Origin of the sequence: Streptomyces sp. NPDC015532 (assembly GCF_043078065.1) — a bacterium.
Taxonomy (GTDB): domain Bacteria; phylum Actinomycetota; class Actinomycetes; order Streptomycetales; family Streptomycetaceae; genus Streptomyces.
This window is the reverse complement of record NZ_JBIBSY010000007.1, coordinates 230173-287196: the sequence shown is the minus strand read 5'-3', so window position 1 is coordinate 287196 and position 57024 is coordinate 230173. Positions and strand designations below refer to the sequence as shown.

The window sequence follows — 57024 nt, the reverse complement described above, 5'->3', positions numbered from 1 at the left end:
CGTCGTGTCGTCGTCGTGGGCACCCTGGTGTTCGTCATCTCGTCGGTGCTGTGCGGCTGTGTGCCCGAGGGAGACTTCGCGCAGACCTGGCTGATCGTCTTCAGGGCGACCCAGGGCCTGGGAGCCGCTCTCCTCTTCCCCGCGGCACTCGCCGTGGTCGTGGCCGTGTTCCCGGTGCAGCGGCGCGGCCGGGCCCTGGCCCTGTTCTTCGGACTGTCGGGAGCGCTGACGGCCATCGGCCCGCTGCTGGGCGGCTGGCTCACCGCGTGGACCTGGCGGGCGATCTTCTGGGTCAACGTGCCCGTCGCCATCGTGGCCCTCGTCCTGACCGTGCTGGCGCGCATTCCCGACCGGCGGCGCGACGAGTCGCTGGACGGCGTCGGGGCCCTGCTCATCGCGGTGGGCATGGGCCTGAGCGTGCTCGGATTCCAGCAGGCCGCGGCGTGGGGCTGGGACAGCGTGGCGACCTGGGGCTGCATCGCGGGCGGCCTCGTCGTCCTGATCGTCTTCTGGCGCTACGAGCGGGACCGGCGCGACCCGCTGGTCAACCTGGCGGTCTTCCGGGACAAGGCGTTCACCGTGGACTCCCTGGTGCTCTTCTTCGCCATGCTGGCCTTCGTCCCGGTGTTCTTCTTCGCCTCGGTGTACGCGCAGGTCTCCCTCAGCGCCTCGCCCAACCAGGCCGCGCTCTACCTCCTGTACTTCTTCGCGGGCTTCGCGATCGCCTCCCAGTGGGGCGGCCGCATGCTGGACCGGCAGGGCCCGCGGCCGGCCATGAAGATCGGCACCGCCCTGGGCGCGGTCGGGTTCTACCTCTGGGCCGGCAAGCTGACCGACCTGTCCATGCACGACCAGTGGCCCTACGTCGCCCTCGCGGGGGCCGGGATCGGCTTCATCCTGGCGCCCGCGTCCACCGACGCCGTCAACCGGTCCATCGGAGCCTCCTACGGCGAGGTCACCGGCATCACCCAGACGGTCCGCAACTACGCGGCGAGTGTCGGGCTCGCCATCTTCGGGACGGTCCTGACACACACGATGACGGACAAGGTCGTCTCGACGCTCCGGTCCCACGGCCTGTCGTCGGCCGAGGCCCACAGCGTCGCCGACGACATCACCCAGGCGGTCACCGGCAACTCCGACGCGCGGCAGCCCACGGGCACCGGCGTCACCGCGTCGACCATGCGGGACGTGATGAGCAGCGTGCGGACGGACTTCGCCGAGGCCAACCAGCGGGTCTTCTACGGCATGGCGATCGCGCTCGCCGTCGGGTTCCTCTGCGCCCTGCGCCACCCCGGCGGCCGAGGGGGGACGACGGAGCGGGAGGAACCCCCGCCGGCCGGCTGACAGCGCCGTCGGACCTCCCACGGACGGACCGCCGGGCGCGGGCCGTGTCACCGGTGGGTCGCGCGGGCCGTCAGCGCTGTGTCACCAGCGACGTGGAGAAGCCGTCGTCGCCACCCGCGTCACCGCTGCCGCCGTCGGAGGCGAACACGATGATCAGGACGAACACGCCGACGGCGAGAACGAGTCCGACGGCTCCACAGATGACCCCGGCCAGCGCCTGCCCGGGGTTCGTGGCCTCGCCGCGGCGGGCCTTGGCCCCGCCGATCAGCCCGAAGATCACGGCGAGGACGCCCAGCACGATCGCCAGCGGCCACACGACGAACAGGACCGCCGCGATGATGCCCAGCACGAGCCCGGCGGTTCCCAGCCCGTTGCTCGGCGCGGGCCCCGCCACGGGCCAGCCGTAACCCGGCACGCCCGGAGGGACGGCACCCGCGGGAGCGCCGGGGTACTGCGGATACCCGTAGCCGTAGCCGTACGGGAGGCCGGGACCTCCGGGGGCGATCGGCGGCGGAGGGACGGGCTCGCCGGGAAAGGGCTGCGGGTAGGGGGTGCGGGCCGCCGGCGGAGCGAAGGGGCTGCCCCCCGTGGGGCCGCCGAGGAGTCCGGGTCCGGGCGGGACGGGCGGGCCGGGCAGCGAGGTGATCGCCGGGAGCCCGTACGCCGGAGGAGGCGCGGCACTCCCCCGCGTGGTCCCCCCGGACGAGACGATCTCCTCGGGCGGGGACCAGGGGTTGAACTCGGAGGCCCGGTCGGCCTCGCGCTTGCCGAGCGAGATCCGGGCGTCGGGGGCGGGGACCGCGAGGGGCGCGACGCCCTGCGCGGGAACGGAACCCGCGGGCGCCTCACCGAACGCGCCGCCCGCCGGGGGCACACGATCCGGACCGCCGACGGACGCGCGATCCGCCTCGGGCACCGCATCGCCCACGGGACCGCGAACCCCGTCGCGTGTCGCGTCGTGCACGGGACCGCGAACCCCGTCGGGTATCGCATCATGCACGGAACCGCGATCCCCGTCGCGTGTCGCGTCGTACACGGGACCGCGATCCCCGTCGCGTGTCGCATCATGCACGGGACCGCGAACCCCGTCGGGTATCGCATCGCCCGCGGGACCGCGAACCCCTTCGCGTGTCGCATCGCCCGCGGGACCGCGATCCGTCTCGGGGGTCGCATCCTCCGGGGGACCGGAATCCGGCCCGGGGGCCGCGCCGGACGATCCGCTCGGCCCGGGTGACCCGCCGCGCTCGGGCACCGGGTTCGCCCCGCCCGGCGGAGCCCAAACACCCGCGTCGCGGGCGGCTGTCGGCCTCTGGGCGTCGTCGGACATGCGCGAGGTCCCCTCTCTTGTACGTTCCGTCATGCTACGGCCCATGCCGCGCCCCGGAACTCGGTCGTACGACGGCCCCTCGCCCCCCGCGGGGTGCGCCGGACCCCGCCGGGGGCGGCCGCCTACGATGATTCCGAAACGTCGATCAGCCGATCACCCGCGTCCGGCCGCACACGGCCCGGGGACGCCGTTCCGGGGAGGAACCCGTTGACCGAGCACATCACCGCCCGCGACGCCCGCGACCTGCACACCTTCATCGCCGGGCTGCCCAAGGCCGAACTGCACGTCCACCACGTCGGCTCCGCCTCCCCGCGCATCGTCTCCGAGCTCGCCGCCCGCCACCCCGACTCCCGGGTGCCGACCGACCCCGAGGCGCTCGCGGACTACTTCACGTTCACGGACTTCGCCCACTTCATCGAGGTGTACCTGTCCGTCGTCGACCTCGTCCGCACGCCCGAGGACGTACGGCTGCTGACCTACGAGGTCGCCCGCGACATGGCCCGTCAGCAGGTGCGCTACGCCGAGCTGACGATCACTCCGTGGTCCTCCACCCGGCGCGGAATCGACGAGCGCGCGTTCATGGACGCGATCGAGGACGCCCGCAAGGCCGCCGAGGCCGAGCTCGGTGTCGTCCTGCGCTGGTGCTTCGACATCCCGGGCGAGGCCGGACTGGAGGCCGCCGAGGAGACCGTGCGGCTCGCGACCGACGACCGGCTGCGGCCGGAGGGGCTCGTCTCCTTCGGACTCGGCGGCCCCGAGATCGGCGTACCGAGGCCCCAGTTCAAGCCGTACTTCGACCGTGCCCGCGCGGCGGGGCTGCGGTCGGTGCCGCACGCCGGTGAGACGACGGGCCCGGAGACGGTCTGGGACGCGCTGAACGTCCTCGGCGCCGAGCGCATCGGCCACGGCACGAGTTCCGCGCGGGACCCGCGGCTGCTCGCCCATCTCGCCGAGCACGGCATCGCGCTGGAGGTCTGCCCGACCTCGAACATCGCCACCCGCGCCGTCCGCACCCTGGACGAGCACCCCGTCAAGGAGTTCGTGGCGGCCGGTGTGACGGTCACCGTCAACTCCGACGACCCGCCGATGTTCGGTACCGACCTCAACACCGAGTACGCGGTCACCGCCCGCCTCCTCGGCCTCGACCAGCAGGGCGTCGCGGAGCTCGCCAAGAACGCGGTGCACGCCTCGTTCCTCGGCGCGGCGGAGAAGGCCGAACTCGCCGCGGAGATCGACACGTACGCCGCCACCTGGCTCGCGCTCTGAACCGAGCACAATGGCCCCATGCGCACCGTGACCGCAGTCGCCCACCGCGGCGACCCCTATCGCGTCCGTGAGAACACGATCGACTCGCTGCGTTCCGCGCTCCACCGGGGCGCGGACGCCGTCGAGATCGACGTACGCCTGACGCGTGACCGTGTACCCGTCCTGCTGCACGACGCGACGCTCAAGCGTCTGTGGGGACACGACCGGCCGCTGGGCTCGCTCTCCGGCGACGAGGTGCGCGGACTCACGGCCGGCGGTGTGCCGACGTTGGCGGAGGCCCTCGGGGCGACCGGCGACAGCAGGGTCATGGTCGATCTGCCGGGACAGGTGGACGCGGGGGTCGCGCGCGAGGTCGTGGACGTGGTGCGGGCGTGCGGGGCCGGGGAGCGGGTGTACTACTGCGCCGGGGCCCCCGCCATGCTCGCGGTGCGGGCCGCCGACGCGTCCGCGGAGATCGCGCTGACCTGGACGAGCCTGGCCCCGCCGCGTCCGGGCCTGCTCGACGTCGTACGCCCGCGCTGGCTCAACTACCGCTTCCCCCTGGTGAACCGCGACCTGGCGGCCCACGTCCACCGCGGCGGCCACCTGCTCTCCGTGTGGACCCCGGACACCCGCCGGTCCATGCGCCGCCTGCTCGACGCGGGGGTCGACTCGATCACGACCAACCGCGTCGACGCCCTGACCGCACTGCGCCGGGACTGAGCCGGAGCCGGGCCGGCGGATCGCCCCGGGTGCTCTCAGGCGGCGGGTACCGGCACGGGAGCCGGGTCCGCGGTCAGCGCCTCCAGGCGCTTGATCTTCTTCCGGACGACATACAGCGGGATCACCCCGAAGATCCCGAAGGACAGGTCGACGACCGTCCACCAGAAGGGGATTCCGCGGATCGGTCCGCAGATCAGGGCCAGCGGGACGATGCCGGCACAGGCGATCATCCCGAACTCGACGACCCAGATGTTGCGGACCGGATCGCGGTAGGGACCGTAGAACGCGACCGCGATCACCAGATGCGCGAACGCCAGCCAGTCGGTTCCGTAGAGCAGGAAGGGGTATTGGGCGTCGGCGGTGTCGAGGCCGCGGCGCACGCGTTCGATCCAGTCCATCAGGACGGGCAGGTGCTCCGGCACGGACAGGGCCCTCAACAGGTCCTCGGTCCAGTGCAGTTCGTGCACCAGCGGGAAGGCCGTGGCGCCACTGAGCACCAGGCTGACGACGAAGAAGACAAGCCACGCACGGATGCCCCGGGACAGGGCGGCTCTGTCGCTCATACCGGGAGCGTACGCCCCGGCTTGAACGTGTTCAAAACCGCCCCCTCCCGGGGCTCCGGAGACTCAGGCGCCGCTCTCCCGCAGCATGTCCTCGCGCTCGACGAGCTTCACGCGCTCGCGGCCCTGCGGCTCACCCAGGGCCTTCTCCGCGGCGTCCAGCCGGTACCAGCCCTCCCACGTGGTGAAACGGACGTCCCGCTCGCCGAGGAAGGCGTCGACGGCCTCCGGCTCGGGCGAGGAGGGCGTGAGCAGACGGCCGTTGGCGTGGTCGTCGAGCAGGCTCGCGACCGTCTCGTTGGCGTCGCCCTTGGTGTGACCGATCAGACCGATGGGACCGCGCCGGATCCAGCCGGTGACGTACGTGGACGACAGGTGCTCGCCCGTGTCCTCCAGCACCCGGCCGGCCGCGTCCGGCACCGTGCCCGAGTCGACGTCCCAGGGCAGCTTGGGCAGGCTGTCGGAGAGGTAACCCACCGCGCGGTAGACCGCGGTGACGTCCCAGTCCTTGAACTCGCCGGTGCCCTTGACGTTCCCGGTGCCGTCGAGGGCGGTGCGCTCGGTGCGCAGGCCGACGACCTCGCCGTTCTCGCCGAGGATCTCGGAGGGCGACTCGAAGAAATGCAGGAACAGCTTGTGCGGGCGGTCGCCGGTGTCGCGGATCGCCCAGTTCTCCAGGGTCTTGGCGACCATGTCGGACTGCTTGTTGCCGCGCCGGGTGGCGATCGAGCCCTCGTCGTAGTCGATGTCCTCGGGGTCGACGATGACCTCGATGTTCGGCGAGTGGTCCAGCTCGCGCAGCTCCATCGGGCTGAACTTCGCCTGCGCCGGACCGCGGCGGCCGAAGACGTGGACCTCAAGGGCCTTGTTGGCCTTGAGTCCCTCGTACACGTTCGGCGGGATCTCGGTGGGCAGCAACTCGTCCGCGGTCTTGGCCAGGACGCGGGCCACGTCGAGGGCGACGTTGCCGACACCGAGGACGGCGACCTTCTCCGCCTCCAGCGGCCAGGTGCGCGGGACGTCCGGGTGACCGTCGTACCAGGAGACGAAGTCCGCCGCGCCGTAGGAGCCGTCGAGCTCGACGCCGGGGATGTCGAGGGCCCGGTCGGCCGTCGCACCGGTGGAGAAGATCACCGCGTCGTAGAACGCGCGCAGATCGTCCAGGTTGATGTCGCGCGGGTAGTCGACGTTGCCGAAGAGGCGGATCTGCGGCTTGTCGAGCACCTGGTGCAGGGCCGTGATGATGCCCTTGATCCGGGGGTGATCGGGGGCGACGCCGTAACGGATGAGACCGAACGGGGCCGGCATCCGCTCGAACAGGTCGATGGAGACACCGGGCTCGGCGGCCACTGCGGATTTCAGCAGCGCGTCGGCGGCGTAGATTCCGGCCGGGCCGGCTCCGACAATGGCTACCCGCAGAGGGCGAGGCATGATCAGGTTCCCTTCGAACAGGGGCGGGGGACTCGACGGGAAGCCTAAACTGAGGCAAACCTAAGTCAGTAGGCGGGTCCGGGCTATGACCTCATAAGGCAGACTTATGGGTCCTGAAGGGCCGCTTTATGGGTGGCCCTCGGACGGCGGGGCACGCCCGTCGCACCCCGGGAAGCCCAGCCCCGCTGGCGCCGCGAGAAGCGGGGCCTTCCGCACCGTGAGAACCCCGGCCCCCGCCGCACCCCCTACCGCTGAGCCCCCCTGGACGGTGTGGGAACGGCTCCGGTCCGGGCCGCGGACGGTCCGGCGGTCGCGGGCGCGGAGGTCTGGGTCGCCGACGGAGTGCGGCTGAGGGAGGGTACGCCGCTCGTCCGGGCCGTGGGAACGGGTGCGGTATTGGGCGCCGGCGTCCGGCGGGACGGAGTGCTCGCACGAGGACGCGGACTGACGCTCCCGGGCCGCGACGACGGAGTGGGCTCGGCCGACGGACTGCTCGCGGGCGGCGGGGCCAGCGGGACCACCGGTGACACGGGCGCCTCGGGTGCGGCCGACCGGAGCGGCAGCGCGAGGAGAACGCCGACGGCACACACCGTTCCGACCCCGGCCGCGGCGCGCAGCAGCCGGCGACGGGCCGCGCCCCGGCGGATCGCCTCGTAACGGCCGGGCGGTGGGGAGAGGTACTCGGACGGAGGCCGCATGATGACGGCCAGCGGGTCGTCGGGGCCGAAGTCCGGACCGTCGTCAGAGTGTGTGATCAAGACTTCTCCTCAGGTGGGCGCGGAGCGTTTCGCGGGCCGCGTGGAGATCGGCCTTGATCGTTCCTTCCTTGCGCCCGGTCAGCGCGGCCACCTCCCGGATCGGCATGTCAGCGTAGTAGTGCAGCAGGATCGGGACGCGCAGCCGTTCGGGCAGCGACTGCACGAGCAGACGTACGGACGGATCGGCCTGTTCGTTGGGCGGGCCGACGACAACCTCGGCGGTGGCCCGGTGCACGGCCCTGCGTTCCCGCTCCAGCTTGCGCCAGTGGTCCCGGACGAGATTGGCCGCGGTGACGTAGAGGAACCCCCGCGGCTCGGCCACGGAGGTCCAGCGGGACCAGAGCCGGGTGAACGCCTCCGAGGCGATCTCGTGGGCCGTCCCGTCGTCGTCGACGAGACGGCGGCACCAGCCGGCGAGGCGCGGATAGAGGGCGGCGAACAGCTCGGACGCCGCCTTCTCACGGGACCCTTTCAACATTCTCCATGGTCGTGACGATGCCGGGAGGGGCGGATCCTGGGCCGCGGGGTACGGTCCTTCGGCCCAGGATCCCCGCCTCCCGGTCCACGGGGGACACGGGGGCGGCGACGGGGAGCCCGGCGCCCCGTCGATCGGCCGGCCGGGGGTCAGGGGCTCGCGGAGGTCAGCGTCGCGAACACGATCACGTTGTCGCGGTAGCCGCTTCCGGAGCGGGGACCTCCGCAGGTGATGAGCCGCAGCTCCGGACGGTCCACGTCGCCGTAGACCGCTTCGGCCGGGAAGTCGGCCTTGGCGACCGTACGGACCTCGCCGACGGTGAACCCGGCCGACCTGCCGTTCTCCAGGCGCACCACGATCCGGTCACCGTGGCGCAGGCGCGCGAGGTGACGGAAGACGCCGTCGCCGTACGAGCCGACCGTGACATGGCCGAGGATCACCGACGGGCCCTTCTGGCCGGGCGTCGGCGAGTGCCGGTACCAGCCGGCGCGGTCGTGTGCCGCGACCGGGGGCACCCGCACGCTGCCGTCCGGGGCCAGTCCGAGCCGGATCAGCGGGGTGTCGACCCCGATGGCCGGTATCCGCAGCCCGACCGGCACCGAACGCCCGAGCGCACGCGCCGGCTTCGCAGCCGGCCGTGAGGCCGTGGCGCCGCCGGTCCGTGCGGTCGCCGACGCGCCGCCGGACCGTGCGTCCGCGGGCGGGGCGGCCGGGTGGCCGCCGCAGCCCACGAGCAGCGCGGCCGCGGCCACGGTGACGAACGCGCGCCTGGAGACAGGCGTCATGCCCCGGTCGCCCGCCGACGGCGTACGACGAGGACGGCCGCACCCGCGGCGAACACGGCGGCGCCCCCGCCGACGAGCCCGCCCGGAACCGAGGACGGCGTCCCGGGCGTCGCCACACCGGTGTCGGGTGCTCCGCTCGGCCGGACGGAGACCTGCCGCGAGCCCGGCACCCGCGTCGGCACGGCGCTGGGAACGGCGGAGGGCGCCCGGCTCGGGGTGGGGCTCGCCGGGGCCGGCGCGGCGGTGGGACTCGCCGGGGCCGGGGCCGTGGTGGCGCCCGGACGGGTCGAGGGGCGCGGGGAGCTCCCGTCGGCGAACGCGGGCACCGTGCCCACCAGTACGGCGGTGCACGCGAGTGCCGTGGCACTGAAGACGGTTCGGCGCATGAATCGCTCTCTTTCCTCGGTCCGCCCGCCGGTCAGGACGGCGGGCCGGTTACGGATCGAGCGGAGAGACGAACCGGGGGCGGACCGGGTTGTAAAGAGCGGGCAAAGCCGCTGAGCGGAAGCCGCGCCGCGCGAGAACCCGGCCGCGACAGCGGCCGGCCGGCTCCGTTTTGGTGCCAACCCCCCTCGTCCGTCCGCGGTGTTGACGTGACCGTATGAGCGCACGCGGCCTGGTTCGCCCTGGAAAGCGGGCAGTTGTCCGGCCGGGCCGAACCCTGTAATGCCCGAGTAACGGCGGCTGCCTAGCGTCCGAGCTCCCCCGTACCGTTCCTGGAGGAGCACCCCAGATGCACCTGCCCCAACCGCCCCGGCGCAGACGCGCCGTCTGGGCGGCGGCCGCCTTCACCGCGACCGCCCTGCTGACCGCGTCGACACCCGCGCTCGCCGCCGGCACCACCTCGTCGGCCGAGGTCGACTCCACGCTCACCGCCGCCGTGGCCAAGGGCGGTGACGCGACGTTCTTCGTCGTCCTGAAGGACCAGGCGGACCTGTCCCGCGCCAAGAAGCAGAAGACACACGCCGCGAGGGCCAGGGCCGCCTTCAAGGAGCTGCGCGCGAACGCCGCGGACAGCCAGGCCTCCCTCACGTCCTTCCTGGACAAGAAGAAGGTCGGCCACAAGGACTACTGGATCGCGAACGCGGTCCAGGTCACCGGTGACCAGGACCTCGTGAACGAGCTGGCGAGGCGTTCGGACGTCGCGTCGATCGTCAAGGAGCAGCACTACAAGCTCGACGACGTCGAGACGGCCGACAGCGAGATCACCACGTCGCGCACGGACTCCTCGGCGAGCGGCGACGACACCCCCGAGTGGGGCGTCGCCGACATCGGCGCCGACGACGTGTGGAAGCAGTACGACGACCGCGGCGAGGGCATCGTCATCGCCAACGTCGACTCGGGCGTGCAGTACAACCACCCCGACCTGGTCGCCCAGTACCGGGGCAACAACGGCGACGGCTCCTTCACGCACGACTACAACTGGTACGACCCGACGGGCCAGTGCGGCACCAGTGGCGTCCCCTGCGACAACAACGGCCACGGCACCCACACGATGGGCACGATGGTCGGCAAGAACGGCATCGGTGTCGCGCCGAACGCCAAGTGGATAGCCGCCAAGGGCTGCGAGTCCTCCTCCTGTTCGGACGCGTCGCTGCTCGCGGCCGGACAGTGGATCCTCGCGCCCACCGACCACAACGGTCAGAACCCGCGCCCGGACCTCGCGCCGAACATCGTCAACAACTCCTGGGGCGGCGGCGACACGACGTTCTACCAGGACATCGTCGAGGCCTGGAACGCCGCCGGCATCTTCGAGGCGTTCGCGGCCGGCAACGACGGTGACGGCACGACCTGCTCCACCGCGCACGCCCCCGGCTCGCAGGCCCCGTCCTACGGCGTCGGCGCCTACGACTCCGCCGGCACGATCGCCTCGTTCTCCGGCTTCGGCCCCTCGCTGGTCGACGGCTCGACGAAGCCGAACATCTCGGCGCCGGGCGTCAACGTCCGTTCCACGTGGCCCGGTTCGTCGTACAACTCCATATCCGGTACGTCGATGGCGACACCGCACGTCGCGGGCGCCGTCGCGCTGCTGTGGTCGGCGGCCCCCTCGCTGATCGGCAAGATCGACGAGACCCGTGCGCTGCTCGACCAGGGCGCACGTGACGTCGACGACACCCACTGCGGCGGCACCGCCGGCATGAACAACGTGTGGGGTCAGGGCAAACTCGACATCCTCGCCTCCGTGGACCTGGCCCCGCACACCGCGGCCACCGTCACCGGCAAGGCCACCGACAAGGCGACCGGCGCGGCCCTCGCCAACATCACCGTCTCGGCCACCGGTACCGGCGGCGACGTCCGCACCGTCACCACCGCCGCCGACGGCACGTACAAGATCGCCCTGCCGGCCGGCACGTACGCCTTCGCGTACAGCGGTTACGGCTACGCGACCGGCTCGGCCACCGGTGTCACGGTCACCGAGAACCAGGCCCTCACCCAGGACTTCGCGCTGACCGCGGTGGCCTCCCACAAGGTCGCCGGCACCGTGCTCGACGTCTCCGGAAAGGCGCTCGCCGGTGCCACGGTCGAGCTGACCGGCTCCCCGGTCGCCGCCGTCACCACCGACGCCAAGGGCACCTACAGCTTCGCGAAGGTCGCCGAGGGCACCTACGGCCTGACGGTGAAGCCCGCGGCGCCGGTCCTGTGCAACGGCGTCTACACCGGTACCGCCACCGTCGCCTCCGCCGACCTGGCCAAGGACGTCCGGGTCCCGGCCCGCACCGACAGCTCCGGCAACAGCTGCGCCCCGGCCGCGTACTCCTGGATCGCCGGCTCCAAGAAGGTCTCGCTGACCGGTGACGAGGACTCCGCGAGCGTCGCGCTGCCCTTCCCGGTGAGCCTGTACGGGGTCTCGTACTCCTCCGCCTCCGTCACCACCGACGGCCTGGTCAACTTCCTGTCCTCGCGCGTCGGCGACTACAGCAACACCGCGCTGCCGACGACCGGCGCGAACAGCGTCAAGGGCATCATCGCCCCGCTGTGGGACGACCTGACCCTCGACAAGAAGTCGTCGGTGCAGACCGCCACGACCGGCACCACGGGCAGCCGCCGGTTCGCCGTCGTCTGGAACAACGCCGCCTACGCCAACGGCACTTCGGGCCGCTCCTCCTTCGAGGTCGTCTTCGACGAGGCGACCGGCTCCGTGACCGTCCAGTACCAGTCGGTCGCCGACAAGGGCGCGGGCGCCACCGTCGGCATCGCGAACCAGTCCGGCACCGACGCACTCCAGTACTCCTACAACCAGTCCGTGATCGCCGACGGCACCGCCGTCCGCTTCGCGCAGGGAGCCAAGTGATGAGAGCCCCCCAGTCCCGGCGGGCCCTGCGGCTCGCCTCCGCCCTGGTCGCGGCGGGCCTGTGCCTGAGCGCGAGCCCGCAGGCCCTGGCCGCCGACGACAGCGGCTCGGCCATGAAGCTGACCAGCGCCGAGGCCGAGACGCTGGCCGCCCACGTCGGCCTCGACCCGTACGCCGACGCCACCGGCACCGTCAGCCCGAAGTCCGACGACGCCCCGAAGCCCGCCGACGACGGCACCGGCACGGACACCGGCTCCGGCTCCGGCACTGACACCGGCAGCGGCTCCCAGCTCGACGGCGCCTCCACGGACGTCGACCCGACCACCAAGGTCACGCTCACCGGTGCCTCCACGCTGGAAGGCGTGCGCGGCATGGGCGCCACCGTGCCCGTCGGCAAGAACGGCGACTACTTCACCGTCAACAGCATGGGCTACGTGCAGCGGCACACGGCTGACGGCAGCGAGGTGTGGGCGCGCACCAGCAGCTCTTTCTACACCGACTGGCAGGTCAAGCCGACCCAGGTCTGGCGGGCCGAGCCGTACCCGGCGCAGATCCTGATGGGCTACAACGCGGTCTCGCCGTTCTCCGCCAACTCGGACAACGGATACTCCACCGGAGACCTGACCGGCGACGGCGTCCCGGACGTGGTCTTCTCGGCGCAGGTCGGCACGACGCCGTACCCGCGTCCGTTCACCTCGCCGGGCTCGTCGCTGACCACGGGCACGTTCGTGACGGTCCTCGACGGCAAGACCGGCAGGACCGTCTGGTCGAAGCTGTACAACCGCGCCTCCATGGTGAAGATCGTCGACGGCGCCCTGCTGGTCGCCGACGCGCCGCGGATGAGCGGCGACTCCAAGGTCCCGGCCGCCGCCACGATGACCCTGACCGGCATCCGCTTCTCCTCCGCGGACGGCGTGCTGACCCCGGCGCGGACCTGGACGTACGACACCGGGGAGGCCCGCAAGGGCAACTGGGGCGACATCCAGGACCTGGGCAAGGGCAAGGTCGCCCTCACCTGGAACCTGGCCAAGGCCGCCGGTGTCGACGCGCGCGGCCACACCCTCGTGCTCGACACGGCGGACGGCTCGGTGGACTGGCAGACCGACAGCGTGCTCTACGGCCGTCAACTGCGCGTGGACGCGGGCCGCAAGCGGATCGTCGCGCTGGAGCAGCGGGACGCGACGGACGCCGTGCGCTACGAGGTCGCCTCCTACGACCTGAGAACCGGTCACCGCGCCACGCTGGAGACCCGGGACAACGTCCTGCCCACCGCGCTGACGGTCGGTGACCTGACCGCGAGGGACGGCGACGAGTACGCGGTCGCGGAGTCCTCGCTCGACGAGGGCTACTGGGTCAACGCCAGCACCGTGCGCGTGCTCGACGGCACCGACCCCGACACGCTGCTGTGGTCGAGCACGGTCAAGCGCGACGCCGACAACTCCAAGGACGCGGCGAGCGTCTGGCGGCTGCAGGTGGCCGACGGCAAGCTGGTCACCTCCGCCCAGGACGACCGCGAGATCAACGGGGCGAACAACCCCGGAGGCGGACGGTACGCGTCCTTGACGGTCTACTCCGCCAAGGGCGACATCAAGTGGCAGCAGAAGGGCGTCGCCGCCGCCCCGATGTACCAGGACGTCTTCAGCGACGACCGGGGCACACACGTGCGGGTCGTCGACCAGGCGGAGAACATCCGCACGTTCAAGCTCGGCAGCGGCAAGGCCGAGGACGTGACGCCGCTGATGGGCGACATCGCGTACGCCAAGGCCACCGACCTGGACAAGGACGGCAAGAAGGACGTCGTCATGGCCGGTTCGTCCGACGGCGTGTGGGCCTACTCCGGTCCGTCGCTGGTGGGCGGCAAGCCCGAGAAGCTGTGGCAGGCCACCGTGCCGGGCGCGGTGCACGACATCGAGACCGGTGACGTCGACGGCGACGGCAGGCCGGAGATCGTCGTCGCGGCCGACACCGCCGTGGTCGTCCTCGACGGCAGGACGGGCAAGACCCTCGCCACCATCGAGGGCGGCGCGGGCCAGTACGTGCGCTCGGCCGAACTGGCCGACCTGAACGGCGACGGCGAGCTGGACATCCTCGTCCCGACCGACGCCCTGCGCGCCTACCACGGCGACGGCCACGCGCTGTGGACGTACAGCGCGCCCAAGAGCGCCGGCGACGTGCGCTTCACCGACCCGTCCGTGAACGACGGCAAGGTGTACGCGGCCTACGCGAGCCTCAACGCGTACCAGCGGACCGACGCGGTGACCGACGCCGTCGCGCTCGACGCCAGGAACGGCAAGGTCCGCTGGGACGCGGCACCCAAGGCCCCGGCGGAGGCGGTCGGGGGCGTCCGCACCGCCACCCCGAACGACGGCATCCTCGCGTCCGAGGACATCCCGTACGCGGACGGACACGCGGTCGTCTACCAGTGGAACGTCACCGCCCCGCTCGAGATCAACGGTGCCGCATCGCTCAACCCGCGGAACTACTTCGAGATCCGCGACGGCCGCACCGGTGAGGTGCTGCACTCCGGCTACGCCGGCGGCCTGTGGACGCACTTCAGCTACTTCACCGACAAGGGTGTGCTGTACGAGGGAGGCACGGCCTCGTTCCGGCGGTACGAGGCCGACGGCGTGGACTCCAAGGCCGGGGTGCTGCCGCAGTCCTACGGCGGCGGCTTCCTGACGGGTCCCGGCGGCCGCAAGCTGCTGGTCGCCGGTGTCGAGGGCGGGCTCTACCTGTGGGACCCGAGCATCTTCGAGTCCGCCGACACCTGGGCGAACGGCGTCGGCAGCGCGAGCCTCATGGGCGCGCGCGACTACCTCGCCGCCGACCTGAACGGCGACGGGGTCGACGAGGCGCTCTCGCTGACGGGCGACTACACCGGCGTCGACCGGACGGCCGAGGAGTTCGGCGGCCGCTACTACCTGCCGAACAACGCCATCCACCAGGTCACCACGTACAAGCTCTCCTGAGCGCGTACGGAAGCTGCTCGACCTGACCTGACCTGAGCCTGCCGGATCGGGTCGGGCCGGATCGGCCGAGGACCCCCCGGGCACACGCCCGGGGGGTCCTCGGCGTGCTCGGCTACAGTGGCGCCCTGATGAGTCCGCAGCAGCCGCCCCACCGCACGACCTCGTCGGCCCCTCTGCTCCGGCTGTACCTTTTCAACGGTTTTCGGGTCACCCGGGACGGCGGCCCGGCACTGGCCGAACGGTGGCCCCGGCCCAGCGCCCAGGCCCTGGTGAAACTCCTCGCCGTGTCACCCGCGCACCGCCTGCACCGCGAACAGGCGATGGGCGTCTGCTGGCCCGACGCCGATCCGCAGGCCGCCGCGGGCAGTCTGCGGGTCGCCCTGCACGCCGCGCGCCACGCCCTGGAACCCGAACTCGCCCCGCGCGCCTCCTCCTCGTACCTCGTCTCCGACGGCGGGCTCCTGTATCTCGACCCCGCGACCGTGTGGATCGACGCCGACGAGGCCGAGACGTCGGCCCGCGCGGCCCTCGCCGACGGCGGGATCGACGCACTGACCTGCGCCCTCGACCGGTTCACCGGTGAGATGCTCCCGGAGGACCGCTACGCGCGCTGGGCCGACGACCGGCGCGCCCGGCTCACGCTGCTGCGCGAACAACTGCTGCTCCGGCTCGCCGGCGAGCACCTGGAACGGGGTGCCCCGGCCGACGCGGCCGCCTTCGCCGAGCAGGTCCTCGCCGCCAGCCCCGCCGAGGAGATGGCCCACCGCTTCCTCATCGACGCCTGGCTGCGCCAGGGGCTGCGCCGACGAGCCGTGCACCAGTACCACGTGTGCCGCGACACGCTCGACACCGAACTCGGCGTGCGGCCGGGCCCGGAGACGGAGCGGCTGCACCGGCTCGCACTGGCCGCGGCCCCCGCCCCCGTCCCGGCCACACCGCTGCTCCCGGCCCCGCTGCGGGCCGGCCGCGGCGCGCCCGAGCTGCGGGGCCGCGACGCCGTGCTCGAACGGCTCCTCTCGGCGGACGGCCCCCCGGTCACGCTCCTCACCGGCGAGGCGGGCGTCGGCAAGACCCGTCTGGTCGGCGAGGTGGCGCGGCGGGCCACCTCGGCCGGCACCGCTGTGCTGTGGGGCGGCGGCCGGGACGCGGAGGGGCACACACCGTACGGGGCCTTCGCGGAGGCGCTGGAGGGATGGCTCGCCGAGCACAGTGCGGCCGAGCGCGCCCGGGTCGGCGCCGAATATCCCGAACTGGCCTCGTTCCTGCCGTCGCTGGGGCAGGTGGGAACGACCGGCGAACGCAGTCCCGAGGAGGAGCGGGACCGGCTGTTCCGGGCGAGCGCGGCCCTGCTCGGCGACCTCGCCGCGGTGCGCCCGGTGCTGATGGTCCTCGACGATCTGCACGCCGCCGACACCGGCTCGTACCAACTGCTCGGCCATCTGGCCCGGCGGTCCGTGGAACGGAGGACCGCGCTGCGGTTCCTGGTGACGTACCGCGAGGAAGAACTCCCCGACGGCGACCCGCGCCGCTCGATCGTGGCATCACTGCTGCGTCAGCGCCTGTCCGTGCGCGAGGAACTGGGCCGGCTCGACAAGGAGGCCTGCCTGGCCGTCGTACGCGACGCGGCCACCGACATGTCACGGGACGACCGGGCCCTGAAGGTGTGGGAACTCTCCCTCGGAAACCCGCTGTTCGCCCTCGAACTCGCTCACGGCCCGGCCGACGAGAACGGCGGGGGCCTCGCCCCCGAGGGTGTACGGGGGCTGGTCGCCGACCGGCTCGTACGGCTGGACGCGGACGCGCGCCGGGTCGTCGAGGCGCTGTCCGTGGCGGGCGGCGACACCGCGTTGTCCGAACTGCTCGATGTCGCCGAGCACGGGCTGCACCCGCCGGTGGCCGGCGCCGCGGCGGCCGACGCCCTGGAACAGGCCATCGCCGCCTCGCTCGTCGAGGAACGGCCCGTCGTCGTGGCCGGACGGTCCGAGGAAGGGGTGGCCTTCCGGCATCCTCTGGTCCGGCTGACCTGCTACGAACAGCTCGCGGCGGTCCGCCGCCGGCAACTGCACGCCGCGTTCGCCCAGGCGGTCCGGCGGCGCCGTCCCGATGCCGTCGACACCCTGGCCTCCCACTTCGCCCGCGCCGACGATCCGCGCGCGGCCGAATACCTGCGCCGCGCCGCGGAGCGGGCCGCGGCCCTGTACGCGAACGACACCGCCGACCGCTACTACCGCGACCTGGTGGCCCGGCTGGACGTCGACGCGGCCCGCGCCCGGCTCGCCCACGCCCATGTCCTGCGGAGAATGGGCCACTTCGAGCAGGCGGCCGAAGCCCTGCGGCTCTCCCTGGCGGAGTTCGAGCGGCGCGAGGACCACGACGACGCGGTCCTCACCTCGGCCCTGCTCGCCGAGACCCTGGTCAGGACGAGCGCCACGGCTTCCGCCCGCCGCACCCTTCGGGAGCACCCGGTGGGCGCGGACACCGGTCCCGAACCGGCCGCCGGTCACTTCCTCGCCCTGTCCGTGGTCCGCTGTGTCCAGGGCCGGTACACGGCCGGGGCCGAGGCCGCCCGGCAGGCCCTGACCGCGGCACGGAACGTGCCGGGAGCGTCCGGCCAGCGGCTGGTGGCCCGCGCCTTCGCGATGCAGGCCGCCAACCTCGGGCTCGCCGGCCGCTTCGACCAGGCACGCGAAGCGGGCGACCAGGCGCTGGCGCCGGCCGAGGCCTACGGCGATCCGACGCTCCTCGGCTCGGTCCTGTCGATGCTGCGTGAGAACGCGCGGCGGGCGGGAAGACTGCGCGAGGCCGTCGAGATCGGGACCCGCGCGCTCGGCCTCGCCGAACGGTCCGGCGATCCGACCGCCGCGGCTTTCGAGCGCGGGAACCTCGCCGAACTGCGGCTGCTGCTGGAGGAACCCGGGCCGGCCCTCGCCCTCGCGGAACAAGCGGTGGCGGGCGCGGAGGCGTACGACGCCTGGTGCCTTCCGTACGCCCTCGCGACCCTGGCCCGCGTACGGGCCTTCACGGGCGCGGCGCGGGAGGCGCTGCCCCTGCTGGACCGCGCGCAGGCGGTCGCCGCCGAGCTCGGGGACCGGCAGGCGGAGCACGAGGTGCGCACGGCCCGCGCCGAACTCGCCCTGCGCACCGGCCACCCGGACGAGGCGCTGCGCGCCCTGGACGGTCATGCCGAGGACGCGCCGGTCCTGGTGGCCTGGGCGGAGCTCCTGTCGGGGCGGACCGAGGCCGCCCTGCGGCTCGCGCGCGCCGAGGCGGCCCGGGCGGAGCGGACCGGGGAACGCCTCACCGAGGTGGAGGCACGGATCGTCCTCGGGACCTCGCTGTCGCGGCTCGCCCCGGCCCGGGAGGGCGCGAAGGAGCTGACGCGGGCCGAGTCGCTGGCCCGCACGCTGCCCTATCCGGCCGGAACCCGCCGGCTCGCACGAGCCCGGGACCTGCTCCGCGAGCCGTGACAGCGGGCGGGCACCGACCGCCCCTGGCCGGCACCGGTTCCTCGGTGCCCGCCGCTCCCCCGGTTCACAGGCCGGCTATCGCGTTCCAGCGCTTGGCGAACTCCGTGCGTTCGGTGGAGGTGATGTCACGGGCGATCGCGAGACGCCTGCGCATCGTCGCGTCCGGGAAGATCAGGGGGTCCTCGGCGAGGGCGGCGGTGTCCTTGTCCTTGGAGGAGGCGAGGACGTCCCGGGCGGCGGGGACCGGGCAGACGTAGTTGACCCAGGCGGCCAGCTCGGCGGCGACCTCGGGCTCGTAGTAGTAGTCGATGAGCTTCTCGGCGTTGGCCTTGTGCCGGGCCAGGTTGGGGATCATCAGCGACTCGGCCCACAGCTCGGCGCCCTCCTCGGGGACGACGAAGCGGATGTCGGGGTCGTCGGCCTGGAGCTGGATCACGTCGCCCGAGTAGGCCTGGCAGGCCAGCACGTCCCCGCCGGCGAGGTCCTTGATGTAGTCGTTGCCGGTGAAGCGGCGGATCTGGCCGCGGCGCACCTGCCTCTCGACCTGATCGCACACCTGGTGGAAGTCGTCGGCCCGCCACTTCCTGATGTCGACGCCGTTGGCCTGCATGAGCAGCGCGAACGCCTCGTCCAGGCCGGAGAGCAGAGTGACCCGGCCCTTGAGGTCGTCGGCCCACAGATCGGACACGTGCCGGATCTCGCGGCCGACCTTGCGACGGTTGTACGCGATACCGGTGATCCCCGACTGCCACGGCACCGAGGACTTGCGGCCGGGGTCGAAGGCGGGCGAACTCAGCAGCGGGTCCAGGTACTTGACGACGTTCGGCTGCCGGGACCGGTCCATCTCCTGGACCCAGCCGAGCCGCACGAAGCGGGCGCACATCCAGTCGCTGATGACGATGAGGTCGCGGCCGGTCCGCTGGTGGTTCATCAGGGACGGGCTGATCTTGCCGAAGAACTCGTCGTTGTCGTTGATCTCCTCGATGTAGTCGACGGAGATCCCGGCGCGCTTCTCGAAGGCCTCCAGCGTCGGCCGCCGGGTGCTGTCCTCGTCGTCGGTGTCGATGTACAGCGGCCAGTTCGCCCAGGTCAGCCGCTTGTCCGTGGCGGAGAGGTCCGCTCCGGCCCGGTCACCCGGTCCCACGTACGCCGCCGGTACCCCGCATCCCGCGAGGGCCCCGAGCGCGGCACCGCCGCCCAGGGCGCGCAGCAGGGACCGGCGGGAGGGCGGCGAGGTCTTCCGATTCACTGGCACGCGCGAAGCATGCCGACCCGGGCTCGGCCGGGACAATGGACGCTGCGTCGATCAGTCGCCCGCCGACCCGACACCCTGTCGATCCGTTTCCCGGTGTTCCGAGGGCTCCGCGCGCGTGATCACCGCCCGTCCCCGGCCCGGCGCCTGGCCCGGCCTCGGCGCGGGTGGTGCGCACGGCGGGAACGCCACCCTCACGGACAGGCCACCCCGCGCACGGGGCCATGCCTCGACCGTGCCGCCGTGGGCGGTGGCGACGGCCGTGACGATGGACAGGCCGAGCCCCAGGCCCTCGCGGGGGCGGCCCTTCCCGCGCGGGTGCGTTCCGGTCCGTTCCGCGCCCAGCCGCCGGAACGGCTGGAAGAGTCCGGCCACCTGGTCACGCGGGATCACCGGCCCGGTGTTGTCGACCCGCAGGACCGCGCGCCCCGCCTCCGTGCCGGTCCACAGCCGGACCCAGCTCTCCTGGTCCCCACCGCTGTTGTGCCGTACGGCGTTGTCGGCGAGGTTGACCACGAGGCGTTCGATCAACTGGGGGTCGCCCAGCACGGGCGCGGAGCCGAGGTCGGCCCGCACCCGCGGCCCACCGGTCTCGGGCCCGCCGTCCGGCAGCAGCTCCCGCACCGTCGCGGCGAGGTCGACGAACTCCCTGCGCTGAAGCCCGCGTTGGCTGCGCGCCAGGGTCAACAGGGCGTCGATGAGGCGCTCCTGTTCCTGCCCGGCGGCACGAACGCGCAGGCACGCGGCCCGCAGGCTCTCCACCGACGCCCCGGGGTCGGCGAGCGCGACGTCCACGATCGCCTGCTGGAGCGTGAGGGGGGTGCGCAGTTCGTGCGACGCGTTGGCGACGAACTGCTTCTGCGCCTCGAACGCGCCCTCCAGGCGCCCCAGTACGTCGTCGAAGGTGTCCGCCATGGCTTTGAGTTCGTCCTCGGGACCCGGTACCGCCAGCCGCAGGCGGAGGTTGTCCGCGGAGATCCGCCGGGCGGCGGAGGTCATCGTGCGCAGCGGCGCGAGGACGCGTCCCGCCATGAGCCAGCCCAGTGCCACGGAGGCGAAGGTCATCACGGCGAGCGCGATGCCCGCCTCGACGAGCAGCTGGTGCAGTTGATCGGCGCGCAGGGCCTCGGCGTACATCGTGAGCGTCGGCGGATCGGGGGTCTGTCCCTCGCCCCCGGGCATGCCGGGCACCGCGGACGAGCCCCCGACCGCCGTCGACGGCGCGGTCCGCGACGCCAGCAGGTAGGTGAAGCCGAGCAGGCCGGCCCCCGCCGCCATGAACAGCGCGCTGTAGAGCAGGGTCAGCCGCCAGCGAATGCTGCGTGGGGCGAGCCGCCATCGCACACCGCCGGGGGCCGGCCGCCCGCGGGTGAGCTGCGGTGCCCGCCACCAGCGGCGGCCGGGCGGTGCCGGCCGCGGGCGCGTGCCGTACGGGGCCGGGCGGTCCGCTCCGGCGGATGCGTCCGTCATGCGATCCGGTATCCCGCCCGGTCCACCGTCGCGATCACCTGCGGCTCCCCCAGTTTGCGGCGCAGCCGGCTCACCGTGACCTTCACGGTCTGGCTGAAGGGGTCGGCGGCCTCGTCCCAGGCGCGCTCCAGGAGTTCCTCGGTGGAGACGACGGCGCCCTGCGCGGCCAGCAGGAGTTCGAGCACGGCGAACTCCTTCGGGCTGAGGGCGAGCCCTGAACCGCTCCGGGTCGCCTGCCGCCGCGCCGGGTCGAGCCGCAGTTCCCCGCGGACCAGGACAGGCGGGAGCGCGGGCTGCGCGCGTCGCGCCAGGGCCCGTATGCGCGCGACGAGTTCGGCGAACGCGAAGGGCTTGGACAGATAGTCGTCGGCACCGAGACCGAGTCCCATGACCCGGTCGGCCACCGTGCCGGACGCGGTCAGCATCAGCACCCTCGCCCGGCTGCCGCCCGCGGCCAGCGTCCGGCACACCTGGTCGCCGTGGACGCCGGGCAGATCGCGGTCGAGCACGACGACGTCGTACGCGTTGACGGTGGCGCGCTCCAACGCCGTGGGCCCGTCCAGCGCGAGATCGACCGCCATGCCCTCGCGGCGCAGCCCGGCGGCCACGGTCTCGGCCAGTTCCTCATGGTCCTCGACCACCAGCACACGCATGGCGGTCAGTGTGGCGGCCCGGGGGTTACACGGGGATAAGCGCTCCCTGTGCGAGCCCCGGACCCCGGCAGGGCCCGCACGCCCGGGCGGGGGCCGCACACCCGGGCGGGGGCCCGGGCGTCCCGGCAAGATCCCCGGCAGTCCCGGCAGTGCCCGGCAGGCGCCGGCCGTCCCGGCAAGGTCTCCGGCAGGGCCGGACACCCCGGCAGGGTCCCGCAGTCGCGGCGTACGCCTGTGGCTCGGCGTCGGTTCGCGATAAGGACGGCCGTTCCCGTGCCGTAACCGCCTCCGGGCTTGTCTGGAGCACAACACGACACCGCACGCCCCGCCCTGACGGTCGAGCCACGACACGTGACGGCGCGGCGGTGCGCCACCGTGCGCCATCGCATCCGACCCGGCGGCATCGCCGCCCGCCCCATGGAGGACACCCATGCGTGCACTGGCCACTCGGCCACAACGACTCGCCCTGGCCTGCGCCCTGATCTCGGCCGCCACGCTCGGGACGGTCAGCGCCTCGGCCGCCTCGGCGTCCGACAGGTCCACCGTGACCACGGCGACGGCGGGGACCGCCGCGTCCCCCCGGCTCACGCAGCACGCGTCCGGCACGGCGCCGAAGGGCAGCCTGCCGTCCGGAGGGGCCATGCCGGCCATCGGTTACCGGCCGACCTCGCACGCGCCCGGCGACGTGAACGCCGCCGACGACGCGTTCGCGGCGTGCATGCGCGGCCACGGACAGAAGGTCTTCCCGGCGTTCCACGCCTCGAAGGACAAGCGGGGCCACATCCGGTTCAGCGTGCGGGTGGGGGCGTCCAAGGGATTCGACCCGGCGTCCAAGGGCTACCGGGCCGCCGTGAAGGCGTGCTCGCCGATCCTGAAGAAGGCCGGCATCACCTTCTCGTCGGAAGCCGGCCTGCCTCCGCTGCCCGTTCCGGGCAGGCCCGGCAAGCCCGGCACCGGATCCGGCGGAAGCTCTGTCGGCGGCTCCGTCGAAGGCTCCGGCGACGTGCCCGGCTTCCACACGGAGAAGGGGGAGCCGGGCACGGCCGAGGGGCCGAGCCTCTCCAGCGTGACCGAGAGCGCCTGATCCCGGGCGGGGGAAAGAGTGCGGCCCCGGCCGGGATCGACTCCCGGCCGGGGCCACGTTCACGCGTGGTGCGCGGTCAGCCGTCCAGCGACGTCATCACGTGCTTGACGCGCGTGTAGTCCTCGAAGCCGTAGCCCGACAGGTCCTTGCCGTAGCCGGACTTCTTGAAGCCGCCGTGCGGCATCTCGGCGACCAGCGGGATGTGGGTGTTGATCCACACGCAGCCGAAGTCGAGGGACTTGGACAGGCGCATCGCGCGGCCGTGGTCCTTGGTCCACACCGAGGAGGCGAGGGCGAAGTCGACGCCGTTGGCCCACTCGATGGCCTGGGCCTCGTCCGAGAAGGACTGGACGGTGATGACCGGGCCGAAGACCTCGTTCTGGATGATCTCGTCGTCCTGCTTGAGGCCGGAGACGACGGTCGGGGCGTAGAAGTAGCCCTTCTCTCCGACCTGCTGACCGCCCGTCTCGACCTTGGCGTGCGCGGGCAGGCGCTCGATGAACCCGGCGACCTGCTTGAGCTGGTTCGGGTTGTTCAGCGGGCCGTAGAGCACGTCCTCGTCGTCCGGCTGCCCGGTCTTCGTCTCGGCGGCGGCCTTGGCGAGCGCCGCGACGAACTCGTCGTGGATGGACTCCTGGACGAGGACGCGGGTCGCGGCCGTGCAGTCCTGGCCGGCGTTGAAGAAGCCCGCGACCGAGATGTCCTCGACGGCCTTGGCGATGTCGGTGTCCTCGAAGACGACGACCGGGGCCTTGCCGCCCAGCTCCAGGTGGACGCGCTTGACGTCCTTGGCCGCCGACTCGGCGACCGAGATGCCCGCGCGGACGGAGCCGGTGATGGACGCCATCGCCGGGGTCGGGTGCTCGACCATCGCGCGGCCGGTGTCGCGGTCGCCGCAGATGACGTTGAAGACGCCCTTGGGCAGGATGCCGCCGAGGATGTCGGCGATCAGGACCGTGGAGGCCGGGGTGGTGTCCGACGGCTTCAGGACGACCGTGTTGCCCGCCGCGAGGGCCGGGGCGAACTTCCACACCGCCATCATCATCGGGTAGTTCCACGGCGCGACCTGGGCGCAGACGCCGACCGGCTCGCGGCGGACGATCGAGGTCATGCCCTCCATGTACTCGCCGGCCGAGCGGCCCTCCAGCATGCGGGCGGCCCCCGCGAAGAAGCGGATCTGGTCGACCATCGGCGGGATTTCCTCGGACCGGGTCAGACCGATCGGCTTGCCGGTGTTCTCCACCTCGGCCGCGATCAGTTCCTCGGCCCGCTCCTCGAACGCGTCCGCGATCTTCAGGAGGGCCTTCTGGCGCTCGGAGGGGGTCTTGTCCCGCCACTGCGGGAAGGCCGCGGCGGCGGCCGCCATCGCGGCGTCGACGTCCGCCTGGCCGGAGAGCGGCGCGGTCGCGTACGCCTCGCCGGTCGCGGGGTTGACCACCTCCGTGGTCCGTCCATCGGCGGCATCGCGGAATTCTCCGTCGATGTAATTGCGCAGACGACGCAGCTCGGTGCTCACTGCCCGGCCCTCCTGTCGGATGTCCAACGGCTCAGGTGTCCACTACCTGAGATGTCTGAGATCCCACCCTAATCCGTGGCTCCACGTTTTCAACACCCCCACGCCATCCAGAACTGCGAAATCCGCAAGACACGTACCCGTAAACAACGAATTTCATCGCCGCAACCTTGCGGAACTGTCGAGACGTCGTGCACAGTGGGGTCGTGGTCAGTCGAAGCGCGGAACCCAGGGACTCCCGCGAGTCCAGGAACGGCAGTCCCCAGTTGGACACCGTCTCCCTCGCCATCATCGAGCAGCTCCAACAGGACGGACGCCGCCCGTACGCCGCGATCGGCAAGGCCGTGGGCCTCTCCGAGGCCGCCGTGCGCCAGCGAGTCCAGAAGCTGCTGGACCAGGGCGTCATGCAGATCGTCGCCGTCACGGACCCCCTCACCGTGGGGTTCCGCAGGCAGGCGATGGTCGGTGTCAACGTCGAGGGCGACCTCGACCCGGTGGCCGAAGCGCTGACTGCCATGTCGGAAGTCGAGTACGTGGTGATGACCGCGGGCTCGTTCGACATCCTCGCCGAGATCGTCTGCGAGGACGACGACCACCTGCTGGACGTCATCAACAAACGCATCCGGGCGCTGCCCGGGGTGCGCTCCACCGAGAGCTTCGTCTACCTGAAGCTCAAGAAGCAGACCTACATGTGGGGAACCCGATAGCCGTGAGCACCAAGGACCTCAGCAAGACCGCGTACGACCACCTGTGGATGCACTTCACCCGCATGTCCTCGTACGAGAACGCGCCCGTTCCCACCATCGTCAAGGGTGAGGGCACCTATATCTACGACGACAAGGGCAAGCGCTACCTCGACGGTCTCGCGGGCCTGTTCGTGGTCCAGGCCGGCCACGGCCGCACCGAGCTGGCCGAGACGGCCTTCAAGCAGGCCCAGGAGCTGGCCTTCTTCCCGGTGTGGTCCTACGCCCACCCCAAGGCCATCGAGCTGGCCGAGCGTCTGGCGCACCACGCGCCGGGCGACCTGAACAAGGTGTTCTTCACCACCGGTGGCGGCGAGGCCGTCGAGACCGCGTGGAAGCTGGCCAAGCAGTACTTCAAGCTGCAGGGCAAGCCGACCAAGTACAAGGTCATCTCGCGTGCGGTCGCGTACCACGGCACCCCGCAGGGCGCCCTGTCGATCACCGGCCTGCCGGCCCTGAAGGCCCCCTTCGAGCCGCTGGTCCCGGGTGCCCACAAGGTCCCCAACACCAACATCTACCGCGCCCCGCTCTTCGGCGACGACCCCGAGGCCTACGGCCGCTGGGCCGCCGACCAGATCGAGCAGGAGATCCTCTTCGAGGGCCCGGAGACCGTCGCCGCGGTCTTCCTGGAGCCGGTGCAGAACGCCGGCGGCTGCTTCCCGCCGCCGCCCGGCTACTTCCAGCGCGTGCGCGAGATCTGCGACCAGTACGACGTCCTGCTGGTGTCGGACGAGGTCATCTGCGCCTTCGGCCGCCTCGGCACGATGTTCGGCTGCGACAAGTTCGGCTACGTACCGGACATGATCACCTGCGCCAAGGGCATGACCTCGGGTTACTCCCCCATCGGCGCGTGCATCGTCTCCGACCGCATCGCCGAGCCGTTCTACAAGGGCGACAACACCTTCCTGCACGGCTACACCTTCGGCGGCCACCCGGTCTCCGCGGCCGTGGCGCTCACCAACCTCGACATCTTCGAGCGTGAGGGCCTGAACCAGCACGTGCTGGACAACGAGGCGAACTTCCTCCAGACCCTGCAGAAGCTGCACGACCTGCCGATCGTCGGCGACGTCCGCGGCAACGGCTTCTTCTACGGCATCGAGCTGGTGAAGGACAAGGCCACCAAGGAGACCTTCACGGACGAGGAGTCGGAGCGCGTGCTCTACGGCTTCGTCTCCAAGAAGCTCTTCGAGTACGGCCTCTACTGCCGCGCCGACGACCGCGGTGACCCGGTCATCCAGCTCTCGCCGCCGCTGATCTCCGACCAGTCGACCTTCGACGAGATCGAGGGGATCGTCCGTCAGGTCCTGACGGAGGCGTGGACCAAGCTCTGACCACACCTCCCCGGTCCCGGCCGTGAGCCCGGACCGCCGGCTTCCCCCGGCGGCTCCGGTCTTCCGTATGACTGATCAACACCGGCCCCGGTGGCGCCCGTTCGAGTGAGAATGGGCGGCCCGGGGCCGCGTGCTGTCCGGCCTCCCGGCCCCGACTCCCTAGCGTGCCCCTTGACCGATCGGCCCTGCCCCTCGTTCCCCCGTCCGGGGGACCGAGCGACCTCGAAGAGATCGCCGGGCACGGCACATCAGCTCTGAACGAGGTGTACGCGATGGTGGCCCCGCCTGACAACGACGTGCTCTGGGCACGCGCCCTGCACGTCAAGCACAACGGCTCGCCCGCGCTCAGCGGTGTCTCGCTCGGCGTCCGTGAGGGCGAGATCCTCGCCGTCGGCGGCCCGCGCGGCAGCGGCAAGACGACCCTCCTGCTGTGCCTGTCCGGCCAGCTCCTGCCGCAGCAGGGTGAGGTCTGGTTCAACAGCTCGCCCGTGCACACCATGGGCCCGCTCACCCGCGAGCGGCTGCGCCGGGACCGGTTCGGCTGGATCGACCCCGTCCCCACGCTGGTCCCCGAACTGAACGCCTGGGAGAACACCGCCCTCCCGCTGATGCTGCGCGGCTGGACCCGCCGGGCCGCCAAGACCGCCGCCCTGGAGTGGCTCAGGCGCCTGGACATCGGCGACTGTGCCCGCAGACGCCCGCACGCCCTGCTCCAGTCCGAGCGGCAGCGCGTGGCCGTCGCCCGCGCGCTCGCCCCCGCCCCCACCGTGCTGTTCGCCGACGAGCCGACGGCCCCCCTGCACCGCGCCGACCAGGCTCATGTGCTGCGCACGCTGACCTCGGCGGCGCGATCGCACGGCATCACCGTCGTCCTCGCCACCCACGACCCGGACACCGCGGCCCTCGCCGACCGCACGGTGAACCTGCTCGACGGACGGCGTGTGAACACCGTCCACCTGCCCCCGGTCACCGAGACGGAAGGCCGGGCCGCGTGCTCGCTCTCCGTCTAGCCCGCGGGGGCAACCCCCTCGTCCAGCTCCGCCGGCTCCTGGTCGCCGCCGCCTCCGCGGGCACCGGGTTCCTGCTGCTGTGCACGCTGGGTTACGCGCTGAGCCATCCGGACGCCTCGGCCGCCGGCGCGCTGCGCCTGGCCTGGTGCGTCGTTCCCCTCGCCGCCACGGTCTACTTCGCCGTCGCGGTGGCCCGCACCGACCCCGCCACCCGGCCCCGGACCGGCCTGTCCGCCATCGGCCTCGGTCCGGGCCGGCTGATGGCGATCTCCGTCGCCACCACCGCCCTGTCCACGTTCCTCGGCTCTCTGTTTGCCCTGGTCCTCTTCCTCCACCTGCGCGGCGACCTGACCGGTGTCCCGCTCGGCGGCACGGCGTCGGACTTCCTCGCCTCCGGCCGGTCCCTGCCCCTGCCCGCGGCCCTCACGCTGCTCGTCGTGGTGCCGGTCGCGGCCTCCGGCGCGGCAGCCCTGGCGCTGCGCCCCCGGGGCAGCCGTCCGGTGCGCGCCGCGTGGTCGTACGGCCGCACCTGGATGTCGGCGCGGCAGAACGCGGTCGGGAGCGCTCCGCGGACCGCTGCCCGGGGCGGCGGGCGGCCCACGGCCGGCGCTCCCGGCACCCCCACGCCCGTGACCGCGCCCGGCGGCCCCACGGCCTCGACGGCGACCCGCACGGCCGCGGGACTGACCGTGACCGGCACGGGCGAGGGGTTCCAGGACGCGTCGGCCGACACCGGCGGCGGCGCCCTGCCGGCACCCGACCCGCGGGCCCCCGCGGCGGACAGCCCCGACTTCCACTGGACCGCCGAGGCCTACGCCTCCGGGGAGACCCGGAGGACGGCCGCGGAGGACCTGCCGCCCGCCGCCGCCCACGCAACGCCGCCCGCGTACGAGCTCCCGGACATCGCGTACGAGCCGGGCATCGCGTACGGGGCCACGGAACCGGCGTACGAGGGCGCCGTCGTGCCCGGTGCGCGCCCGGACCGGCGCCGGTTCGCCGAGGCCGGGCCCCGCGCACTGCCGCCCGCGCAGGGGTACCCGAACGGACTCGCCTGGGGCGCGGCCGCGCTGGCGGCCGGGCTGGCCGTGGAGACGTACGCGAGCCGTTCGGGACCCGCGCCCGCGCTCGCGCTGCCCGGCGGGTTCGCCGGCGGTCCGGCCGGGGTGCTGCTCGGCTGGGTGCTGACGGCGGTCGGTCTGGCCCTCGCCGGGCCCGCGATCACGTATCTGTGCGGATGGCTGCTCCAGGCCGTACGTCCGGGCGCGCTGCGGCTGCTGGCCGGGCGGGTGCTCCAGGCGGAGGCACGGCGCATCGGGCAGCCGCTGGGGGTGGTGTCCGCGGTGGCGTCGGGCGCCTTCGCCATGACGACGCTGTACACCGGCGCCCGGCCGGCGTTCGGTCCGCTGACCACCCTCGGCGCCCTGCTGGTCGCCGGGTGCACGCTGCTGACCCTGGCCACCGCCGCCGTCGAGGCGCGGCAGGCACGCGCCGACACCACGGCGGCGCTGCTGCGGCTGGGGGCGCCCGCCACGATGCTGCGCGGCGCCGCGGCCCTGCGTGCCGGGGCGCTGTTCGTCGCGTTCGCCCCGCTGACCTGGGCGGTCGCCTCACTGGCCGCGCTTCCGCTGATCACCTGACCGTCCCGCGGGCCGGTCAGGTGCCGTGCCCGCGGGCCGCCCGGCGCGATCCTCCGGGAAAAAGTCCGTACCGGGCGATGATTTCCGGGCGGACCCCCGGTCTATCCCTGCGAACGGCACAACACCGACAGGAGAACCTCGCATGTACCAGCAGATGATCTTCGTGAACCTGCCCGTGTCCGACGTCGCCGCCTCGCGGAAGTTCTTCACGGAGCTCGGCTACACGATCAACCCCCAGTTCTCCACCGACGACTGCGCCTGTGTGGTCATCAGCGACACGATCATCGCGATGCTGCTCGGCAAGCAGCGCTACGCGGACTTCACCAAGAAGGAGATCGCGGACGCGACGAAGACCAGCGAGGTGCTGCTGTGTCTGAGTGCCGAGAGCCGCGAGAAGGTCGACGAGCTGGTCGACGCCGCCATCGCGGCGGGCGGCTCGGGGACCGGCGAGGCACAGGACCAGGGCTTCATGTACGGGCGTGCCTTCGACGACCTCGACGGCCACACCTGGGAGGTCATGTGGATGGACCCGGCGGCCGTCCAGGGCTGAGCCTCACCGCCCTGTCGACATTCCGGGGCCGGCGCGCGGTACAGGGGTCCGCGCGCCGACCCCGGAAACGTCCCCAAATCCATCCCCTCCGGCCACTATTCGGGTGCCGGGCAAGATTCAGCCCCTCCAGCGATTGGGCGAAGCCCCAGGGGGCGGGGCAAGATTCAGCCCCTCCGGCGATTGAGGAGCGGGGTCTGGGGCGGAGCCCCGGGTACGGGACGGGCAGGGGCGGAGGGGGCGAAAGAAGGTTCGCCGGTGCCGCGGGCCCTGAAGCGACCGGGTCGCGGTCGACGGCCGGGTCGCGGTCGGCGGCCGGCTCGCGGTCGGCGGCCGGGGCGCGGTCTGTTGCGAGGCCGGGACGACCCGGGGTCACGTCACGAGGGCGGGAGTCCAGAACCCCGGTGCCCCTTGGGCGGCAGCCCCTAGCATGGCCACGTGCTGCCGACTCCCCTTCACGCCTCCCACGACCGTGAGATCGAATCCCTCGCCGAGTTCGACGAGGCCGTCTCGGCCGGCGGCTCGCTCGCCGGATTCCGTGTCCAGGCCGTCGATCTGACAGGCCGTACGCGGGAGCTGCTGTCCGTGGACACCACGGGTGCCGTCTTCCTCGGCTGCCCGATGGAGCCCGAGGCGGCCGCGCGGGTCCGGCTCTCCGGTGCCCTCGTCTTCCCTCCCGTACCCGGCCTCCCGCTCGACCCCTACCGGGGTCACCTGTACTCCCCCGACGAGCTCTTCGCCTCGCTCGACGCGGGGTACGAGTCGACGCCCGACGCCCGCGCGTACGCCTGGTTCCAGGGGACCAAGGCCGACGGCGACATATTCGCGTCGATGGTGCGCGCGGTCCACGACGACTCCGTCTCGGACGCGCTCGAAGAACTCCTCGTCGGTGTACGGGTGGTGGGCGTGATGGGCGGCCACGCGATGGCGCGCGGCACGGAGGCGTACGCGGGGGCCGCGCGGCTCGGCCGCACCCTCGCGCGCTCCGGTCTCATGGTCGCCACCGGCGGTGGCCCCGGCGCCATGGAGGCGGCGAACCTCGGCGCGTACGCGGCCCCGTTCGACGACGGCATGCTCGACGAGGCGCTGCGTGTGCTGGCCGCCGTCCCCTCCTTCACCCCTTCCGTCACGGACTGGGCGCGCGCGGCCTTCGAGGTCCGCGAGCGCTGGCCCTCGGGCGGCCCCTCGGTCGGCATCCCCACCTGGTTCTACGGCCACGAGCCGCCGAACGCCTTCGCCGCGCACATCGCCAAGTACTTTGCCAACGCGACCCGTGAGGACGGGCTGCTGGCCCGCTCGAACGCGGGGGTCGTCTTCCTTCCGGGCGCCGCCGGGACCGTACAGGAGATCTTCGACAACGCGACCCCCAACTACTACGGGTCCAGGGGCGAGCCGACCCCGATGGTCCTGGTGGACCGGGCGCACTGGACCGACAGATACCCCGCCTGGGCACTGCTGACGTCGCTGGCCAGGGAGCGGGCGATGGAGTCGCGCATCGCCCTTGTCGACGGTGTCGATGACGCTCCGGAAGCGCTCAAACACCTGGGATCTTAACAACTCGGCAAAGCCAACCACGCGGCATGGCCTACGCATTGACAGCACTTAGGTCGCGCTTATAGACCTGTGAGACTCCTGGGGGCGCTGTTGCTGGAAAGACCGCAGCAAATCCCCCCACACCCCCCGCAGTTGCGCAACCTGTGAAGGGCAATCGTGTCCATATCTCGACGCACCGCACGTTCCGTGCGAATCCTCGGCGTTGCCTCCGCCTCTGCCGCGCTCGCGCTCGGCGTCGCCGGCAACGCACTCGCTTGCAACATCAAGGACTTCTCGGCCGCCGCCACCTGTGACGGCAACGGGAAGGGCATCATCACCGTCACCGACATCGACTCCTCCGCCAAGGAAGCCACCGTCACGGTGTTCCTCGAGCGCAACGGTGCCGACGACCACCAGGTCGGGTCCGCCCAGAAGGTCACCGGCAGCAAGGACGGTGCCACGATCTCCTTCTCGGAGGACTGGGCGCCCAAGGCCGAGTACCGGATCCACGTCAGCGTCCCGAACATCGTGGACAAGGACATCTCCCCGAACCTGGTGACCAAGGACGAGGCCTGCACGACGAAGTCGGAGTCGCCGTCCCCGTCGACGAGCCCGGAGCCGTCGGAGTCCGCCCCCTCGGACACTCCCTCGGACTCGGCGAGCCCGTCCGACTCGGAGAGCAGCGCGGCTCCGGCCACCCCGGGCGACAACCAGCCGTCCGCGGCCGCCGGTGAGTCCAACCTCGCCGAGACCGGTGCGAACTCCAACACCCCGATGATCGCCGGTATCGCCGGCGCGTTCGTCATCGTCGGTGGCGGAGCGGTCTTCTTCGGCATGCGCCGCCGTGGCGCCTCGAAGGCGAGCTGAACCACCTCCTGAACGACCGTGTGGCCCGTCCCCGTCGAGGGGGCGGGCCACACGGCTGTCCGGACGTGCCGCTCAACCGGCCTGCCACACGGGTCGCTCCGCGGGGGCGGGCGCCCCGAGGACGACGATCTCCGCGGCGTCGAACTGCACCCCGACCACGTCCCCGGGTTCCGGCGCGTCCCGCAGCGCGCACGCCGCCTCCAGCCGGGGCGCGCCCTCCGGCTGGAGCTGTACGGCGACGTGCGTGCCCCGGAAGGTGCGCGCGGCGACCGTGCAGCGCAGCCCGTCCGCCGCGGCCACGAGCCGCACACCGGCGGGCCGTACGAGGAGGGTTCCGGGCCCCTGAGGGGCGCCCTCGGGCACCGGGACCTTGCCCCAGGGGGTGTCGGCGGCACTCGCGCTCACGGTCGCGTCGACCACGTTGTCGAAGCCGAGGAAGCGGGCCACGAAGGCGTCAGCGGGCCGCTGCCAGACCTCCAGCGGCGTACCGGACTGGGCGATCCGCCCGTCGCGCATCACCACGACCCGGTCGGCGAGCGCGAAGGCCTCGCCCTGGTCGTGCGTGACGGCGAGCACCGTCGTCCCCAGCTCGCCGAAGAGCTGGCGGAGTTCGACGACGAGGCGTTCGCGCAGTGAGCGGTCCAGCTGGCCGAGCGGCTCGTCGAGCATCAGCAGCCGGGGACGGGGTGCCAGGGCGCGGGCCAGCGCCACCCGCTGCTGCTCGCCGCCGGAGAGCGAGGCGACGGCGCGGTCCCGGGCTCCGGGCAGACCGACGAGCTCCAGCAACTCCCCCACCCGGGCGGCCTGTCCGCTCCTCGACGTGCCGCGCATCCGCAGCCCGAAGGCCACGTTGCCGCCCACGTCCCGCTGCGGGAAGAGCTGATGGTCCTGGAACATCAGGCCGACGCCCCGCTTGTGCGCGGGGACGCCTCCCTGGTCCTGTCCGTCCAGCACCACACGGCCCGCGTCCAGCGGCTGCAGTCCGGCGACCGTCCGCAGCAGGGTGGACTTTCCGCTGCCGCTCGGCCCGAGCACGCACACGATCTCGTGCTCGGCGACATCGAGGTCGACCGTGTCGAGCACGGGCCGCCCGCCGAAGCGTACGGTCGCGCCTTGGAGGCTCAGCAGCATCTAGAACTCCCCGGTCCGGTCGGTCCGTACCCGCTCCAACAGCAGCAGCGCCACCGCGCACACCACCATCAGGATGGTCGAAAGGGCCATCGCCTGGCCGTAGTTGAGATCTCCGGCACGGCCGAGCAACCGGGCGACGGCGACCGGCAGCGTCGGGTTGTCGGGCCGTGCGATGAAGACGGTCGCCCCGAACTCGCCGAGGGAGACGGCGAAGGCGAAGCCGGCCGCGATCAGCAGGGCCCGGCGCACCATCGGCAGATCGACCTCGCGCCACACCCGCCACGGCGACGCCCCGAGGACGGCCGCGGCCTCCCGCAGCCGCCCGTCCACCGCGCGCAGCACGGGCAGCATCGTCCGTACGACGAAGGGGACGCCCACCAGCGCCTGGGCCAGCGGTACGAGGATCCAGCTCGCGCGCAAATCGAGCGGCGGCTCGTCCAGGGCGATGAGGAACCCGAAGCCCACGGTCACCGCGGAGACGCCGAGCGGCAGCATCAGCAGGGCGTCGAAGCCCCGCATCAGCCGGCCCGCGCGCCGGGTGAGAGCGGCGGCGGCCAGACCGCCGATCAGCACCGCGATGGCGGTGGCGGCGAGCGCGTACTCCAGCGAGTTGCCGACCGCCTCGATCGGGGCGACGAGGAAGACACCTCCGTCGTCGTCGGCCAGGGCCCGGTAGTAGCCGAGTCCCGGTGCGCCGAGGGAGCGCTGGACGAGGACGGCGAGCGGCAGCACGAGCAGGACCGCGATGCTCACCAGCACGCCCGCGAGGAGCGCCCACTGTCCGGCGCCGCGCGGCCGGCGCGCGGTGGTGTCCGGCGCCACCAGCCGCAGGGCGGTCTCCCGCCGGCGTACGGTCGCCGCGTGCACGGCGAGGATCCCGCCGACGGCCACGAACTGGACGATCGTCAGCACCGCCGCCGTCGTGAGGTCGAAGATCTCGGAGGTCTGCCGGTAGATCTCGACCTCGAGGGTGGAGAAGGTGGGGCCGCCGAGGATCTGCACCACGCCGAACGAGGTGAAGGTGAAGAGGAAGACCATGAGGGCGGCGGCGGCCACGGCGGGCCCGAGCGCGGGCAGTGTCACCCTGCGCCAGGCCGCGAGACGCGAGGCCCCGAGCACGCGCGCGGCCTCCTCCTGGCGCGGGTCGAGCTGCGACCAGAGCCCGCCGACGGTCCGTACGACGACGGCGTAGTTGAAGAAGACATGCGCGAGCAGGATCGCCCACACGGTGGTGTCCAGGCGTACGCCCCACAGCTCGTCGAGCAGCCCTCCCCGCCCGACCAGCGCGAGGAACGCCGTGCCGACGACCACGGTCGGCAGCACGAAGGGCACCGTCACCACGGCCCGGAGGATCTGCTTGCCCCGGAAATCGAAGCGCGCGAAGACATACGCGCCGGGGAGCGCGACCAGCAGCGTGAGCGCCGTCGAGGCGAGCGCCTGCCAGGTGGTGAACCACAGCACGTGCCGGATGTCGGACCGGGTCGCCACGTCCCAGATCCGGCCGAGCTCCCAGCCGCCGTCCCCGTGGAGCCCGCGCGAGACGATCGCGGCGACCGGCCAGGCGAAGAACACCGCGAAGAACGCGACGGGCAGGACCATCAGCCCGAACCGCACCGCGGCCCGCCGACGCGCGCCGAGCGCGGCCGCGGGACCGGCGTCGCCGCCCCGGCCGGTCTTGCCGACCCGGCCGGTCCCGCCGACCGGGTCGGTCCCGCCGCCCGGATCGGTCCCGCCGACCTCGCCGGCTACTTCAGTACGAGTGAGGTCCACGACTTGACCCACTGGTCGCGGTCGGCGGCGATCTTCGCGGGCGCCAGGGTCTCGGGATCCTTGGCCTGCGGACCGAACCGGGTGAACTCCGCGGGCACGCGCGCGCCCTCACGGACCGGGTAGACGAACATGTTGAGCGGCATGTCCTCCTGGAACTCCTTGGTGAGCAGGAAGTCCAGGAACGCCTTGCCGCCCTTGGCGTTCTTGGCGTGGCTGAGCAGACCCGCGTACTCCACCTGCCGGAAGCAGGTGCCGTCCGCGACCCCGGTCGGGGCCGTGGCGGGCTTCGGGTCGGCGTAGATGACCTCGGCGGGCGGCGAGGAGGCGTACGAGACGACGAGCGGGCGGTCGGCCTTGGCCTTCTTGCCGCCGGCGGACCCCGAGAACTCCTCGTTGTACGCCTGCTCCCAGCCGTCCACGACCTTCACGCCGTTGGCCTTGAGCTTCGTCCAGTAGCCCTCCCAGCCCTTGTCGCCGTACTGCGCGGCGGACCCGAGCAGGAAGCCGAGGCCGGGCGAGGAGGTGGCGGCGTTCTCGGTGACGAGGAGGTTCTTGTACGCGGGCTTGACCAGGTCGTCGAAGGACCGCGGCGGCGCCAGCTTGTGCTCGCTGAACCAGGCCTTGTCGTAGTTGACGCAGATGTCGCCCGTGTCGACGGGCGTGACCCGGTGCTTGCCCTGGTCGGTCCGGTACTCCGGGAGGACCTGGTCCGCGCCCTTGGCCTCGTACGGCTGGAACAGCCCGTTGTCGAGCGCGCGGGAGAGCAGGGTGTTGTCGACGCCGAAGAAGACGTCGCCCTGGGGGTTGTCCTTGGTCAGGACGGCCTTGTTCACGGCCTGCCCGGCGTCGCCGTCCTTGAGGACGCGGACCTTGTAGCCGGACTGCTTCTCGAAGTCCGCCAGCACGCTCTTCGACACGAGCCACGAGTCGTGGCTGACGAGCGTGACCGTCTTCGCGTCGCCCGAGCCGGACGCGTCGGACGAACCGCACGCGGACAGCACGGGCAGCGCGACGAGACCGAGCCCGAGGGCCGTGGCCGCGAGCCGCCTGCCGCCACTGATGGTGGTGATCACTGATTCCTCCTGGGTGACCAGGAAGAGACGCGGCCCTGCCCGGGACCTCTGACGGTTCCCGGGCAGGGCGCAACAGCTTGAGTAACGACCGAACTTCCTACCCAGAATGACCTGGGCAAGGTTCAGAGGGTCTGCGGTCTGTCCCGCACTCTCAGCGCTGTGGCGCTCCCCTGTCGGAATATGAAGATGTCGGACGGTGAAGATGCCGGACGATGGGATTGTCCGACCATCACGATGCCGGACGACCGCACGGGCCGACTCGGTTCAGACTACCGCTCGGTCGCCGCGAGCTGACCACACGCTCCGTCGATCTCCTGCCCCCGGGTGTCCCGGACGGTGACCGTGACGCCATGGGCCGCGATCGCCTCGACGAACGCCTTCTCGTCCTCGGGCCGCGACGCGGTCCACTTCGAGCCCGGGGTCGGATTCAGCGGGATGAGATTGACATGCACGGGCTTGCCCTTGAGCATGCGCCCGAGCCGGTCCCCACGCCACGCCTGGTCGTTGATGTCGCGGATCAGCGCGTACTCGATGGACAGGCGCCGTCCGGACCGGTCCGCATATCCCCAGCCGGCGTCCAGCACCTCGCGCACCTGCCACCGCGTGTTCACGGGGACGAGGGTGTCGCGCAGCTCGTCGTCCGGGGCGTGCAGGGAGATCGCGAGGCGGCACTTGAAGCCCTCGTCCGCGAACCGGTTGATGGCGGGGACGAGCCCGACCGTCGACACCGTGATCCCGCGCTGCGAGAGCCCGAGGCCGTCCGGTTCGGGGTCGGTCAGGGCCCGGATCGCTCCGACCACCCGCTTGTAGTTGGCGAGCGGCTCGCCCATCCCCATGAAGACGATGTTGCTCAGCCGCGCCGGGCCACCGGGGATCTCGCCGTCACGCAGCGCCCGCATACCGTCGACGATCTGATGCACGATCTCGCCGGTGGACAGGTTCCGGTCGAGACCGGCCTGCCCGGTGGCGCAGAACGGGCAGTTCATCCCGCAGCCCGCCTGCGAGCTGATGCACATGGTCACCCGGTCCGGGTAGCGCATCAGCACGGATTCGACGAGCGTGCCGTCGAAGAGCCGCCACAGCGTCTTGCGGGTGGTGTCCTGGTCGGTCGACAGGTGCCGCACGACGGTCATCAGCTCGGGAAGCAGCGCTTCCTGGAGCTTGCCGCGCGAGGCGGCCGGGATGTCCGTCCACTCGGCGGGGTCGTGCGCGTACCGGGCGAAGTAATGCTGCGAGAGCTGCTTGGCACGAAACGGCTTCTCACCGATCGCGGCAACCGCCTCTTTGCGCTCGGCGGGCGTGAGATCGGCAAGGTGCCGCGGCGGCTTCTGAGCTCCGCGCGGCGCGACAAAGGTGAGTTCTCCGGGCTTAGGCATGGCTGTACCAGTGTCGCAGATCGTTTGGGGCCGCCCAGGTCAGATGAACGAGGGACCCGTCACCCTCCGGTGTCTACTGTCACACCGCCGGTCAACTTTCCACGCCCACAGGCGGCCCGGCGATCGCTGTCCGCGCCACATGTCCTCAAAGATCGATGCGCTCAGTCACCACGTCATCGGCAGGTTCACCATGGCGCAGCACGACGTGCGCCGGCCGAAACGGGAGCGCGCGCGAGCCGGGCTCAATGACCCGGCACAGGGGCGTGATCACCCAAGCGCCGTCCCAGACCCGTCCAGCCGAAGCCTCACCTGGTGATTGTGCTCAGCGTGCTCGATGACCTCACCGCGGATGCGTGCCCCGAGAATGGGCAACCGCATCCCCTCGGGCATGGTCATGATCTCGGCGAGTGCCAGGGCGTTCGGAACTCCGTCGACCCGGATGAAGACGCCGAAGGGCTGACGTCCGATCACCTCTCCCGTGACGGAGGCCCCCAGAGGGAGGAGTGCAAGCGTCGCTGTCCAGACTTCCTCCGGCGACTGCCCCGGCACGTCGGGGCGGCGCCCTGGCCCGTTGTATTCGTCCATAGGCAGATCATGACCGGCCTACGAGCCCGGGACTACTGCGTTGAAAGGGCGGACGTGGTCTCCATCAGCCGTGGACGGCCTTTGAGGTACAGCCTTGGTCAATGAGGTTGCTGTACTTCCGTTGCTGTACTTCCGTTCTTCATAGCTCTGGCCTTCTGGCGGGCGTAGGCGAGGTTGCTGCGGCTTTGCAGGGTGTCGGGGTGGGTGTTGCCCAGGACCTCCTCGCGCTGGGCGAGGGTGACCTCGTACAGGGGGATCGCACGCCCCAGATCCCCCGCCGCGTAATAGGCGCCGGCGAGGTTGTTACGGCTGGTCAGGGTGTTGGGGTGGGTCGCGCCCAGGATCTCCTCGTGCTGGGCGAGGGTGGCTTCGAACAAGGAGATCGCACGCCCCAGATCCCCCGCGGACTCATACGCGCCGGCGAGGTTGTTACGGCTGCTCAGAGTGTCGGGGTGGGCATCACCCAAGACCTCCTCGTACTGGGCGAGGGTGGCCTCCAGCAGGGGAATGGCACGCCCCAGATCCCCCGCCGCCCGGTAGGCGTAGGCGAGGTTGTTGCGGCTTTGCAGGGTGTCGGGGTGGGTGTTGCCCAGGACCTCCTCGCGCTGGGCGAGGGTGACCTCGTACAGAGGGATGGCACGCCCCAGATCCCCTGCGGACTCGTAGGCGCCGGCGAGGTTGTTGCGGCTGCTCAGAGTGTCGGGGTGGGTGCTGCCCAGGACCTCCTCGTGCTGGGCGAGGGTGGCCTCATACAGGGGGATCGCACGGGCCGTGTGACCTTGCTGGTGGAGCCGATGGCCGGCGATCTCGTACGCGCTGGTGAGTGGGGTGTTGTGGTGTCCGGGCGGTCTGGTGGCCGCGAGGGTGAGGAGGTGGGGTGTGAGGGTGTTCCATCGCTCTTCGGCGGGGGTGCCTCGGCCCGGGGGCGGGGGCAGGCTGTGGAGGACCGCCTTCTCGGCGCGGTCGCGTCCTTGAAGGTGCCGGGGCGGCTGAGTGTCGTCGGTGGTCTGTGGGGTGCGTAGGACGGTCTGGACGAGCCGGTGAACGCTCAGGGAGGTGCCGGTGTCGGTGACCATGCTGTAGGCGGCAAGGGTTCCGACGGCTTCGGCGATGTCGTCCGGGTCGGTGCCGTGTGGGGTGAGCAGAGCGTGGGGAATGTCGTCGGGGGCCAGCCAGGCGACGGTGTGCAGCAACTCCACCGCCGGCGGATCGGCTCCCTCCAGGGTGTGGAGGGTGACTTTCCAGGCGCGGGCGATGGTGCGTTCGGCTTCGATGCCGTGGGCGGTCTTGGCGAGTTTCTTGTCCAGGCGGCGGCGGTAAGCGCTGAGGCTGACGCCGCGGTTCTGGGCCAGGTAGGCGCCGGCCTGCTTGATCGCCAGCGGGAAGTACCCCAACTCGGTCGCGAGGGAACGGGCTTCGGCCTGCTCACGGGGCGTGGGGCCGGTCTCCTTGAACACGAGTCGGCACAGCAGAGTGGTGGCGTCGTCGGGTTCGAGGTTGCCCAGGGTCAGGGTGGGGGCGCTGTCGGGCCAGCCGGTGGTGCGCCGGCTGGTGGCGAGGTGATGGCCTTGGTGGAGGGCGCCGATGTAGGGGCCGAGGTCGTCGGGATTCTCCACGTTGTCGTACACCAGCAGCCAGCCCGCATGCCAGGCCAGCCACTGCATTGCCCACGCCACCTGCGCGCTGCGGTCGGCTGAGGCGGGCCGGCTGGGTACCAGGGTGTGGGTGAGTTCGGTGAAGGAGGTCTCGATCTCGTCGGGGGACGCGGCGTTGATCCACCAGATCAGGGTGTAGTCCCCGCGGTGACGGTGGGCGTAGTGGAGGGCGAGCGTGCTCTTGCCGATCCCACCAAGGCCGTGCACGGTCCCGCTCTGCGTGATCGCACCCTCATGGCGGCTGGTCAGGGTGCGCCGCAGCCAGCCCAGTTCTTCCTCCCGCCCCAGGCAGAGGGCGGCGGGAGGCAGATTGGAGGTGCCCGGCGCCGCCGCGACCTTGCTTGGTGCGTGCAGTGCCTCGGCCGGCAGTACATCGCCGGTGAAGGCGTTACCGATCTGCCCGGCGGCGATCGACCTCGGTCCGACGGCCTTGATCCCCAGCAGCGCCCCATCCTCGTCCGCGCTCACGGCCGTGGCGCGGTGTGACCGTCACCGGTGATCGCGGTACCGATGTGCTGGGCGGCGATCGACCGTTCACCGGAGGCCGTGACATTGACCGTGCCCGGCGCAGAAGCGGGCAGTACAGCAGCCAGTTCCTCCCTGAGCGCGGGATCGTCCTGCAATGCCTGCCTGAGGAGGCGGCTCAGCACGGCCGTGGAGTACGCGGCGTCCTGTTCGTCGGCGGCCTCACCCACCACCCGTTCCAGCTCCGCCCGGCCCGCTTCGTCCCGGCGCCGCCAGACCAGTTGAAGAATCAGTTGCCCGAGACCGACCGTGGCATCGGCCGCAGCATCCTGCGCACGGGTCAGCACCGCAGCCCCATATGCGCCCACGGCCGCCGTCACGGCCGGCCCCACCTGCCCGACCAACTGCGCAATCTCGGCGCTCATTTGCCCCCCGGCCTACGCGGCTCCGAAAGACTCAGCGTAGAAACACCGCCCCGGGGTCGAGGCCGAAACGCCCGAATCATCGAAAGCGGCTCCCACGAACCCTCGCCGTCCACAGGCCCGAGCATGACCGCACCGGAGGAGGGCAGGCCGCGGCCTTGCAGGGGCGAACGTGGCCGGCGGTACCGTTCCCCAGGCTCGTTCGGCTGCAGCGGCGGCTCAGGTGAACAGTGCGTAGCGGATGCTGGGGGTCGTGGGCGTGCGCTGCCGTTGATGTCAGGTGTGGATGTCAGGCAGGCCGCGGCACGATGTTCACCGCGCGGTAGTCGTACCCGTCCTGCTTGAAGCCGGGGGCTTCCCACGTGAGGTCCGCCTGCTGGCCGGGCGACAACGTGCGGAAGCCGGAGGCCTGGATGTCGGAGTAGTGGCCGAAGCAGCCGCCGGGGGTCTCGGGTGAGTCGAGGACGCCCCACCCTTCCTCGTCGTTCCACTCGCGGACCGTCGCAGTCACCATGGGCGGCAGCCTACGGGCTTCGTCCGCGCCGGCGCGCTCGGTATTTCGCTTGGGAAGCAGTGGCGCTACGGGGCAGTCAGGCGCGCTCCTGTCCGACCTCGGCACGTGTGGGTGCGAGGCTTCACTCGGAGAACCCCGGAGTGATGCAACAGGGGAGACATGCCTGTGCCCCGTGAATCCCGAGCGGAGGTCGGCTCAACACGCCCGTCCCCATCGGCTCAGCCGCCGTCGGTGCCGCGGGCCGGTCAGGGGCGGCCCGGGTACAGGGCGGTGAGCCGGGGCAGCAGGGCGGTCATCCGCTCACGGTCGTCGAAGTCGAGGTCCGGATCGGCTGCCGGTCGGTCGAAGGTGAAGGCGTCCTCGGGCAGTTCGGCGCCGGTCGCTCTCTCGTAGGCGTCCCGGGCGATGCCAAGAAGCTCCTCACCGTCGGGTTCGATCCCCTCGGGCGCCGACGCGCGGATCTCCGAGAGCTCGGCCAGTCCGTCGGCGTGGGCGACGACGCCTTCGAAGACCTCCCGGCCCTGGGCGATCAGCCAGCCGCGGAAGTAGTCGAAACCCTCGTCGAAGCAGGGGCTGCCGCCGCTGATGACCCAGGCCGCGGCCCGGAGGGGAGCCCGGTCGGACGCGGCCATCAACTCCCGCAGGACCCGCTCGGCGCCGAGGATGTCCCGGGGGCCGTACCCGGCCAGCAGCACGGTGGCCTGCTCGGCGATGTCCTCGGCGTCGGTCGGGTCGGCGGCCGTGCCGCGGGCCCGCTCGATCAGGTTCCAGAACTCTTCTGCGTTCACGGGCAGAGCATGGCACCCGGGCCGGACTCGACCCGACGGCGAGGGTCCAGCCGGAGCCCCGGGGAAACGCCGCCCTCGCTGCTCCCCGACCTTAGCCACTTCGCTTCGTCTTCAAGGCCCAGCCCGGTGCTTCCCCCCGCCTCCCGTGAGATCGGGCGCCAGAGGGACACGGTTCAGTCGGAAGGCGTCCTGCCACCAACGATGCGGCGGGTTTCCGTACGACGTCGCGTTCAGCGCGTTCACCGCGTTCTCGAAGTTCACGGCCTCGCCGCGTTAACGGAGTTCACCGCATTCACGGCCCCGACAGCTACGCGCCCGGAGGGCGGAAGGCGACCTCTCTGCGGGCGGCCTCGTCGATCTCGTCGAGGGTGAGAAGCGGTGTGGCCCGGGTGTGGAGGGCGCCGCTGGCCTTGACGCTGAGGCTGACGGCGGCCATGGAGACCGCGTCGGGGAAGTCGAGGACGCACACGAAGTCGTCCTCCCCGAAGGAGAAGTACATGACCTCGACCGTCCCGCCGAGGCCGGCGACGACGCGCTCGACGGCGGCGCGGCGGCCGCTCGCGCCTTCCTTGAGCAGGCCCTTCGCCCCCTCGGGGGTGTAGCGGGCCTGGATGAGGAACTTCGGCATCGGGGGCGCTCCCTGCCATCGACGTTTCCGGTACGTGGATGGTCTTCCCGCCGGTGCCTTTGCCGCCGACGGGAGAACGGCGGGATTCACTCGTAAGACACCGGCCGTCGGACGATCCCGGCGGGCCGCTCACCGCATGGACCCACCCATGCACTCACCACGTGACCTCACCGCAGGAACTCACCGCAGGACCTCACCGCAGGGCCTCACTGAATGAGCTCACCGCATGACCCCCACGGCAGGAACTCACCGCGTGACCCACCGCGTGAACGGCCGGCGCCGCCGAGGAGGAGCAGGGCGGCGGCGGCACCCTTCCGCCGCCACCCGGGTCACCCCCGCCGGACCCCTCTTCTCGCCCCGTTACGCGAACTGGCCGGGCCGGTAGTCGCCCGCGGGCTGCTGGATCATGACGTTCGCGCGGTTGAAGGCGTTGATGAGCGCGATGCAGGACACCAGCGCGGCGAGCTGCTCCTCGTCGTAGAACTTGGCGGCGTTCGCCCAGCACTCGTCCGAGACGCCGCCGGCCGCGTCGGCGATGCGCGTGCCCTGCTCGGTCAGCTCCAGGGCGGCGCGCTCGGCGTCGGTGAACACCGTCGCCTCCCTCCAGGCCGCGACCAGGTTCAGGCGAACGGAGGTCTCGCCCGCGGCCTCCGCGTCCTTGCTGTGCATGTCGGTACAGAAGCCGCAGCCGTTGATCTGGCTGGCACGAAGCTTCACCAGCTCCTGCGTCGCCATCGGCAGCGTCGACTCCGCGAGCGGCCTGCCCGCGGCGACGATGTGCTTCATGAACTTGGCCGCCACCGGGCTGGCGAAGAGGTTCAGACGCGCTTCCATGATGTGCTCCCTGTGTCGTTCCTCGTGGTTACACCGTGTTGACGGAAGGGCCCGGCACGATGTGACCGACGTGAATGTGACCTGCGTCTCCTCGTGGCGGGGCGACGCGAGGGGAGTGCTGTCACGAGGTCGCACCAAGGCCTAGAATCGAATACGTGTCCGAAAAAGTGTCCCGCCTGCAGCATCTGCGCAGCGTCCGCGCCTGGCTGCTCTGGCAACTGCGCCGCACCGACGACACCATCGCCGAGCTGGAGCGCCAGGAGGTCGCCGCGACGCGCGCCGCCCGCACGTCGCCCCCGCGGCCACGCGGCTGGAAACTCGCGATGCGACGCGCGGGCGGCGTCGGTACCGACGCGACCCCCGACGCCGTCCACAAGGACGACTGCGGCATGGCGGGGAAGAACACGAGGCCGCTCGCTCGCGAGCAGGCCCTCCGGGCGATCACCGAAGACGGCGTCACGGCCTGCCCGTACTGCCGCCCCGACACGGATCTGGGTGTCCTGTGAACCACGAACACATACAGCCGAACGAAGACGCGCGACCCGACCGCGAGCGCGCACGGCCCGACGACGCGCACGCGCTGGCCTCCCCCACGGCGCCCATCACCGTGGGCCGCCCGGCGGGTGCGGGCGGGCGCCGCGTGACGATCCGCGGGCGGAGCTCCGGTATCGCCCACAGCGACGCCGACGTGGTGGAGTTCCTGCGCCGCGCGGGCCTGCCCGACGCCTGGGAGTACCTGGACGATCCGAGCTGGGTGGAGTGGCAGGACGGCCGGCCCCGCACATACGACACCACCCCTCCGGGTCACGGGGATCACGGTGAGGTGATCGGATGACCCGAAGGGGTGGTGTCGTGGAGGTGCGCGCGTCGTGGATGCGTAGGTCGTAAACGCGTGCGGAGAAACGATCAGCCTGAGCCGACGAAGAGCACGAGCAGCAGCCAGACGACCGGAGCCGTCGGGAGCAGGGAGTCCAGCCGGTCCATGATGCCGCCGTGGCCCGGCAGCAGGGTCCCCATGTCCTTGATGCCGAGGTCCCGCTTGATCATGGATTCGCCGAGGTCACCGAGCGTGGCGCTGGCCGCGACCGCGAGGCCGAGGATCAGACCCTGCCACCAGGTGCCGTCGTCGATCAGGTACTGCATGCACAGCGCACCCCCCGCCATCGCGAAGGTGACCGCTCCGAACAGACCCTCGCGGGTCTTTCCGGGGCTGATCCGCGGAGCCAGCTTGTGCTTGCCGAAGCGCCAGCCGATGGCGTACGCCCCCGTGTCGCTGACGACCGTCAGGAGCAGGAAGGTCAGAACGCGGCGCGGCCCGTCGTCGGCGGTGAGCATCATGGCCACGAAGGTCGCCAGGAACGGCACGTAGAAGGCCGCGAAGACCCCCGCGGTGACGTCCTTGAGGTAGCCCTCGGGCGGCTCCGTCATCCGCCACACCAGCACGGCCAGCGCGGTGAGCGCCATGGCCACCCAGGCACCCTCGGCACCGCGCACGTATCCGGCGACGACCATGGCGGCCCCGCCGACCGCGAGCGGCACGAGAGGCGCCTTGATGCCCTTGCGCTCCTCCAGCCGTGAGGTGAGCTCCCAGAGCCCCACCACCACGGCCACCGCTATCACACCGACGAAGACGGCCTTGACGACGAACAGCGACGCGACGATCACGGCACCGAGCCCGACGCCCACTCCTATGGCCGCGCCCAGGTCGCGTCCCGCACTCTTCTTCTGCGGTGCGGGGGCGGGCTCGGGTGCGGTGCTGGGCATGGGCTCCTGCGGGCTTTGCGGATTGTGCGACGGATCCCCGTAGGGCGCCGTCGGCGGCGAGTCGTTGCGGACCGAGGGGCCGCTCAGCCGAGCGGCCCCCCTGTCGTCATCCTGGTCTCCGCCATGTGCGGGTACGCCGGGCGCGGTGGGCATGGGCCGAGTGTGCTGCGCGTCATGCGCATCGTACGTGGGACCCGCCGGGGCCGCCCCCTGGAGTGGCCCCTGCTCGGACGGCCCCCAGTACCCGGCTTGTGGCGGCGCCCCCCAGGAAGAGTCGTTCATCAGACCTCGAGCAGCTCCGCTTCCTTGTGCTTCAGGAGCTCGTCCACCTGGGCGACGTACTTCGCCGTGGTGTCGTCGAGTTCCTTCTCCGCACGGCGGACCTCGTCCTCGCCGGACTCCTTGTCCTTGACGAGCTTGTCGAGGGCGTCCTTGGCCTTGCGGCGCACGGCGCGGATCGAGACCTTGGCGTCCTCGCCCTTGGTCCGCGCGACCTTGATGTAGTCCTTGCGGCGCTCTTCCGTCAGCTCGGGGAACGTCACCCGGATGATGTTGCCGTCGTTGCTGGGGTTGACGCCCAGGTCGGAGTCGCGGATCGCCTGCTCGATGTTGCGCAGCGCGCTCTTGTCGAACGGGGTCACCACGGCCATGCGCGGCTCCGGAACGGAGAACGAGGCCAGCTGGTTGATCGGCGTCAGCGCGCCGTAGTAGTCGGCCACGATCTTGTTGAACATCGCCGGGTGCGCACGACCGGTGCGGATCGCGGCGAAGTCCTCCTTGGCGACCACGACGGCCTTCTCCATCTTCTCCTCGGCCTCGAGGAGGGTCTCTTCGATCACCACTTGCTCCTGCGTGTCTTGAGTAGGCCCGGCAGCTTGTCCTCGTCGGGCTTCGGCGGCCGGCTGCGTCGCGTCTTGTTCCTGCACGGTTCCGGACCGGCAGGACATTGTCCATCCCCCGGTCGGGGTCCGTCCTGGACCGGAAGGCGTATCCGGTCCCGTTCGTTCCCCGTCAGGCTCGGCCGCTCTGGTCACCCACGAGTGTGCCGATCTTCTCACCCTTGACGGCCCGCGCGATATTGCCCTCCGCCAGGAGTTCGAAGACCAGGATCGGCAGCTTGTTGTCCCGGCACAGCGTGATGGCGGTCATGTCGGCGACCTTGAGGTCCCGGGTGATGACCTCGCCGTAGCTGAGCGCGTCGAACTTGACGGCCTCGGGGTTGGTCTTCGGGTCGGAGTCGTAGACACCGTCCACGCCGTTCTTGCCCATGAGGAGCGCCTCGGCGTCGATCTCCAGGGCGCGCTGGGCGGCAGTGGTGTCGGTGGAGAAGTACGGCATGCCCATGCCGGCGCCGAAGATGACCACACGGCCCTTCTCCAGGTGCCGCACGCCGCGCAGCGGGATGTACGGCTCCGCGACCTGGCCCATGGTGATGGCGGTCTGGACGCGGCTGTCGATGCCTTCCTTCTCCAGGAAGTCCTGGAGGGCGAGGCAGTTCATGACGGTGCCGAGCATGCCCATGTAGTCGGAGCGCGCCCGGTCCATGCCGCGCTGCTGGAGTTCGGCCCCGCGGAAGAAGTTGCCGCCGCCGATGACGACGGCGATCTGGGCACCGCCGCGCACGACGGCCGCGATCTCGCGGGCGATCTTGTGCACCACGTCGGGATCGACGCCCAGTCCTCCGCCACCGGCGAACGCCTCGCCGGAAAGCTTCAGCAGGAAGCGGCCCGCGCCTTTGCCGTCGTCGCTCTTCTCGCCGTTGCCGGCCTGGGTGGTGGTCATGGAGATCTCCTCATGGTGCACATGCGAAGAAGGCCATTGCCGGTGGGGTGTCGTTCGCAACCCATGCTCGGCAATGGCCTCCTCGTCAGATCTGCTGTCGTCCGGCACACACGTGTGAGTGCCGACGTACGCGGACGACTGCTGTCGACCCTATCGGGGTCGAGCGTCGATCGCTGTACGGACTCAGATGCCGACCTTGATGCGCGAGAAGCGCTTCAGGGTGACACCGGCCTCGTCCAGAACCTTCTGGACAGACTTCTTGTTGTCGAGCGCGTACGGCTGACCGAGGAGCGTGGCCTCCTTGAAGAAGCCGTTGACGCGACCCTCGACGATCTTGGGGAGGGCGGCCTCGGGCTTGCCCTCGGCGCGAGTGGTCTCCTCGGCGACGCGACGCTCGCTCTCGACGACCTCGGCCGGAACGTCCTCACGGGAGAGGTACTTCGGCGCGAAGGCGGCGATGTGCTGCGCGATGCCCTTGGCGAGGTCGGCGTCGGCCTTGTCCAGCTCGACCAGAACACCGATCTGCGGGGGCAGGTCGGGCATGGTGCGGTGCATGTACGCGGCCACGAACGCGCCGGAGAACTGGGTGAAGCGGTCCAGGACGATCTTCTCGCCCAGGTTGGCGTTGGCCTCGTCGACGAACGCCTGAACCGTCTTGCCCGGCTCGATCTCGGAGCCGAGGAGCGCCTCGATGTCGGCCGGCGACGTCTTGACGACGTGCTGGGCGATCTCGTTGGCGACAGCCTGGAACTTCTCACCCTTGGCGACGAAGTCCGTCTCGCACTTCAGCTCGACCAGGACACCGGAGGTGTTGTCGTCAGCGATGATGGAGACCACGGCGCCGTTTTCGGCGGAGCGGCCCTCGCGCTTGGCGACGCCCTTCTGGCCCTTGATCCGCAGCGCCTCGACGGCCTTGTCGACGTTGCCGTCGGCCTCGTCCAGCGCCTTCTTGCAGTCCATCATGCCGGCGCCGGTGAGCTCACGGAGCTTCTTGACGTCGGCGGCGGTGTAGTTCGCCATGATTCCTGGAGTCTCTCTCGAAGTCTGAAGATCTACGGGACGAACGGCGGGGGCTTTGTGGGCCCCCGCCGTTCACCAACCCGAAGGGGTGAGGGGTCAGGCCTGCTCGGCGTCCGCGGCCGGCGCCTCGGCGGCGGGGGCCTCGGCGGCGGGCGTCTCGACAGCCTCGGCCTCGGCGACCGGAGCCTCGGCCTGCTCGGCGTCGGCGACCTTCTCCGTCTCGGCGGAGGTCTGCACCTCGGCGTCGTCGGCCTTCTTCTCGCCCTCGAGCAGGTCGCGCTCCCACGCGGCGAGCGGCTCGCCCGCGGCCTTGTCACCCGCGGCCTTGCCGGCGCCGGAGCGGGAGATGAGTCCCTCGGCGACGGCGTCGGCGATCACGCGGGTGAGCAGGGTGACGGAGCGGATCGCGTCGTCGTTGCCCGGGATCTTGTAGTCGACCTCGTCCGGGTCACAGTTGGTGTCGAGGATGGCGACGACCGGGATGTTGAGCTTCCGGGCCTCGCCGACCGCGATGTGCTCCTTCTTGGTGTCCACGATCCAGACGGCGCTGGGCACCTTCTGCATCTCGCGGATACCACCGAGGGTCTTCTCCAGCTTGGCCTTCTCGCGCGAGAGCACGAGAAGCTCCTTCTTGGTGAGACCCGAGGCCGCGACGTCCTCGAAGTCGATCTGCTCAAGCTCCTTGAGGCGCTGCAGACGCTTGTAGACGGTGGAGAAGTTGGTGAGCATGCCGCCCAGCCAGCGCTGGTTGACGTAGGGCATGCCGACGCGGGTGGCCTGCTCCGCGATGGCCTCCTGCGCCTGCTTCTTCGTGCCGACGAACATGACCGTGCCGCCGTGGGCGACGGTCTCCTTGACGAACTCGTAGGCGCGGTCGATGTACGACAGCGACTGGAGCAGGTCGATGATGTAGATGCCGTTGCGCTCGGTGAAGATGAAGCGCTTCATCTTCGGGTTCCAGCGACGGGTCTGGTGACCGAAGTGGACGCCGCTTTCCAGCAGCTCCCGCATCGTGACGACGGCCATGGCCGTTCTCCTCGGTTTTCTCGGTTGTACCGCGCGTGCCGGACGGCACTCGCGCCTGACGCTCCCGACGCGCCTTGCCACAAAGGACCGAGAGGCGCTGACACCGATCTGTGACGACCAGGTGCCGGGGCGTGCGAAGTCGACTCGGTGACCCGAATCGCCATCAGAAGTGTACGGGACCCGAGAGGGGGCAGGTGACGCCGCTGTCCACAACCGGCCGGTACTCCACAGATCCCGGCCATGATCCGCTCGTATCCGGGACGGTTCCCGTATGCGAGTGAACCGATGTGCGCGTACGTGGCTCCTGCTGTGCCTGACGGTGACCGTCCTGGGTGCGTCGGCGCCGGCCCACGGGACGGGTCCCGGGCCCTGGCCGGGGACCCCGGTCTCCCCGCCGACGGCCGACCCCTCGGTGCCGGCGCTCGCCCGCACCTGGCCGGTGGGTGCCCGGCCGTTCGTCGTACGGGGCTGGGAACCGCCGGCGACGGCCTACTCGCGGGGGCATCGCGGGGTCGACCTGGCGGCCGTGCCCGGCGCGGCGGTGCGGGCCGTGGCGTCCGGCCGGGTGTCCTTCGCGGGCCGGGTCGCGGGCCGCGGGGCCGTCTCGGTGGAGCTGTCGGGCACGGGGGCGCCGCCGCTGCGGACGACGTACGGTCCGGTGCGGGCCTCGGTGCGCAAGGGCGACGAGGTCCTCGCGGGCCAGGTGCTCGGCACCCTGGAGGCACCGGACACGCACTGCGGGCCGACACCCTGTCTGCACTGGGGCCTGCTCAGAGGCACGGCCTATCTGAACCCGCTGTCACTGCTCCCTCCGTGGCTCCTGACCACGGGCCCGTCCCGCCTGCTCCCACTCGACGCCCCCGGCACCCGCCCCTGACCGGCCGGACACCGACCAGGCAGAGGCGAGGTGACAGGGGGCGGAGAGGCGGTCCAGCGGGCGAGTCACCCCGGCCCATGACGGGCGGGCCTCGGCCCCGGGGCCGAGACGGCGGGGCAGCCCCTGGGCCGTGATGGCGGGGCAGCCCGGTCCAGGGGGACGGCGGGAGCTCGGCCTGGGCCCCCGGGAGGGGACGGCGGGATTCAGCCCTGACCCCGGGGACGGCGGGAGCTCAGCCGCGACCCCGGGGGCGGCGGGGGTTCAGCCCTGACCCCCCCGGCGGGGTTCAGCCGCGGACGCCTCGGAGGGCCATCGTCACGGCCGCCTCCGTGATCGCGGAGGGGTCCTCGGCGGCGCCCAGCTCGATGCGGCGCACCGCGGCATCGACCACGCCCTGGAGGAGCATCGCGGCCAGCCGCGGCTCGGCGTGCCCCATCTCCGTGAGCGCCTCACCGATCATCGTGACCAGCCCGCCGTGCGCGGCCCTGATCTTTTCCCGGGCACCCGCGTCGAGTTCGCTGGCGGAGATGGCGACCACGGCCCGGTGGCGCCGGTCCCCGACCAGCCCCAGCTGCCGGCGCACATAGGCCTCGACCGTGGCCTCGGGGCCGTCCGCGGCGGCCATCGCGGCCGAGACCTCGGCCGCCCAGACGGGGAAGTCGACCTCGCACAGTTCCTCGACGACGGCCGCCCTGGACCGGAAGTACTCGTACACGGAGGAACGCGCGAGCCCCGTGCGCTCGGCGAGGGCGGGAAAGGTCAGCGCCTCCGTCCCGCCTTCGGACAACAGGGACCGCGCCGCGTCCAGCAGGGCGGCTCGCTGCATCGACCGGTGCTCGGCCACGGAGGCCGCTCGAATCCTTGGCACGTCAACCACTGTACGGACGCGGTGCCGCGGACGGGAACCACTCCGCCGAGCCCGCCCCGATGACGTCCGTCGCGGCGGGCCCGCCGCCAGGACGGCACGGCGGCACCGTCGGCGTCACGGCCGGCCCCGGTTCAGCGTCCGAAACTGGCCAGCTTGGCGCGCAGCTGAAGCACCGACTTGGTGTGGATCTGGCTCACCCGGCTCTCGGTCACCCCGAGCACGTTGCCGATCTCCGCGAGCGTGAGTCCTTCGTAGTAGTACAGCGTGACCACGGTCTTCTCCCGGTCGGGCAGCGTGTTGATCGCCCGCGCCAGCAGCCTCCGCAGCTCCCGGTCCTCGGCCACCTCGACCGGGTTGTCGGCGGCGGTGTCCTCCAGGGTGTCCATCAGGCTCAGCCGGTCGCCGCCCTCGCCGCCGGCATGCAGCAGCTCCTCCAGAGCGACCACGTTGGCCAGCGACAACTGGCTGAACACCGCGTGGAGTTCTTCCACACCGATGCCCATCTCGGCGGCGACCTCGCCCTCCGAGGGGGTGCGCCGCAGCCGCGCCTCCAGCGTCGCGTAGGCGCGCTCCACATTGCGCGCCTTCTGACGCACCGACCGCGGGATCCAGTCCAGCGCCCGCAGTTCGTCGATCATCGCCCCGCGGATGCGGGTGATCGCGTACGTCTCGAACTTGATCTCCCGTTCGATGTCGAACTTCTCGATCGCGTCGATCAGCCCGAACACCCCCGACGAGACGAAGTCGGCCTGCTCGACATTGGCCGGCAGACCCACGCTGACCCGGCCGGCGACGTACTTCACCAGCGGCGAGTAGTGAAGGATCAGCTGTTCCCGCAGCCGCTCGTCACCGGTCGACTTGTACGACCGCCACAGCTCGTCGAGTGTCGAGGGCGCGGGCGGGCGCACGCTGCCGCCGTCGCGGGCGGCTGGCGGGATCGCCGTCCGGTCGGACCCGGAGGTGTGCTGGGGCATTCGTCGCCTTGTGCCGTTCTGCCGTGAACTGGGATGACGTGGGTGTCCTGTCGGCGCCGTGCCGAGATCGCGTGCCTGCTTCGGATTCTTGTGAGCGTAGCGTGACTGAGCTGTCGCAGTGCGCGAAGAGCGGGCTGTCACCCGCACGCGAAACCTTTCCCCGGGACGCCCTCCGGAGGCATGGCGGTCGCCCTGCGTGACCGTCAGGGGCCGCCAACTGCGCGAATTCCCAGGCGTGTCGGCATTCCCCCGGACGGCCGAACACGCTCGGTCAGCATCCCTGCCGATCACCTCCCACGGAGGCCGTCGCCTGGCGTGTCAACTTCCAGCCGTCGCCGTGTCGTTCGACGAATCCAAGTGCTCGGAGTTCGTACAGTCTCCCGACCGCGTCGTCCGTACTGGTCGCCGCCCGCCGGGCGACCTCCTCGGTCCCGGCCGGATCCCGCGCCGGCAGAGCGGCCAGGACACGCACCGCGTCCGGGGGCAGCAGATCGCGCGGCAGCACGGGGCCTCGCCGGTCCGGAGCCAGCTCCCCCATGTCGCCCACCAGTTCGGCGACCTCCGCGGCGTCGGACACCAGGACGGCCTCCCCGCGCAGCAGTTCGTGCACCCCGGCCGACAGCGCGCTGGTGACGGGGCCCGGCACGCCCATCGTGAACCGGCCCAGCCGCTGTGCGGCGCGGGCGGTGACGAGCGCCCCGCTGCGGTACGCCGCCTCGACGACCACGGTTCCCCGGGTGAGCGCCGCGATGACCCGGTTGCGCAGGATGAATCTGCTCTGCGTCGGATGCTCGCCCGGCGGCAACTCCCCCAAGACGAGACCCTGTTCCGCGATTCTGGTGATCAGCTGGGTGTGTCCGCGCGGATAGGGCCGGTCGACGCCGCAGGCAAGCACCGCGACGGTGGCCCCGCCCGCCCCGAGGGCGCCCCGGTGCGCGGCGCCGTCGATGCCGTAGGCGCCGCCTGACACCACCACCCAGCCCCGCTCCGCGAGACCGGCGCCGAGGGTGGCGGCCATGTGCGCGCCGTACTCCGTACAGGCACGGGCGCCGACGACGGCCACCGATCTCAGGGCCCACAACCGCAGGCCGGCCGACCCGCGCACCCACAGTCCGACGGGCCGGGCGTCCCCCAGGTCGTCGAGCTGTGCGGGCCATTCGGATTCACCGGGACAGACGAATCGCACCCCGGCGTCCCGGGCGAGGGCGAGGTCGCGGTCCGGGGCGGCCCGCGCGGCCCTGGCCCGCAGCCCGGCCCACCTTCTGTCGGTCATCCCCCGTGGCTGTCCGCCGTCGCGGTGCAGCCACCGGACCGCTTCCGGGGCCCCGACCTCCCGGATCCAGCGCCCGCAGACCTCGTCACCCGGTTCGACGACCCGGGACAGCGTGACGCGGGCCTCGCGTTCGGCGGCTGTCATGCCGGCGAGCCGATCGTCATCGGTACGCCGCGCGGGATGCCGGTACGCAGCTGGAGGGCCAGGGCGACGTCCCCGGCGTCGGGCCGGTCGTGTCCGGACAGGTCCGCGACCGTCCAGGCGACCCGGAGCACCCGGTCCAGGCCACGGGCCGTCAGCAGCCCGCGCTCCAGGCCCCGCTCGGCCTCGTCCATCGCTCCCGCCAGCGCCTGCCAACGTCCGCGCAGCTCGCGTCCCGGAACCTCGCTGTTGGTGCGCCAGGGAGTCCCCTTCAGGCGCTCGGCGGCCCGTTCACGGCCGGCGAGGACCCGGTCGGCGACCGTCTTCGTGGACTCGCCCCGTGCGCCGCGCGCGGTGAGTTCGGCCCGGGTGACCGGTTCGACGTCCACCCGCAGATCGACCCGGTCGAGCAGCGGCCCGGAGAGCCTCGCCTGATAGCGGCGGATGACGGAGGGCGGACACTCGCAGAAGTCGTTCGTCGTGCTGAAGCGCCCGCAGGGGCAGGGGTTGGCGGCGAGCACCATCAGGAACTTCGCGGGGAACCTCACGACACCGGCGCTGCGTGCGATCACCACGTGTCCCGCCTCCAGCGGCTGGCGCAGGGCGTCCAGCGCGAAGCCGCTGAACTCTGGTGCCTCGTCCAGAAAGAGCACGCCTCGATGCGACAGGGACACCGCTCCGGGCCGTGCGAGCCCCTTGCCGCCGCCGACGAGCGACTGCATGGTCGCGGAATGGTGGGGTGCGCAGTACGGCGCGACGTCCACCATCGGTTTGCCGGGCGGCAGCAGGCCCGCGACGGAGTGGATCGCCGTCACCTCCAGGGATTCCTGCCGGGTGAGGCGCGGCATGATCAGCGGCATCCGCTCGGCCAGCATCGTCTTGCCCGCGCCGGGCGGCCCCTGGAGGAAGACATGGTGGCCGCCGGCCGCCGCCACCTCCATCGCGGTGCGTGCCGAGAGCTGGCCGACGACGTCGCCGAGGTCGTGGCCCCGGTCGTGTTCCGGCACGGCGATGCCGCACAGGCCGGTGGCCTCGCCCGTGCCGGGCAGGCGCAGGCCGGCCGTCAGCGGGTCCGGGCGGCCCCGCTCGTCCGGGTCCTCCTCGGGCACCGGTTCGTCCGCCAGGACCGCGATCAGCTGACGCAGGCTGCGGACCCCGAGCACCGAGACTCCCGGCACGAGGGAGGCCTCGGCCGCCGCGCACTCCGGCACCACCACCTGTTCGTAACCGGCCTCCGCGGCGGCGAGGACGGCCGGCAGGATGCCGCGGACCGGCCGCACCCGGCCGTCGAGCCCCAGTTCCCCGATCATCACGATGTCGGCGAGCACGCGGGGATCGATCCGCTCGGCGGCGCCCAGCACCGCCGAGGCCACGGCGAGGTCGAAGCCGGAACCGCCCTTGGGCACCGAGGCCGGGCTCAGCCCCACCGTCAGTTTCTTCTGCGGCCAGGACGCGCCGGAGTTGACCACCGCCGCCCTGACCCGGTCCCGGCTCTCCGTCAGACTCTTGTCGGGGAGCCCGACCAGCGTGAAGGCGGCGATGCCCGGCTCCAGGTCGGCCTGGACCTCGACGACGACGCCCTCCACGCCCACCAGGGCCACCGAACACGTACGCGCGAATCCCATCAGGCCACCCCCCGCGCGTGCTCGATCACGGGCGCGCCGCGTTCGGGGATCAGGACGCCGACCAGGTCGATGCGGACGCCGCCCGGCGGCGCTCCACCGTGTTCCTGGAGCCAGCGTTCGGCCAGGCCCCGCAGCCGGCGGGCCTTGGCCGGTGTGACGGCCTCCATGGGATGCTGGAACGAGCCCGCCCCGCGGGTCTTGACCTCGCAGACGACCAGCGCGTCGCCGTCCCGGGCCACGATGTCGATCTCGCCGGTCCTGCCGCCGCGCCAGTTGCGTGCCAGGACCGTCATGCCGGCCCCGGTCAGCCGCCGTGCGGCCAGTTCCTCGCCGTAGGCGCCCAGTGCGTTGCGTGCCTCGGGTGTCTTCATGTCGGCACCACCTCCGGCACCGACACTGAGGCCTTGTCACCCAGCTGTTGGATCTTGGTGGACGAGCGGGCGACTGTGGAGAACCCCGTCACCCGTACGGGTCACCAGCGTGATCGCCGCCCGCCCTCTGCGGGTGGGCCCGGGTCCGGCCGGCCCAACCTCGGCCGCCGGACCTCAGTCACCCGATCTCAGCCGCCCGGCAGCTCCAGATCGCTCTTGTTCAGCTCCTCGATGTTCACGTCCTTGAAAGTCAGGACGCGCACCTGTTTCACGAAGCGGGCGGGCCGGTACATGTCCCACACCCAGGCATCCGCCATGGACACCTCGAAAAACACCTCACCCTGGACCGAGTGCACCTGCATCTCGTAGTCGTTGGTGAGATAGAAGCGCCGCTCGGTCTCGATCACATATTTGAACAGACCGACGACATCGCGGTACTCGCGATAGAGCTTCAGCTCCATCTCGGTCTCGTACTTCTCGAGGTCCTCGGCGCTCATGGCATGTTCCCCTTCAGCCGTGCGTTCCCCTATTGTGCGCCAGCCCCGAGAGCCCCTAGACGATTTCCGTGTCGAGGACCTCGGGCGTGGCCGGGGGCCCCTCGTCGAGCACCCTGCGCAGCAGCTCGGCGAGCTTGGTCGGATACACCGTCTCATGTGCCTCGGTCAGTTCCCGGCACGTCCACCAACGCGCTCCGGCGACGCTGCGCCGCTCCAGCTCCGTCAGGGCCGTGGCCTCCGTGGCGGTCTGGGTCGTACGGGCCAGGAAGTACCACTCGTCCTGGTCCCAGCGCCGCCCCGCGAACGGGAACGAGCAGGTGCGCCGCCACAGCACGGGGCCCAGTTCGACCTCCGTGATCCCGGTCTCCTCCACGAGTTCCCGCAGGGCCGCCTGCTCCCGGGTCTCGTCGCCCTCCACTCCGCCGCCGGGCGTGAACCACCAGTTGTCGGAGGGATCGTCCGGCTCGTGGCCGTGCAGCAGCAGGACGCGGTCCCGCGGGTCGAGCAGCACGACCCGGGCGACCTTGCGCAGCCCGTCCCGGCCGGGGACCTCGTCCGAGCCGGCCGCCTCAGCGGGCACCGGGGGACTCCGTGCGTGTGCGGGAACGGCCGGCCAGCTTGGCGACCGGCCCGTACGCCGCGCCACCCAGGACGAGGACGGCGCCGGCGATCACCAGGGCGATCATCGTGGGGAGCGGTCCGGGCCGCGACAGAGCGCCGAGCTCCTTGAAGCCGTCGGGGCGGGCGAGCATGCCGTTCATCGGCCAGGCGACGGCTTCGACCCGGGCCTTCACGGCACCGCGCGCCACGGTGCCGCCGGCCGCGTCCGTGAGGTGCGCGGTGGAGTCCAGCGAACCGCGCCGCTCGTCGCCCAGCAGGAACAGCCGTCCCTTGGGAACCTTCACCGTCGGGAAGCCCGTGAGCTCGGCGAGGCTTCCCTCGGGCAGATACGGTTCGTCGATCTTCTTGCCGTTGACGGTCAGCTTGCCGTCGGTGCAGCAGGCGACGGTGTCGCCGCCGACGGCGACCACGCGCTTGACCACGGACGAGCCCGTGACCCAGGTCTTGTCGTCGAAGACGACGACGTCACCGCGGCGGACCTCGCTCCCGTCGACGCGCTGCGCCAGCACCCGGTCACCGATCTTGATCGTCGGTGCCATCGAACTCGTGGGAACGGTGTACGGCCGGTAGAGCACCGCCGCCCAGGCGAATCCGCCGAGGAACAGCACCAGGCCCAGCGCGACGGCCAGCCCGGACAACCGCTGTCCCGTTCTGCTGCCCACCGGGGCCTTGCCCGTGCCGCCGCCGTGCGGGGCCGTACGTGTTGCGCTCTCGCCACCCATGGCCCCGCACCTTACCCGGGGGTACGGTCCGGGGTCAGCCCCCACTGGATCACGATCGTCGGAGCGGACCTGATCCGTCCGGGGAAACGAGCGGGGGGGGGGGGGGGCGCGGGGGGGGGGGGGGGGCCCCCCCCCCCCCGCGGGGGGGGGGGGGGGGGGGGGGGGGGGGGGGGGCGCGGGCCCCCCCCCCCCCCCCCCCCCCCGCC

General features: G+C 71.8%; 51 protein-coding genes, 1 pseudogene and 1 riboswitch (1 of these 53 only partly in view). Of the genes and pseudogenes, 18 read left to right on the top strand and 34 right to left on the bottom strand.

The window, feature by feature from the left end:
* A protein-coding gene (locus ACF07B_RS23215; RefSeq protein ID WP_392180364.1) for an MFS transporter crosses the window boundary here: on the top strand, window positions 1-1344 show its 3' portion. 252 nt of this gene lie to the left of the window's left edge; 1344 of the gene's 1596 nt are visible here — the last part of the coding sequence; its start codon lies beyond the left edge, outside the window; the stop codon is at window positions 1342-1344.
* A 70-nt stretch (window positions 1345-1414) separates the two neighbouring features.
* On the opposite strand, the gene ACF07B_RS23210 is transcribed toward ACF07B_RS23215, so the two are convergent.
* Complete coding sequence (locus ACF07B_RS23210) at window positions 1415-2272, bottom strand: DUF4190 domain-containing protein (RefSeq protein WP_392180328.1); 858 nt, start codon at window positions 2270-2272, stop codon at window positions 1415-1417.
* A 551-nt stretch (window positions 2273-2823) separates the two neighbouring features.
* On the opposite strand from ACF07B_RS23210, the pseudogene ACF07B_RS23205 reads away from it, so the two are divergent.
* Both ACF07B_RS23205 and ACF07B_RS23200 read left to right on the top strand, forming a co-directional pair.
* A pseudogene (locus tag ACF07B_RS23205) lies at window positions 2824-3937 on the top strand (adenosine deaminase).
* A gap of 18 nt (window positions 3938-3955) precedes the next feature.
* Window positions 3956-4639, top strand: coding sequence for a glycerophosphodiester phosphodiesterase (locus ACF07B_RS23200; protein ID WP_369483843.1), 684 nt, complete (start codon window positions 3956-3958; stop codon window positions 4637-4639).
* A gap of 35 nt (window positions 4640-4674) precedes the next feature.
* Here the strand turns inward: ACF07B_RS23200 and ACF07B_RS23195 are convergent, their stop codons facing one another.
* Window positions 4675-5202: a hypothetical protein gene (locus ACF07B_RS23195; protein ID WP_369483844.1), complete on the bottom strand. Its 528-nt coding sequence runs from the start codon at window positions 5200-5202 to the stop codon at window positions 4675-4677.
* A gap of 63 nt (window positions 5203-5265) precedes the next feature.
* Window positions 5266-6630, bottom strand: coding sequence for an FAD-dependent oxidoreductase (locus ACF07B_RS23190; protein ID WP_392180327.1), 1365 nt, complete (start codon window positions 6628-6630; stop codon window positions 5266-5268).
* 270 nt (window positions 6631-6900) lie between these two features.
* Here ACF07B_RS23190 and ACF07B_RS23185 point away from each other — a divergent pair, with 270 nt between their 5' ends.
* Window positions 6901-7287, top strand: a complete 387-nt coding sequence (locus ACF07B_RS23185) for a hypothetical protein (protein WP_392180326.1) — start codon at window positions 6901-6903, stop codon at window positions 7285-7287.
* An 84-nt stretch (window positions 7288-7371) separates the two neighbouring features.
* Here ACF07B_RS23185 and ACF07B_RS23180 read toward each other — a convergent pair whose 3' ends face one another.
* The 3 genes from ACF07B_RS23180 to ACF07B_RS23170 all read right to left on the bottom strand — a co-directional run bounded on the left by ACF07B_RS23180 (window position 7372) and on the right by ACF07B_RS23170 (window position 9034).
* Window positions 7372-7863 (bottom strand): RNA polymerase sigma factor, encoded by a 492-nt coding sequence (locus tag ACF07B_RS23180; protein WP_369483850.1) that lies wholly within the window; start codon window positions 7861-7863, stop codon window positions 7372-7374.
* Between the two features lie 149 nt (window positions 7864-8012).
* On the bottom strand, window positions 8013-8648 hold the full coding sequence (locus ACF07B_RS23175; RefSeq protein ID WP_392180325.1) for a class F sortase: 636 nt from the start codon (window positions 8646-8648) through the stop codon (window positions 8013-8015).
* On the bottom strand, window positions 8645-9034 hold the full coding sequence (locus ACF07B_RS23170; RefSeq protein WP_392180324.1) for a sortase-dependent protein: 390 nt from the start codon (window positions 9032-9034) through the stop codon (window positions 8645-8647). The genes ACF07B_RS23175 and ACF07B_RS23170 overlap by 4 nt, the downstream gene beginning before the upstream one ends.
* A 347-nt stretch (window positions 9035-9381) precedes the next feature.
* On the opposite strand from ACF07B_RS23170, the gene ACF07B_RS23165 reads away from it, so the two are divergent.
* The 3 genes from ACF07B_RS23165 (at window position 9382) to ACF07B_RS23155 (ending at window position 18376) form a co-directional block, all read left to right on the top strand.
* Window positions 9382-11940 (top strand): S8 family serine peptidase, encoded by a 2559-nt coding sequence (locus ACF07B_RS23165; RefSeq protein WP_392180323.1) that lies wholly within the window; start codon window positions 9382-9384, stop codon window positions 11938-11940.
* Entirely contained in the window at window positions 11940-14909 is a 2970-nt protein-coding gene (locus ACF07B_RS23160; protein ID WP_392180322.1) for an FG-GAP repeat domain-containing protein, read from the top strand. Before ACF07B_RS23165 ends, ACF07B_RS23160 begins: the two co-directional genes overlap by 1 nt.
* Before the next feature lie 128 nt (window positions 14910-15037).
* Window positions 15038-18376, top strand: a complete 3339-nt coding sequence (locus ACF07B_RS23155; RefSeq protein WP_392180321.1) for an ATP-binding protein — start codon at window positions 15038-15040, stop codon at window positions 18374-18376.
* Between the two features lie 64 nt (window positions 18377-18440).
* Here the strand turns inward: ACF07B_RS23155 and ACF07B_RS23150 are convergent, their stop codons facing one another.
* Genes ACF07B_RS23150 through ACF07B_RS23140 form a run of 3 tightly spaced genes read right to left on the bottom strand, consistent with a single transcriptional unit; the run spans window position 18441 to window position 21751 of the window.
* The gene (locus tag ACF07B_RS23150) at window positions 18441-19631 is read right to left on the bottom strand and encodes a spermidine/putrescine ABC transporter substrate-binding protein (protein WP_369486342.1); all 1191 of its coding nucleotides are present in this window, start codon (window positions 19629-19631) and stop codon (window positions 18441-18443) included.
* A 51-nt stretch (window positions 19632-19682) separates the two neighbouring features.
* A complete protein-coding gene (locus tag ACF07B_RS23145; protein ID WP_392180320.1) occupies window positions 19683-21098 on the bottom strand; it encodes a sensor histidine kinase in 1416 nt (471 codons plus the stop codon).
* Window positions 21095-21751: a response regulator transcription factor gene (locus ACF07B_RS23140; protein WP_362391488.1), complete on the bottom strand. Its 657-nt coding sequence runs from the start codon at window positions 21749-21751 to the stop codon at window positions 21095-21097. Before ACF07B_RS23140 ends, ACF07B_RS23145 begins: the two co-directional genes overlap by 4 nt.
* Before the next feature lie 430 nt (window positions 21752-22181).
* On the opposite strand from ACF07B_RS23140, the gene ACF07B_RS23135 reads away from it, so the two are divergent.
* Window positions 22182-22835 (top strand): hypothetical protein, encoded by a 654-nt coding sequence (locus ACF07B_RS23135; RefSeq protein WP_392180319.1) that lies wholly within the window; start codon window positions 22182-22184, stop codon window positions 22833-22835.
* Window positions 22836-22911: 76 nt separating this feature from the next.
* Here ACF07B_RS23135 and ACF07B_RS23130 read toward each other — a convergent pair whose 3' ends face one another.
* Window positions 22912-24351, bottom strand: coding sequence for a gamma-aminobutyraldehyde dehydrogenase (locus tag ACF07B_RS23130; RefSeq protein WP_392180318.1), 1440 nt, complete (start codon window positions 24349-24351; stop codon window positions 22912-22914).
* Between the two features lie 188 nt (window positions 24352-24539).
* Between ACF07B_RS23130 and ACF07B_RS23125 the strand changes: the two genes are divergently transcribed.
* The 7 genes from ACF07B_RS23125 (at window position 24540) to ACF07B_RS23095 (ending at window position 32016) form a co-directional block, all read left to right on the top strand.
* Window positions 24540-25055, top strand: a complete 516-nt coding sequence (locus ACF07B_RS23125; RefSeq protein WP_369486337.1) for an Lrp/AsnC family transcriptional regulator — start codon at window positions 24540-24542, stop codon at window positions 25053-25055.
* Complete coding sequence (locus ACF07B_RS23120) at window positions 25040-26422, top strand: aspartate aminotransferase family protein (RefSeq protein ID WP_362391496.1); 1383 nt, start codon at window positions 25040-25042, stop codon at window positions 26420-26422. The genes ACF07B_RS23125 and ACF07B_RS23120 overlap by 16 nt, the downstream gene beginning before the upstream one ends.
* Before the next feature lie 272 nt (window positions 26423-26694).
* Window positions 26695-27432 (top strand): ABC transporter ATP-binding protein, encoded by a 738-nt coding sequence (locus tag ACF07B_RS23115; protein WP_369486343.1) that lies wholly within the window; start codon window positions 26695-26697, stop codon window positions 27430-27432.
* Window positions 27414-29069 carry a hypothetical protein gene (locus ACF07B_RS23110; RefSeq protein WP_392180317.1) on the top strand — a complete coding sequence of 552 codons (1656 nt, stop codon included), beginning with the start codon at window positions 27414-27416 and terminating at the stop codon, window positions 29067-29069. Before ACF07B_RS23115 ends, ACF07B_RS23110 begins: the two co-directional genes overlap by 19 nt.
* A gap of 142 nt (window positions 29070-29211) precedes the next feature.
* Window positions 29212-29619 (top strand): VOC family protein, encoded by a 408-nt coding sequence (locus ACF07B_RS23105; protein ID WP_362391500.1) that lies wholly within the window; start codon window positions 29212-29214, stop codon window positions 29617-29619.
* Between the two features lie 435 nt (window positions 29620-30054).
* Window positions 30055-31170 (top strand): LOG family protein, encoded by a 1116-nt coding sequence (locus ACF07B_RS23100; RefSeq protein WP_392180316.1) that lies wholly within the window; start codon window positions 30055-30057, stop codon window positions 31168-31170.
* A gap of 186 nt (window positions 31171-31356) precedes the next feature.
* Entirely contained in the window at window positions 31357-32016 is a 660-nt protein-coding gene (locus tag ACF07B_RS23095; RefSeq protein WP_392180315.1) for an LAETG motif-containing sortase-dependent surface protein, read from the top strand.
* A 72-nt stretch (window positions 32017-32088) separates the two neighbouring features.
* On the opposite strand, the gene ACF07B_RS23090 is transcribed toward ACF07B_RS23095, so the two are convergent.
* From ACF07B_RS23090 to ACF07B_RS23040, 11 genes are all read right to left on the bottom strand, one after another.
* Window positions 32089-33147, bottom strand: a complete 1059-nt coding sequence (locus tag ACF07B_RS23090; protein WP_392180314.1) for an ABC transporter ATP-binding protein — start codon at window positions 33145-33147, stop codon at window positions 32089-32091.
* On the bottom strand, window positions 33148-34746 hold the full coding sequence (locus ACF07B_RS23085) for an ABC transporter permease (protein WP_392180363.1): 1599 nt from the start codon (window positions 34744-34746) through the stop codon (window positions 33148-33150).
* Between the two features lie 146 nt (window positions 34747-34892).
* Window positions 34893-35990, bottom strand: a complete 1098-nt coding sequence (locus tag ACF07B_RS23080) for a thiamine ABC transporter substrate binding subunit (RefSeq protein WP_392180313.1) — start codon at window positions 35988-35990, stop codon at window positions 34893-34895.
* A 76-nt stretch (window positions 35991-36066) separates the two neighbouring features.
* Window positions 36067-36172: riboswitch (TPP riboswitch) on the bottom strand.
* Window positions 36173-36259: 87 nt separating this feature from the next.
* Complete coding sequence (gene rlmN / locus ACF07B_RS23075) at window positions 36260-37366, bottom strand: 23S rRNA (adenine(2503)-C(2))-methyltransferase RlmN (protein WP_369484246.1); 1107 nt, start codon at window positions 37364-37366, stop codon at window positions 36260-36262.
* Between the two features lie 267 nt (window positions 37367-37633).
* Window positions 37634-37951 carry a hypothetical protein gene (locus ACF07B_RS23070; protein ID WP_392180312.1) on the bottom strand — a complete coding sequence of 106 codons (318 nt, stop codon included), beginning with the start codon at window positions 37949-37951 and terminating at the stop codon, window positions 37634-37636.
* A gap of 98 nt (window positions 37952-38049) precedes the next feature.
* Window positions 38050-40074 carry a tetratricopeptide repeat protein gene (locus ACF07B_RS23065; RefSeq protein WP_392180311.1) on the bottom strand — a complete coding sequence of 675 codons (2025 nt, stop codon included), beginning with the start codon at window positions 40072-40074 and terminating at the stop codon, window positions 38050-38052.
* Window positions 40071-40496 (bottom strand): hypothetical protein, encoded by a 426-nt coding sequence (locus ACF07B_RS23060; RefSeq protein ID WP_392180310.1) that lies wholly within the window; start codon window positions 40494-40496, stop codon window positions 40071-40073. Before ACF07B_RS23060 ends, ACF07B_RS23065 begins: the two co-directional genes overlap by 4 nt.
* A 286-nt stretch (window positions 40497-40782) precedes the next feature.
* A complete protein-coding gene (locus tag ACF07B_RS23055; protein WP_384235018.1) occupies window positions 40783-41007 on the bottom strand; it encodes a cold-shock protein in 225 nt (74 codons plus the stop codon).
* 245 nt (window positions 41008-41252) lie between these two features.
* Window positions 41253-41795: a DUF4240 domain-containing protein gene (locus ACF07B_RS23050; RefSeq protein ID WP_392180309.1), complete on the bottom strand. Its 543-nt coding sequence runs from the start codon at window positions 41793-41795 to the stop codon at window positions 41253-41255.
* Between the two features lie 307 nt (window positions 41796-42102).
* The gene (locus tag ACF07B_RS23045) at window positions 42103-42423 is read right to left on the bottom strand and encodes a GYD domain-containing protein (protein WP_362391511.1); all 321 of its coding nucleotides are present in this window, start codon (window positions 42421-42423) and stop codon (window positions 42103-42105) included.
* A 360-nt stretch (window positions 42424-42783) separates the two neighbouring features.
* A complete protein-coding gene (locus ACF07B_RS23040; protein ID WP_362391513.1) occupies window positions 42784-43257 on the bottom strand; it encodes a carboxymuconolactone decarboxylase family protein in 474 nt (157 codons plus the stop codon).
* Between the two features lie 155 nt (window positions 43258-43412).
* Here ACF07B_RS23040 and ACF07B_RS23035 point away from each other — a divergent pair, with 155 nt between their 5' ends.
* Both ACF07B_RS23035 and ACF07B_RS23030 read left to right on the top strand, forming a co-directional pair.
* A complete protein-coding gene (locus ACF07B_RS23035) occupies window positions 43413-43763 on the top strand; it encodes a DUF6233 domain-containing protein (RefSeq protein WP_392180308.1) in 351 nt (116 codons plus the stop codon).
* Complete coding sequence (locus ACF07B_RS23030; RefSeq protein ID WP_392180307.1) at window positions 43760-44092, top strand: hypothetical protein; 333 nt, start codon at window positions 43760-43762, stop codon at window positions 44090-44092. Before ACF07B_RS23035 ends, ACF07B_RS23030 begins: the two co-directional genes overlap by 4 nt.
* 71 nt (window positions 44093-44163) lie before the next feature.
* On the opposite strand, the gene ACF07B_RS23025 is transcribed toward ACF07B_RS23030, so the two are convergent.
* The 5 genes from ACF07B_RS23025 to rpsB form a co-directional block, all read right to left on the bottom strand.
* Window positions 44164-45303, bottom strand: a complete 1140-nt coding sequence (locus tag ACF07B_RS23025) for a phosphatidate cytidylyltransferase (RefSeq protein ID WP_362391517.1) — start codon at window positions 45301-45303, stop codon at window positions 44164-44166.
* Entirely contained in the window at window positions 45303-45860 is a 558-nt protein-coding gene (frr, locus tag ACF07B_RS23020; protein ID WP_037625129.1) for a ribosome recycling factor, read from the bottom strand. The genes ACF07B_RS23025 and frr overlap by 1 nt, the downstream gene beginning before the upstream one ends.
* A gap of 172 nt (window positions 45861-46032) precedes the next feature.
* Window positions 46033-46803, bottom strand: coding sequence for a UMP kinase (gene pyrH, locus ACF07B_RS23015; protein ID WP_037625128.1), 771 nt, complete (start codon window positions 46801-46803; stop codon window positions 46033-46035).
* 183 nt (window positions 46804-46986) lie between these two features.
* Complete coding sequence (tsf, locus tag ACF07B_RS23010; RefSeq protein WP_369484239.1) at window positions 46987-47823, bottom strand: translation elongation factor Ts; 837 nt, start codon at window positions 47821-47823, stop codon at window positions 46987-46989.
* A 96-nt stretch (window positions 47824-47919) separates the two neighbouring features.
* The gene (gene rpsB, locus ACF07B_RS23005) at window positions 47920-48849 is read right to left on the bottom strand and encodes a 30S ribosomal protein S2 (protein ID WP_369484238.1); all 930 of its coding nucleotides are present in this window, start codon (window positions 48847-48849) and stop codon (window positions 47920-47922) included.
* Between the two features lie 271 nt (window positions 48850-49120).
* Here rpsB and ACF07B_RS23000 point away from each other — a divergent pair, with 271 nt between their 5' ends.
* The gene (locus ACF07B_RS23000) at window positions 49121-49726 is read left to right on the top strand and encodes a murein hydrolase activator EnvC family protein (protein ID WP_392180306.1); all 606 of its coding nucleotides are present in this window, start codon (window positions 49121-49123) and stop codon (window positions 49724-49726) included.
* A gap of 286 nt (window positions 49727-50012) precedes the next feature.
* On the opposite strand, the gene ACF07B_RS22995 is transcribed toward ACF07B_RS23000, so the two are convergent.
* The 8 genes from ACF07B_RS22995 to lepB all read right to left on the bottom strand — a co-directional run bounded on the left by ACF07B_RS22995 (window position 50013) and on the right by lepB (window position 56818).
* The gene (locus tag ACF07B_RS22995; RefSeq protein ID WP_392180362.1) at window positions 50013-50570 is read right to left on the bottom strand and encodes a TetR/AcrR family transcriptional regulator; all 558 of its coding nucleotides are present in this window, start codon (window positions 50568-50570) and stop codon (window positions 50013-50015) included.
* A 155-nt stretch (window positions 50571-50725) separates the two neighbouring features.
* On the bottom strand, window positions 50726-51568 hold the full coding sequence (whiG, locus tag ACF07B_RS22990) for an RNA polymerase sigma factor WhiG (protein ID WP_326785273.1): 843 nt from the start codon (window positions 51566-51568) through the stop codon (window positions 50726-50728).
* 271 nt (window positions 51569-51839) lie between these two features.
* A complete protein-coding gene (gene dprA / locus ACF07B_RS22985) occupies window positions 51840-52985 on the bottom strand; it encodes a DNA-processing protein DprA (protein ID WP_392180305.1) in 1146 nt (381 codons plus the stop codon).
* Window positions 52982-54607: a YifB family Mg chelatase-like AAA ATPase gene (locus tag ACF07B_RS22980; RefSeq protein WP_392180304.1), complete on the bottom strand. Its 1626-nt coding sequence runs from the start codon at window positions 54605-54607 to the stop codon at window positions 52982-52984. The genes dprA and ACF07B_RS22980 overlap by 4 nt, the downstream gene beginning before the upstream one ends.
* Entirely contained in the window at window positions 54607-54978 is a 372-nt protein-coding gene (locus tag ACF07B_RS22975; RefSeq protein WP_392180303.1) for a YraN family protein, read from the bottom strand. Before ACF07B_RS22975 ends, ACF07B_RS22980 begins: the two co-directional genes overlap by 1 nt.
* 188 nt (window positions 54979-55166) lie before the next feature.
* Window positions 55167-55475 (bottom strand): DUF2469 domain-containing protein, encoded by a 309-nt coding sequence (locus ACF07B_RS22970; protein ID WP_003965949.1) that lies wholly within the window; start codon window positions 55473-55475, stop codon window positions 55167-55169.
* A 55-nt stretch (window positions 55476-55530) separates the two neighbouring features.
* Complete coding sequence (locus tag ACF07B_RS22965; protein ID WP_369484233.1) at window positions 55531-56055, bottom strand: NUDIX hydrolase; 525 nt, start codon at window positions 56053-56055, stop codon at window positions 55531-55533.
* Window positions 56045-56818 (bottom strand): signal peptidase I, encoded by a 774-nt coding sequence (gene lepB / locus ACF07B_RS22960; protein WP_384234998.1) that lies wholly within the window; start codon window positions 56816-56818, stop codon window positions 56045-56047. Before lepB ends, ACF07B_RS22965 begins: the two co-directional genes overlap by 11 nt.
* Window positions 56819-57024 lie beyond the last annotated feature (206 nt).

Coding starts and splice junctions, on each gene's coding strand:
- ACF07B_RS23040 (WP_362391513.1), bottom strand. CDS start 43,257: ATGGAAGCGCGTCTGAACCTCTTCGCCAGCCCGGTGGCGGCCAAGTTC.
- ACF07B_RS23200 (WP_369483843.1), top strand. CDS start 3,956: ATGCGCACCGTGACCGCAGTCGCCCACCGCGGCGACCCCTATCGCGTC.
- ACF07B_RS23165 (WP_392180323.1), top strand. CDS start 9,382: ATGCACCTGCCCCAACCGCCCCGGCGCAGACGCGCCGTCTGGGCGGCG.
- ACF07B_RS22980 (WP_392180304.1), bottom strand. CDS start 54,607: ATGGGATTCGCGCGTACGTGTTCGGTGGCCCTGGTGGGCGTGGAGGGC.
- ACF07B_RS23140 (WP_362391488.1), bottom strand. CDS start 21,751: ATGCGTGTGCTGGTGGTCGAGGACCATGAGGAACTGGCCGAGACCGTG.
- ACF07B_RS23000 (WP_392180306.1), top strand. CDS start 49,121: ATGCGAGTGAACCGATGTGCGCGTACGTGGCTCCTGCTGTGCCTGACG.
- ACF07B_RS23175 (WP_392180325.1), bottom strand. CDS start 8,648: ATGACGCCTGTCTCCAGGCGCGCGTTCGTCACCGTGGCCGCGGCCGCG.
- ACF07B_RS23115 (WP_369486343.1), top strand. CDS start 26,695: ATGGTGGCCCCGCCTGACAACGACGTGCTCTGGGCACGCGCCCTGCAC.
- rpsB (WP_369484238.1), bottom strand. CDS start 48,849: ATGGCCGTCGTCACGATGCGGGAGCTGCTGGAAAGCGGCGTCCACTTC.
- ACF07B_RS23135 (WP_392180319.1), top strand. CDS start 22,182: ATGCGTGCACTGGCCACTCGGCCACAACGACTCGCCCTGGCCTGCGCC.
- ACF07B_RS22975 (WP_392180303.1), bottom strand. CDS start 54,978: ATGAAGACACCCGAGGCACGCAACGCACTGGGCGCCTACGGCGAGGAA.
- whiG (WP_326785273.1), bottom strand. CDS start 51,568: ATGCCCCAGCACACCTCCGGGTCCGACCGGACGGCGATCCCGCCAGCC.
- ACF07B_RS23160 (WP_392180322.1), top strand. CDS start 11,940: ATGAGAGCCCCCCAGTCCCGGCGGGCCCTGCGGCTCGCCTCCGCCCTG.
- ACF07B_RS23055 (WP_384235018.1), bottom strand. CDS start 41,007: ATGGTGACTGCGACGGTCCGCGAGTGGAACGACGAGGAAGGGTGGGGC.
- ACF07B_RS23105 (WP_362391500.1), top strand. CDS start 29,212: ATGTACCAGCAGATGATCTTCGTGAACCTGCCCGTGTCCGACGTCGCC.
- ACF07B_RS23195 (WP_369483844.1), bottom strand. CDS start 5,202: ATGAGCGACAGAGCCGCCCTGTCCCGGGGCATCCGTGCGTGGCTTGTC.
- tsf (WP_369484239.1), bottom strand. CDS start 47,823: ATGGCGAACTACACCGCCGCCGACGTCAAGAAGCTCCGTGAGCTCACC.
- dprA (WP_392180305.1), bottom strand. CDS start 52,985: ATGACAGCCGCCGAACGCGAGGCCCGCGTCACGCTGTCCCGGGTCGTC.
- ACF07B_RS23025 (WP_362391517.1), bottom strand. CDS start 45,303: ATGAACGACTCTTCCTGGGGGGCGCCGCCACAAGCCGGGTACTGGGGG.
- ACF07B_RS23070 (WP_392180312.1), bottom strand. CDS start 37,951: ATGGACGAATACAACGGGCCAGGGCGCCGCCCCGACGTGCCGGGGCAG.
- ACF07B_RS23145 (WP_392180320.1), bottom strand. CDS start 21,098: ATGACGGACGCATCCGCCGGAGCGGACCGCCCGGCCCCGTACGGCACG.
- pyrH (WP_037625128.1), bottom strand. CDS start 46,803: ATGACCACCACCCAGGCCGGCAACGGCGAGAAGAGCGACGACGGCAAA.
- ACF07B_RS23085 (WP_392180363.1), bottom strand. CDS start 34,746: ATGGTCCTGCCCGTCGCGTTCTTCGCGGTGTTCTTCGCCTGGCCGGTC.
- ACF07B_RS23190 (WP_392180327.1), bottom strand. CDS start 6,630: ATGCCTCGCCCTCTGCGGGTAGCCATTGTCGGAGCCGGCCCGGCCGGA.
- ACF07B_RS22970 (WP_003965949.1), bottom strand. CDS start 55,475: ATGAGCGCCGAGGACCTCGAGAAGTACGAGACCGAGATGGAGCTGAAG.
- ACF07B_RS23090 (WP_392180314.1), bottom strand. CDS start 33,147: ATGCTGCTGAGCCTCCAAGGCGCGACCGTACGCTTCGGCGGGCGGCCC.
- rlmN (WP_369484246.1), bottom strand. CDS start 37,366: ATGCCTAAGCCCGGAGAACTCACCTTTGTCGCGCCGCGCGGAGCTCAG.
- ACF07B_RS23170 (WP_392180324.1), bottom strand. CDS start 9,034: ATGCGCCGAACCGTCTTCAGTGCCACGGCACTCGCGTGCACCGCCGTA.
- ACF07B_RS23060 (WP_392180310.1), bottom strand. CDS start 40,496: ATGAGCGCCGAGATTGCGCAGTTGGTCGGGCAGGTGGGGCCGGCCGTG.
- lepB (WP_384234998.1), bottom strand. CDS start 56,818: ATGGGTGGCGAGAGCGCAACACGTACGGCCCCGCACGGCGGCGGCACG.
- ACF07B_RS23045 (WP_362391511.1), bottom strand. CDS start 42,423: ATGCCGAAGTTCCTCATCCAGGCCCGCTACACCCCCGAGGGGGCGAAG.
- ACF07B_RS23155 (WP_392180321.1), top strand. CDS start 15,038: ATGAGTCCGCAGCAGCCGCCCCACCGCACGACCTCGTCGGCCCCTCTG.